This window comes from Veillonella agrestimuris (genome assembly GCF_943193065.1).
GTDB lineage: Bacteria > Bacillota > Negativicutes > Veillonellales > Veillonellaceae > Veillonella > Veillonella agrestimuris.
The window spans coordinates 1-57,671 of the sequence record NZ_CALPCS010000010.1; the positions used below are offsets into that span (position 1 = coordinate 1).

Consider the following 57,671-nt stretch of genomic DNA (forward strand, 5'->3'; position numbering starts at 1 on the left):
TTTTTTTGCAAAAAAATAATGTTGGTTGTGCCACCTTGATGGTGACACCCCAACATTTATTATAGAACCTTTTTTTTATGCCTCCATATGTGGTACAATCGACTAGTATATATATCGTCGTTAATAGCAGTTATCGCTTATATGAGAGAATGTTAGATTTCTCGTAAAATGAGTTGTACTGTACCTATCAGTAGTTTGTGGTGCGGTGAGTATGAATATGCTTTCATAGACAGCGAAATTGACTTAGAAAGGTACGAAAAGAATGAACACAGAAGATATCATGATTGATGTAGATCATGTAAGTCATATCTATACCGATGAAAATGGCAATGATGTACGCGCCTTAGATGATGTAACTTTATCTATCAAGCGGGGAGAGTTTGTCGCTATTATCGGGACTAATGGGAGTGGTAAAAGTACGTTAGCTAAACATTTTAACGTCTTACTACAGCCTAGCGAAGGTTCCATTACTGTATGTGGTTACGATACGCTCGATACGGATCATATTTGGGATATTCGCCAACATGTAGGGATGGTATTCCAAAATCCAGATAATCAAATTGTAGCGGCTGTTGTAGAAGAAGATGTAGCCTTTGGTCCAGAAAATTTAGGAATTCCTAGTGAAGATATTCGTAAACGCGTAGATGATGCTTTAGCTGCTGTCAATATGACAGATTATGCTGAGCATGGGCCGCATCTCTTATCAGGCGGTCAAAAACAGCGCGTTGCTATTGCAGGGGTTCTCGCTATGAAGCCGGATTGCATTGTTTTAGATGAACCGACGGCTATGCTTGATCCGAAAGGGCGTCAAGAAGTATTGCAAACAGTGCATAAACTTAATAAAGAAGAAGGTATTACTATCGTATATATTACTCATTTTATGGAAGAAGCGGTTACGGCTGATCGCATAGTAGTTATGAAAAATGGCGTTAAGTTGCAAGAAGGTACACCACGAGAGATCTTCACGCAAGTAGATACGTTGAAATCCCTAGGCCTGGATGTGCCAGTAGCGGCAGAAGTGGCGGCTAAATTGCAAGACAAAGGCATGGATTTGCCTAAAGATATCATTACTAATGATGAATTAGGTACTGCTTTAGAATCAGTATTTCATAAAGGAGGAGCACAGTAATGGCTATACAACTAGATTCCATTACCTATACGTACGGTGTAGGGACTCCTTTTGAGAAACAAGCTTTATCGGGCATTTCCCTCTCCATTGAGAATGGAGAATTTCTCGGTATCATTGGTCATACAGGATCAGGTAAATCCACGTTCGTACAACATTTAAATGGTTTATTACATCCAACGACAGGCACGGTTACTGTGAATGGTGTAGATATTAGCGCCAAAACAGAAGAAGCTAAGACGATGCGCCATAAGGTAGGTATGGTATTTCAATATCCAGAACATCAGCTCTTCGAAGAAACAATAGCTCAAGATATTGCCTTTGGGCCTAAAAATTTAGGGTTACCTGATGATGAAGTAGACCGCCGTGTACGGGAAGCCATGCAGTTTGTAGGGCTACATTATGATATTTATGCAGAGCGGTCTCCATTCCATCTGTCGGGGGGACAAATGCGCCGCGTTGCTATTGCTGGTGTTATCGCTATGGAACCGGATTTCCTCGTCCTCGATGAACCATCAGCAGGTCTTGATCCATTTGGACGAGAAGAGATTTTTGAACAAATCATTAAATTACACAAAGAAAAAGGCATCACTGTCATTCTTGTGTCTCACAATATGGAAGATATTTCTCGAATGGCTACGCGCCTTATCGTTCTTGATAAAGGGCAAGTCGTTCTTGATGGTGAACCATTGACGATTTTTAAAGACCATCGCCAAGTGTTGCAAAGTGTCGGTGTCGATGTGCCGCCTGTATCGGTTCTTATTGAATCATTGCGGGAGAGAGGGTTGCCTATTTCTAACGATATCCTCACTGTAGATGACGCAGTAGAGGCAATTGTGGAAGGAGGCCAACATGTTAAATAATATTACGATTGGCCAGTATTTTCCTGGTAATTCCTTCATCCATCGCATGGATCCAAGGGCTAAAATCATTGCTACCACTATTTTTATTATCGCTATTTTCTTAGCTAATACACCGCTTGCTTATGGTATTGTAGGGGCCTTTACAGTAGGCGCTTTATTGCTGTCTCGATTACCGTTGAATCTTTTGTGGCGTTCTGTTAAACCCTTATGGATTATTATCGTTTTTACTATGGGTATTCACATCTTTACGACCCCTGGTGAAAGCCTTTTCTCTTACGGTATCATTAATATTACAGATAAAGGCGTAGCCATGGGTTTACAAATGGGGGCGCGATTGATTTTCTTAATCCTTTTTTCCTCGTTGTTGACCTATACTACATCGCCAATTCGATTGACAGATGGTATAGAACATCTATTATCACCTTTCCGTCGTATCGGTGTGCCAGCCCACGAACTAGCGATGATGATGACTATTGCGTTACGATTTATTCCTACCTTGCTAGACGAAACAGATCGAATTATGAAAGCTCAATCTGCAAGGGGCGCTGATTTTGTCACAGGCAGTCTCATTCAACGGGCTAAAAATATGGTGCCTCTATTAGTGCCATTGTTTATTAGCGCCTTCCGACGTGCTGATGAATTAGCCATTGCTATGGAAGCTCGGTGCTATCGTGGTGGCGTCAATCGAACACGGATGAAAGAATTGACCATTACTCCTATTGATTACATTGGAGTAGGTACAGTAATCCTCGTCACTGTAGTACTCATTGTGTTATGGTGGTTACATCGATGAGAAATATACGAATTATTGTTGCTTATGATGGGACTCACTTAGCAGGGTATCAAAAACAGCCTGCCGATAAAGGCATAACGGTACAAGGCGCCTTAGAAGAAGGACTGTCCAAAATCTGTAATGAACCTATCCAAGTATATGGTGCATCGCGTACAGATGCAGGAGTTCATGCGCGCTTTCAAGTGTGTGCATTCCAAACGTCGGGGAATATTCCTGTAGAGAATATTCCGCGTGCTATGATTGCTCATTTGCCGAAAGATATTGTGGTTGTAGAGGCCATTGAAATTCCCTTAGATTGGAAGCCACGGCATAATATTTTCGGCAAAGCCTATAGTTATACAATTTATAATCGCCTCATTGCGGATCCTTTAACCCATCGCTACCATTGGCATGTGAAGAAGCCTTTACATATAGAAGCTATGCAAGAAGGGGCTCGATATTTAGAGGGGACCCATGATTTTACTACCTTAAAAGGGGCTAACACGACCCCTGTGGATCCAGTGAAGACCATTTATGCGGTGGGGATTACGGAGCACCATGGGCACATTCGGATTGATGTCGTTGGAGATGGATTTCTCTATCACATGGTACGCAATATTGCAGGACTGCTCGTCGATATCGGGTTAGGTCGTATTGATCCCCGTGCAGTACCGCAGTTATTGTTGGCGAAAGACCGCCGGAGAATTGGAAAAACAGCGCCGCCGCAAGGACTGGTATTAGAAGAAATCTTTTTTACTGATTCCTCTATGGAGGCGGCAGTACAAAGGATTAAAGAATAAATATTCTATATAATTTACGACTTTTTTGCGTGTAAAGTATATTAGAGAAATATATTAATCATCCGTAAAAGTAGCAGCCATGCAAATAGGCTGCTCTTTTTATTTATAATTTTTAGTAATGATACGTATATTTAATGCTAATATTATGCGAAATGATACATTGTAAACCCTTATGAGAAGTGATACAATGACAGTATGAGACAGGTTTATTACTTGGCTGTAAGTCAATTGAGTAGGGTATACACTTGTCAGCAGTGGAATTAGTATCCTAAGGAGGGTGAATCTCTTGCAAAAACGTAAAGATTTTATCTGGAAAATGGGTGGACAACAAGGTGAAGGTATTGAGAGTTGTGGCGAAATTATGGCCACAATCCTTGCAAAAGAAGGATATTCTTTATACAGTCAACGTTTGTTCGCATCTCGTATTAAAGGTGGTCACACTACATTCGCATTACGCGTAGCATTAGAGCAAATCATGTCTATCGGTGAAAATATCGACTTCTTATTGGCATTAGACCAAGAAACAGTTGATATGCATGGTGTAGAAGTGCGCGATGGTGGTTATATCATTTGCGATAGCAAAGTGCAACCAGACTTTTCTAAGTATGAAAATGCTAACATCACTTGTTTATCCTTACCAATCTCTGAAACAGCTTTGAAACAAGGCTCTTTGTTGATGAGAAATATCGTAGCATTAGGGATGTCCGTAGCGCTATTGGGCTTTGAAAAACAAACATTCCGCGATGCTATTGCAGCGCGTTTCGCTAGTAAATCGCAAGATATTATTGATAAAAACTTACAAGCTTTTGAAGATGGACATACTCTTGTTATGGAGAATATGGGGGATGTAGACATCGACACATTACCTGTACCTGGTAAAAAAGACCAAATGTTCTTGCTCGGTAACGAAGCGTGTGCTCTGGGTGCCATTGCAGCAGGTTCTCGATTCATGGCGTCTTATCCAATCACTCCAGCTTCTGAAGTTATGGAATATATGATTAAACATATGGATAAATTGGGCGCTACTGTGGTACAAACAGAAGACGAAATCGCTGCTTGTATGACTGCTATGGGTGGCGTATATGCAGGCGTTCGTGGCTTTACATGTACATCTGGTCCAGGTCTTTCCTTGATGGCTGAGTCCTTGTCTATGGCGTCTATGGCTGAACTGCCAATGGTTGTTATCGATGTACAACGTTCTGGTCCATCTACTGGTATGGCTACGAAAGTAGAACAATCCGATATTGATGCGGCTTGCTACAATGCGCATGGCGATTACTCTGGGATCGTTATTGCTCCAACATCAATTGAAGAATGTTTCTATGAGATTCAAAAAGCTTTCAACTTAGCTGAAATGTATCAATGTCCAGTTATTTTCATGCCAGACTTACAACAAGGTTTGAATAAACAATCTGTACCAGCTTTCGATTTGAACCGTGTACCTATTAACCGCGGTAAAATGATGAAAGAAGCCGATCTTCCTGAATTGGTGCAACCAAACTACTTCAAACGCTTTGAATTGACAGAAGATGGTATTTCTCCACGTGTTATTCCAGGCATGAAAAATGGTTTATTCCTTTCCACTGGTTTGGAACATAATGAAGAAGGTAAACCTGCAGAAGCACCAACTATGCACGTTGCCCAAACGGACAAACGTTTCCGCAAATTAGAAACAGTGGCTGATAATTATGAGCCATTCTTGAACAATGCAAAATACGATGAAGCTGATGTTCTCGTTGTAGGTATTGCTTCTAGTCGCGGTGCTATTGAAGAAGCGGTAGCTGAGTTTGATGAAGAAGGGGTAAAAGTAAACCACTTACAATTGCGCCTCATTAAACCGTTCCCAGCTAAACAATTGCAACCATTTATGGATGCTGCTAAAAAAGTAGTTGTTGTTGAACACAATAAAACAGGACAATTAACGAACTTGTTCAAGATCAACATGCATAAGAAATCTAAAATTTCTAGCTGCTTGAAATACGATGGCAATCCATTCACAAAAAGTTATGTGAAACATGCGATTAAGGAGGTCCTATAATATGACAACAGCTAAAGATTACAGAAACGATATTCGTCCTAACTGGTGTCCAGGCTGTGGCCATTACGGCGTCCAAGCTGCTATCACTGATGCAGTTGCAGCTAAGAATATTGCACCAGAAAAATTAGCCGTTATTTCTGGTATCGGCTGTTCTAGCCGTATCGGTGGTTATTTCTATGCTTATGGTGCGCATACCACACATGGTCGTGCACTTCCTTATGCACAAGGTGTGAAATTAGCGAATCAAGATTTAGAAGTGATAGCTTGTTCTGGTGACGGCGATGCGTTCGCTATCGGTATGGGTCATACTATTCATGCGTTCAAACGCAACGTAAATATGACATATATCGTAATGGATAATCATGTATATGGTTTGACAAAAGGCCAAGCGTCTCCTCGTTCTGATATCGGTTTTGTGACAAAAACGACACCACATGGTGCATTTGAAACACCATTATCTATTTGTGAAACAGCAATCGCAGCAGGTGCTACATTTGTAGCTCAAAGCTATATGATCAACCGCGCTGAATTAGTGGATTTGATTCAACAAGCGATGGATCATGAAGGTTTCTCTTTTATCAATGTATTTAGCCCTTGTGTAACATACAACAAACACAATAGCTATGATTGGTTCAAAGAGCACTTAACTACATTGCCAGAAGGTTACGATCCAGCTGATCGTGCTAATGCATTGAAAGTATTAGGTGATACAGAAGGTCTTGTGACTGGTTTGATTTACCAAGACACAAGTCGTCCTTCCTTTGAAAAAGCATTGGCTGCAGCCAATGGTGGTATGCATCCGCGTCCATTAACAGAAGACGTAGTGAAACCAGATCAAGCACTATTTGATAGCCTTTGCGATGAATTCAAATAATATGTACATAATACGTAGAGATACATGGGTTATACATCGCTCTTCACGATGTAATGAAAACCTTTGTAAATCTGCTACAAAACGTGCCCTAATAGGGCACGTTTTTATGTTATAATAAAGACAAAGTCTATAGAATTATAAGAATATGAGGATATGCTATGGGGAAAACAGTCGGTATTATAGGATTAGGATTGCTGGGAGGCTCTTTGGCGAAGGCCTTAAGTGCCTATACAGATTACAGTGTAGTAGGCTATGCACGCCGTCGTGAAGTTTGTGAGGCGGCATTACAAGACGGTGTTGTAAAACATGCTTATACGGAGATTGAGCCCTTATTAGAAGAGTCAGATATCATTGTTTTTTCCTTGCCACCAGATACAAATGCGGCGTTATTTAAGGAAATAGCACATCTTTTAAAACCGGGACAAATTATTACTGATGTATCGAGTGCGAAGGAAAACTTTGCAAAAGCCGTTTATGAATCTATTCCAGAAGGGGTTGTCTTTGTTTCCGTTCACCCTATGGCAGGTTCTGAAAAAGGTGGTTATGAAGTATCTCATAAAAATCTATTTAAAGGGATGGGTTGGATTATATTAGAAGATCCATCTTCTCCGGCTTATAGTGCTACTGTCGCTCAAGAGCTAGAAGATATGGGACGTGCGTTGGGTTCTCGCATCGAACGAGTAGGGTTGTATGAACATGATGAGTACCTGGCTATGGTCAGTCATACACCACATTTGATGGCTTCTATGATTACCAACATTGCTGGAGGTGATGAATTAGGAGAGTTGCGCATGCGTTTATCAGCTGGTGGGTTCCGTGATTCTACTCGCGTAGCAGGCGGCTTGCCAAGCATGTGGCGAGAAATCATTTATGGCAACAGAAACAATGTATTAAAAGGACTTTCACAAATTGAAAAAGAAATGGAATACGTAAGAACATTGTTGTTAGCTGACGATAATGGAGAAGCGTTAGAAGAATATCTTGAAAAATGCCGAGATATTCGTAATAAATTGCCGTACTTAACGGGCCAATTAAGGAAATAAAGGCATAATAGTAATGAGAGACTTATTAATAATATACAGGCATTAACGGGTTATTTAAGGGAGGACGTATGGGACTTTTAGAAACCACCTGTGAACGTATAGAAAAGCGAAGTACTGACATTGAAGAATCTATTATAGAGGCTTGGCACACGGTAGGTGGCACAGTGGCTTATGGCAAACTTGTTCCTATAGTGGCACAATACGCAGCGGCTACAGGGCAGGTGGATGTACAGATTCCAAAACCCTGTATGATTATTGCTTCTGCAGATCACGGCGTAGCTGATATGGGGGTTAGCGCTTATCCTAAGGAAACAACGATTGGTATGACTCAAAACTATTTAATTCCTAAAGGGGCTGGTGCTAATTCTTTGGCTAACTATTGTGGTGCTGATATGGAAGTCATCGATATGGGCGTAGCTGCCGATATGTCATGGGTGCCGGGACTGCGTATTCATAAACTTGGTATGGGAACTAAGAACTTCGTAGAAGAGCCTGCTATGACACGGGAGCAAGCTATAGAAGGTATTGAAGCGGGTATTGCTTTAGTAAAAGAAAAAATACAAGAAGGCTATAATGTATTTCTTGTTGGTGAAATGGGCATTGCTAATACGACTGCTAGTGCTTTGATGACGGCAAAATTTGCTGGGTTGACTGCAGAAGAAGCAACTGGTAGAGGCAGTAATATTTCCGACGAACGGTTGAAGTTAAAACAACGGATTGTTCACGATGTATTAGAAAAATATAAAGATATCGATAAAAACGATGGCATAGGTATATTATCGGCTGTAGGGGGCTTTGAATTCGCTTGTATTGTGGGCATTATGTTAGGTGCAGCAGCACATAAAGCATTAGTTATTATTGATGGTTTTAATACAAGTGCTTGTGCACTGGTGGCAAAATCAATAGAACCTAATACGATGGATTATATTATGGCATCCCATTTATCGGCTGAAAAAGCAGCTAAATCGGCATTAGATAATCTAGGATTAGAGGCCTATGTAGATTTGAAATTATGCCTTGGTGAAGCGTCAGGAGGATCTATCCAAATGGGAATGCTTGATTTAGCAGTACGTATGTATTTAGCATTACAAGGAGGCGTATCGTATGAAAGCATTTAATATTGAACCCTTACATACGCCTTCTATGGAAGCGTGTCGTTTGCGTATTGATAATTTGACGAAACCCTTATATAGTCTGGCAATGTTAGAGAAAATGGCAGAGCGTATGGCTGGAATCTTGGCAGTACCTAAGCCAAATCATTTAAAATACGGCGTGTTTATTGTTGCTGCTGATCATTTAGTAGATCCTTTGCATAACGCCACTGAAGAATCTCCTAGTTTGACTACGATACAGCGATTTTCTGAAGGACGCACTGCTACACAAGGGGCAGCTGCTAAATTAGAAGCTCCTGTTTATGTGGTTAACGTGGGACTTGCACAAGATACGACTGCTATGCCTATGATTGATACACACATAATTAAAAACGATAATTCTGAGGCTTATACACATACTTTGCGTATTGATGAGTTAGACCGAGCATTAGAATTAGGTAGATTTTATGCGGATAAACTACATGATGAGGGTATTGAAGTTGTAGCTCTTGGAAATATCGGTGAGGGAGCTTATATAGACGCTCTGATTGCCACAATGGCCATTATTGGAGCTGATTATGAACTGTGGCTTTCAGAAATAAGAACTATGCAAGAGTCTGAGCGTTTCACTGTAAAGCAGGGGTTAGAGTACATTCAATCCTTTTGTGAGGCACATAATACTTCATATTGGTCTAGCCTTGATTTTGAAAGCCGCATGAGTGCTGTACGGAACATACTCGCTGTAGCTGGTGGTGTTGATATTGCAGTGCTCGTTGGAATTATTTTAGGCGCAGCAAGTCATCGAATGGCTATCGTTTTTGATAATGCTATTACTGGTGCTGCTATATTAGCAGCGATTACGATAGAACCATTAGTGAAAGATTATGTGTTTCCATCAGCACTTTATGATGAGCCTATTCACAGAGAACAGTGCCGTTATTTACAACTAGGACCATATTTGCATTATGATTTGCACATTGATGAAGGCCTAGGAGCTACTATGGGATTATCCGTTATTGATGCGGCTATGCATATGCTTAACGATATGAAAACATTCGTAGAAGCAGAAGTACGGGCTGCAGAAGATGGCGATGGAGCAGTGTTACAAGAAGATATAAAATAAATAAAAAAATATATATTGAGTTAATGGTAGGCTTTATGGATCCTTGATAGGGATAGAATTAAATGGTATTTAGTTCTATCCCTATTTTTTGTATTTGATATAGCTTAAAATAATACCTGGATATTAAACATAATAATTTGTTATATCTTTATGTTTGAATTATACTAATTACATCAGAAGGAACTGATAAGATAAGCATTAATTATCTATTGAATTGTATATAATTGGAGGAACTATGAAAGGGTTAACAAAAATAGCAATTTTAGCATCTGTCTTGGCATTTGGTAGTGGAATCGGTGGTGCATCATATGCGGCTGTGCCAGTACCTATTACAGAAATGAAACATGTAAAAGAGGTAAATGTAGTTGAATCATGGGATAAAGTGTTCGAACAAAATCAAGATGTGGCACATGAAAAAGTACAATTTAAGAATCGATATGGTGTAACTTTAGTTGGTGATTTGTACATGCCTAAATCTGTTAAAGAAGGCGATAAATTACAAGCAATTGCCATAGCAGGGCCTTTTGGGGCTGTAAAAGAACAAGTGTCTGGCTTGTATGCACAGGAGCTAGCTAGTCGAGGTTTTGTGACATTAGCTTTTGATCCTTCTTATTCTGGTGAAAGTACAGATGGTGAAGTAAAGAATATTGTGTCTTCAGAAATATATACAGAAGATTTTAGTGCAGCTGTCGACTTTTTAGGGATACAGAGTTTTGTAGATCGTGATGAAATTGGTGTACTTGGTATTTGTGGTTTAGGTGGATTTGCTTTAAATAATGCTGCTATGGATACACGCGTAAAGGCCGTAGCAACAAGTGTGATGTATGATATGCCTAGGGTTATACAAAATGGATATAATGACAGTAACAAAGATAGTCGGGAAAGCTTATTGAAAGTAATTAATGAAGATCGTTGGAGTGAAGCAGAATCAGGGGAACTAAAAGATGGTCCAAGAATCAATCCTGAACCATCTGAAAATGCACCGCAATTTATAAAAGAGTACTATGATTATTATAGAACATCTCGTGGTTATCATGAACGTTCCGTCAATTCATCAGGGGCTTTCAAACAGGCGAGTATGTTATCCATATTGAATACAAAAATTAATGAATTTAGCGATTCTATTAATCCTCGGGCGGTACTTATTGTAGCTGGCGAAAATGCTCATTCGAGATATTTTTCGGAAGATGCTTATAATGCATTAGGAGATAATAAAAATAAAGAGCTTTACCTCGTGCCTGATGCGGTTCATGTCGATTTATATGATAATACAGAAAAAATTCCTTTCCATAAATTCTCTGAATTTTTCCATAACAATCTAAGAAAATAGAAGACTGTATATGTGAATGTCCCTATACGATGTGCCGTATAGGGACATATTATTAAATATAAGAGTAGTCATAAGTATATTTAGAGCTACATATTATAGAACAGATGAGGCCTATTCTAATAGACAGATGTTATGTTATTCATTAATAGACTTTTGGATGTTTGAAATAAAATAACTCCCAATGTTAGAGAGCGTAGTATTCTTTTTCCAAATTAATTTGCAAGGTACTGTCAAGGCTGGTTGTAATGGTATAGAGATTAAGTCTGATTCCCTTGTATTGATGATGCCATCAATGGACAGTGCTGAACCAATTCCAGCTTTTACCATAAGGGTCGCGTTGTAGAGTAAGTTATAGGTACCGACAATTTGTACTTCATCGAGAGTACGACCAAACCATTCACTTAAAGATACATCTATATTTGTTTGTTCCGATATGATTAAAGGTTCATTGAATAGTAACTCTTTTGTAATTCTTGGATGGTGTGCTAAGGGGGCATCTTTATGGGTCAGCAAAATCCAGTGATCTTCATAGGGCAAGGAGAGATAATTATATTTTCTCGTATCTACATCACCCATTGTGACGGCGAACTCAATATTACCTGTGTCAAGGTGGTGTAAGATATTATCTGCATTGCCACTTGTAAAATGGAGCGTTACTCGAGGATAGTCCTTTTGTATTCTTTTTATAATGGAGAATAGCCACTCATTATGTTGTGTTTCAGCGCCACCTAAGCGGAGTTCACCAGTTATATCTTCCGTATATTGAAGATTAGTAACTGTTGTTGATACAAGGGAGAGTATTTCTTTTGCTTTGCTAAAGAAATACTCTCCATCATGGGTCAGCATGATACCCCGATTAGTTCGTTCTAATAGGGTAGTACCCAGTTCCTCTTCTAATTCTTTGAGTTGAATTGATAAGGTTGGTTGCGTAATATGGAGTCGTTGCGCTGCTTTTGTCATACTTTTTTCCGTAGCGGTGACGACGAAATATTCTAATACACGTAATTCCATAACTCTCTCCTTAATAGCAGGTAGTTGGTATTGTAATAATATCTAGATTTGGTATTGTAATAGTATCTAGATATAGAAAAATATAATAGGCATAACTATTATATAATAAAAACATATGGCTGTAGAAACAGATCATATTATTTAACCACACATTATTAGAATCGTTTAGTAGTAAATTAAAATGATAGACGTTAATAATAGTTAGAAAGCATGGTGTTATAAATGGGGCAGGTAGAAACAACTTTGTTAGAGAAAGAATTATTGCAAGCATTAGGTCATAATAGACAATGGTTTGAGCTTATGAAGAATAAAACATTAGATATCGCTGTAGGGGCGGATCTATATAATGCATTGCATATGATCGTAGAAATTTCTATGGTAGAAAATTATGAATTGAATCAAATGAAGCCAGTACAAAGTTTGGTTCGGGATAGTTTATCGCGCTTATGGAATGATGTGGTTCATGAAACGGTTCATGTTCATACGCCATTCCATACTGACTTTGGGAAGCATACAATTATAGGACAGCATGTATTTATTAATAAAGATGTATTCTTTACTGATTTAGGCGGCATATGTATCGAGAATTATGTATTAATTGGTCCTCGAACTACGTTAATTACCGTTAATCATGGGGTAGAGCCAAGTCGAAGACGGGGGTTATTAATTTCTCCTATTCATATTAAAGAAAATGCCTGGCTTGGCGCCAATGTTACAGTGTTACCAGGCGTGACAATCGGAGAGAATGCTGTTATTGGTGCCAATAGTGTAGTTACAAAAGATGTTCCTCCAAATACTGTCGTAGTGGGGACACCAGCAAAAATTGTTAAAAATATAGAATGAGAGATTATTAAATCTGAAGAATAAAGATATTACCTTTATATTTTATAGAAAACTTGTTGACACCTACTTGATAACTTGATATTATTATAAGGCAGTCGAAACTGACGTATTCATGTAGACTGTTTTGATGATTGTAATATCGTCATACCACATTGCGGGAATAGCTCAGTGGTAGAGCACCGCCTTGCCAAGGCGGGGGTCGCGAGTTCGAATCTCGTTTCCCGCTCCATTGTTCCTCGATAGCTCAGTCGGTAGAGCAATCGGCTGTTAACCGATCGGTCGTAGGTTCGAGTCCTACTCGAGGAGCCAATTTGACTCACTAGCTCAGTTGGCAGAGCACCTGACTTTTAATCAGGGTGTCCCGCGTTCGAGTCGCGGGTGAGTCACCAACATGGCCCGTTGGTCAAGAGGTTAAGACACCGCCCTTTCACGGCGGTATCCCGGGTTCGATTCCCGGACGGGTCACCACTATGGACGATTAGCTCAGCTGGGAGAGCGCCTGCCTTACAAGCAGGATGTCGGCAGTTCGATCCTGTCATCGTCCACCATCTGCGGGAATAGCTCAGTGGTAGAGCACCGCCTTGCCAAGGCGGGGGTCGCGAGTTCGAATCTCGTTTCCCGCTCCAAATGTTCCTCGATAGCTCAGTCGGTAGAGCAATCGGCTGTTAACCGATCGGTCGTAGGTTCGAGTCCTACTCGAGGAGCCAATTTCATATGGCCCGTTGGTCAAGCGGTTAAGACACCGCCCTTTCACGGCGGTATCCCGGGTTCGATTCCCGGACGGGTCACCACATGGACGATTAGCTCAGCTGGGAGAGCGCCTGCCTTACAAGCAGGATGTCGGCAGTTCGATCCTGTCATCGTCCACCAAAATAAAGGACTATCTTTCGATAGTCCTTTTTGCTTATTTTCTTATAAGTCTGTATTTATTTTATTTGCCTATTTGGGGACTTGGGGAATACTTTATCTTGGGGCGTACATAATGATATAGACTCCAATGAGGCAAATGAGGCTGCCAATTACATCGTACGTATCAGGGCGAATGCCATCTACGAGCCAGCCCCAAAGCACAGATAAAATAATAAAAACTCCGCCATAGGCAGCATAAACTTTGCCAAAGCTAGTCACTGGTTGTAGGGTAGGGATAATTCCATAGAGTATTAAGATGATGCCGCCCACTAAAAAATAGAGTGGCCCTTTGTCGGCTTTCATATAGAGCCAAATTAAATAGCCGCCGCCGATTTCGGCGAGCCCTGCTAAGAGAAAGTAGAGAATCGATAGTAACATAATACCTCGCGTTAACTATAATGATTAAGTATGTATACCTTTAGGTGTTTATAGGAACAGCTTATCAAAGTCTGGATAAAAAGAAAAGCCATCTCTCAAGAGATGGCTTTTTGTGTATTGTGATTATAATTCATCTGGGTTTTGTTGTACATAATCCATAAAGGTATTCATAGTCTCCGTTTTGGAGTTATTTTTCTTGTATGCAAAGCAAGCTTGTAATTTTAATGGTTTTTCTAATGATAAGAAACCATTTTTAATATTTAAAGATTCTAAAATTTGCCGTGCCACAATGCAGCCAGAATTGTTTTTGTCGCAATAGTCGATCATCGTATATGGGTTAGAGAGACGACTACCGCGGACATGTAAGTTTTGTTGGCCGTTAGAAATATAGGATTTTAATGTGCGGTACATGAAATATTTCGGAGGATACATGGATAAAGGAAATTGTAATATATTTTTAACAGACGCTACTTTTACTTTATCAATTAATTTAGGTGCATAATAGACGAATTCATCTTCTCGTACTGCCTTAGATTCGTATAAGGACATATCCTTGTTGTTTGGTAAATAGAGAAGGGCAATATCAATGCGATTTTCTCGTAAATCTAATAAGATTTCTTCCTCCTCCATGTCATAAATGGACACAGAAAATTCCGGATGGTTTTCGAAAAAGTGAGATACGTACCCATTGAGTCGGATATCACCTAAACTACGAAGGACGCCTATATTTAGAACGGGGCGTTCTACTTTGCTCGCTAAACGAATAGATTGTATGGCTCGTTCTAATGTGTCTAGGACGAGTTCTGCTTCTGGCAAAAATAATTCCCCTTCTGGTGTGAGACGACTACCGCGGGTCGATCGGGAAATCAGTTTAACCCCGACGAGGCGCTCTAATTTTTTCATTTGCGCACTGAAAGCAGATTGTGTAATGTTCATTGTTTGTGCAGCTAAAGTAAAACTGCCTGTTTTATTATAGGTAATAAAACTTTGTAACTCCTGTATTGTTGGTAATTCTTTCATATTAGTACCCCAATTCAATCATAAGATTCCAAATTCATATATATTACCTTGCTATATTTATTGTATCATAGGAGCATTGTTTTTTTTACATAAATCTGTATATTATGATGAATCATGCAAAATAAGTATAATGCAAGTCTTATATGATTAAATTGACGCTATAAAAGGAGTTATTTTGCTTAATTATATAAAATAAAGTGTATATATTTTCTAATAGGTATAATTTAAAGGTTATGATATAATACGGGCAATATATGTATTACATGTAGAAATGATAAAGGATTTAGTATGAAAAAAGGAACTAAAAAGAATAAACAAATATCAACAAAATCTTCTGCTACGCCTGTTAAGGGGGTACAAACGGATAGTGATTCTGTTAATGTTAAAGAAACCTATGAAGAAGTGGTCTATTCATCAAAGGCTTTTGCGAATACGTCTATTGCGAGTTTGGCTGGCCGGGCTAAAATTATGGGGTTACAAACAGCTCCTTTAAAAGGCGCAAAGGTGTTGGAATTAGGTTGTTCTTTTGGCGGGAATATTATATCACAAGCTTTATATCATCCTGACACTCAATTTGTAGGTGTAGATTTGTCTTCTACACAAATTAAACAAGGCATGGAAATTATTGAGTCTATGAATCTCACCAATATTCGATTGGAAGAGAAGAATATTCTTGATATTGATGAAAGCTTCGGTACCTTTGATTATATTATTGTTCATGGCATTTGGTCTTGGGTACCGGATATAGTGAAAGATAAAATTTTAAACATTTGCAATGTCAACTTATCTGATCATGGTGTAGCGTATGTATCGTATAATACATATCCAGGTTGGAAGCGATTAGAACAATTCCGAGATATTATGTTGTATTCCACTAAAGATAAACAAGATATGTCCTTAGCGGATCGTACTGTATACGGTAAAGAAGTACTTCAATTATTAGGTCAAACTATGAACATGGATCATAATGTTCGTGAAAATCAAGGATATAAAATTCGCAATTTAGAAACTGTATTGGGTGCTAATAATTATTATGTGGCACATGAATATTTTGAGATTTTTAATGATCCTGTATATTTCCATGAGTTTGCTGATCGTGCTGTAAAACAAGGTTGTGCTTACATTGGCGATTGCGCTATGACGTTATCTTATGCTACCTGGTTGCCGGATGGTATTAAGGATAACATTATCCGTCTGGCTGATGGTGATTATATTGCTAAAGAACAATATATTGATTATATATACGACACACAGTTTAGATGCTCTTTATTAACAAAAGGGTCTAATGAACCTATGATTAGTCGTAATGAAGAAGCTAATACAAATACATTGCGTCAACTTCATTTCCGTACCAATGAATCTTCTACGACACCTAATGATGAAACGAATACCTTTTATCATGCTGTGAAAGCTGTCATGGATCGCGGTGAATCTTTTACAGCACAAGATGTAGTTGACTACCTAGCTCAAACATATCCAGGTCTTGCCATCGATGAAGGAGCTATTTTGTCGCGTTTATTCTACTTAACTATTGTTAATAAATTGCGTCCTTTAGATGAGTTCGTTCCTTTTACTGCTTTTGAAGATAATATTACATATGTACCTGAGCGATTTACTAATTATGTGGCAGCCTTAGTTGAAGGAACTGCGAATACCTATATTGCACCAGCCAATATGTTGAATGAAAGTCATAATAACTTTGATGTAGGTGTGTTATATGTTATGCGTTTATTAGCCACGCCAATGACGAAAAGAGAACTTGTTGAAAAAGTAGGTGTGGATCTCACGGTTACAAGAAAAACAAAAGATGGTTTTGAATATCGTGTATCTGCTGAACAATATGTAGATGAAGTACTTGCTACGCTTAGAAACTTCTCTTATTTGGTGAGACAATAATTTTACATTGACATGTAATCTTTGCTCATGGTAGACTTAGTAAGTATCTTTCTGTTCGGATACAAGTATATATTTTAATTATGAGGTGATAAACACATGGCAACGAGAAGAGAGGCTCGATTCAAACTTTGTCGTCGCTTTGGTGTGAACGTTTTCGGTCACGCAAAAGCCTTGAATCGCGTCAAAAAAGACCAACGTCAGAAAAAAATGTCTGAGTATGGCACACAATTATTAGAAAAACAAAAAGTTAAAGCATACTACAACTTGCTAGAACGCCAGTTCGTACGCTATTATGATAAAGCGAAAAAAATGCAAGGCATCACTGGTCAAAACATGCTTGTTCTTTTGGAACAACGTCTTGACAACCTTGTGTATCGCATCGGCTTCGGTAACTCCATTCGTCAAGCGCGTCAAATGGTAAACCATGGCCACATTTTGGTAAATGGTCGTCGTGTAGACATTCCATCTTATTCCTGCAAACCAGGTGACGTTATTGAACTTCGTGAAGCGTCCCGCGATAACGAAATGTTCAAAACTAATTTCCAAGAACTTCGCTCTTTCGAACTTCCTTACATTGAAAAAGATTTAGAAGGCTTCAAAGGCACTTTGACTCGTCTTCCTCAACGTGAAGAACTTCCTATCGAAGTTAACGAAACACTTATCGTCGAATTGTACTCCAAATAATTTGGCGCTTCAAACCCCGTATACTCTTGTGTGCGGGGTTTCTTTTGTGAAAATAAAAATAGGTGGCAAAATATAAAATTTCGTTGACACCAACTGTTAAAATCTGTATACTATTTTGAGTAAGCTTTAGTCGTGTTTCCATTAGCCCCGGAAGCAGAGGACTAGCTGATTTTGGTAGAATTACGACGTTATTAGGAGGATATGCAGCATGAAAACTACATTTATGGCCAATCCGAACACAATTGAACGGAAATGGTATGTTGTTGACGCTGAAGGTAAAACTTTAGGACGCCTTGCTGCCGAAGTTGCAAAAGTTCTTCGGGGCAAACACAAACCAACTTTCACACCACACGTTGATACTGGTGACCATGTGATCGTTGTAAACGCAGAGAAAATCCGCGTAACTGGTAAAAAATTAGAACAAAAAGAATATTTCCGTCATTCTGGTTACCCAGGTGGCGCTCGTTTCACTAAATTGTCCATGATGCTTGAAAAGCAACCTGAACGTGTAGTTGAAATGGCAGTTCGTGGTATGCTTCCAAAAAATAAATTGGGTGCACAACAATACCGTAAATTAAACGTATACGCTGGTGCTGAGCATCCACATGCAGCTCAAAAACCAGAAGTGTTAGAAATTTCCGTACGATAATCTAGAGGGAGGAATAGATAATGGCAGTAGCACAATATTACGGCACTGGTCGTAGAAAATCTTCCGTTGCTAGAGTTCGTCTGGTACCGGGCACAGGTAAAATCACTGTTAATAAACGTGATCTTAACGATTACTTCGGTCGTCAAACATTAGAATTGATCGTAAAACAACCTTTAAACTTAACTAATACAGTTGAACAATACGACGTTATTGCAACTGTTGCTGGCGGCGGCCCATCCGGTCAAGCTGGTGCAATCCGTCACGGTATTTCCCGTGCTTTATTGGATGTAGACGGTGAACTTCGTCAATCCTTGAAAAAAGCAGGTTTCTTAACTCGTGACCCTCGTATGAAAGAACGTAAAAAATACGGTCTTAAAAAAGCGCGTAAAGCGTCTCAATTCTCTAAACGTTAATCAAAACCTTATTATACCAACGATTATGGCACCTTTTTGGTGTCAGTTGGTGTTAATTATATTGATAAATCGTTTAAGAGACTTAAAGCATCAGCATCTTGCTGGTGCTTTTTTTCTGGCATCAGTTCAAGATAATAGTTTTGAGTAGTCAGGATTGAATTGTGTCCTAACCTACGAGAAATATAGTCCAGGCTAATATCTTTTGAAAAGAGGAAAGAAGAGTGAGTGTCACGCAAACCGTGAAAGGTTGTTTTTCTCAAGCCTAATTTTTTCAAAAGTCGTTGGAGTTGGTTTGCTTGTCTAAATCCGTTCCAATCGAAAATATAATCATCTTTTTTATTGGCTAAAGAGATTAGAGCAGAGTAAACATCTTGGTTGATAGAAATATCTCGTTTAGAGTGTTTGGTTTTTAGTTGAGTATCATCACTAATAGGGCTAATTGACCTGCGTATATTGATACCATGTTCAAAAACATCTTCCTTCTTCAATCCAAGTAGTTCTCCACGTCGTGCACCAGTTTCTAGGGCAAGAAGAACAAGTATATTAAATTCATCATCTTCTTGGTGGTCAAGGCAATATGTTCGGAGTGTCTTAAACTCTGTTACAGATAAGGGAACATTTCGCTTGGGTTGTTCTTGTCCTCTCGCTTTTAAGAGTGAGCCAAAGTCATTTGTAATCAATCCTTTGGCATAGGCATATTTGAGTGAACCTCTGATTTTTAAGACAGGTTCTTTGGTTGTCTTTTTGGAGTGAGTTTCAGCGTATTTATCAAGCCTCTTTTGCATGACTAAATCATCTAAGTGTTTTAGTCGCATTCCCTCAAACAGTTCATCTACGATTACAAGAGTTCGCTTATAATTGACAAAAGTAGCTTCACGAACCTCATTCTGTTTTACAGAGTTAACCCAGTTACGATAAAAGTCAGTAAATAGGGTAGAGCGTTTAGCAATATCTTTCCCTCGTCCTTTTTCTAGCTCCATTTCAAGAGCCCATAGTTCAGCATCTTGTTTGTTAGAGAAAGTCTTGGTTTCTCTCTTGTATTGTCCTTTCTTGTAGAGTGATACAGTTGCACGGAAAGAATTTCCACGTTTAGTAATTGTTGCCATTTTATCAGCCTTTCTATAAAAAATGATTGATAAAATAGACTAGTCACATATAGGATATATGAAAAATCGGATTTTATCAATCATTGATAGTTATACGCAGTGATTTTCAATGAATGTGATTAAATAGGTTTTCAGGTAACGTTCATGTTTACCAACCATAAAACACTGAAAATCTGGATGGTTTCTGATGTATTTATCAAATGACTTAGGGTCAATTCCGAGGAAATCAGCTGCTTGTTGCCGTGTAAGTAGTAGGGGTGTATCATTCATAATCTTCTCCCTCCGTCTTATGCGCTTCTTTTTGTTGTCGATGACGGTTTGGATTAAACCGTCGAGAATCCAGATATTTGGCGAAGAAATAGGTGCGTTTGATAATGAGTTCTAATAGATTGGTATTGTTTGCTCGTGCATACCAGACTAACTCTTCAAATTAGGTAAAGTCTTTTTCTTCGGTAATATCAACGACTTCATGAATAAAATCTGAGGGATTCATATCCATCAAAAATTTTTCTAAATTAAAGCCACAACCGACTTCAATATCCTCAATATTGTAGGGGGTCTTATCTGGATTTTCTGCGTGTGTAAAGTAGTCAAATAAACCAGTAGGAGACATAACCACTTCCACATGCTCTGGACCGTTTAACTTATCGTTGACGATATTTGACACTTGAGAATAGCTTTTCAGTGAATCAAAGAAGAAAGCACCGTGCTTGTGCGACTTTTTGAACTCTCCTGTTTGTTTATCAATGTCCTTATCATGCCAAGGACTAAGAATAAAAGGAATATGGAGTTCCTCTAAGATATTCAAGTAGTCCTCTGGTTTGCTTTCCTCATAGATGAGAAATGACCATTTGTTTGAGCGTTGTTCTTTTGCCATAGGCTGTTACCTCATTTCCGTTGATTTATTATTAAGGAGAAATGACTGGGTAAATGCAAAGTCTTTTTGATTTTTTTATGATTATTGATTATTGACCTATTGGGGGTCGTAGTAAACCCAATAGGTCATAATGGAAAAGAGTAGAAAAAGGGGGCTGTCTGGCTTTTGCTTAACGCAAGCCACAGCCCCAAAGGGATCAACGTTTTTTCTATTGAACCACATTTGATTACGAACTCGAATAGGAGAGGAGAAATAATAGTCTGTGTGCTGATTAACAATCTCTTCTTTTAATAGTGCTTCCATCTCTTTTAGAATTTTTTGCCCTTGTTGATCTCGAGGAATTTTTAGAAAGATAGTGATGGCATCTTTTCGTATGTCTACGATACACTTGCGAACAGCTCGGTTAAATCCATTATGAATTGGATTTATAGTTGTGACGGTCGGGTGTTCGAGATTGCTTATTTTCTGTACTCGTTCACGCTGGAAAAGGAAATGTCTTAATAAAAAGGTATGATAGACAGATTGGCAGTAGTTCCAAAGACTATCTGTTTTTATTCGTTGAAAAATCTCTATCCCAATTAAAAGTAAGGCAAGAAGTAGGGAGAAGAGAGCGAATCCGAGGCAAGTAGAACTAATGATATCAGTAATGGTTTTAACTGTACTCAGGTTGACAAATGAGATGTTGGTTAATTGGACGGAAAGAAAATTGAATAGCCAGCTGAAGACAGAACAAATAGGGGCAAAGAGAAATAAGAAGAGTGTTAGATTGAGAGTTCTCATAAAATAGCTTCTAGTCGTCATAAAATACCTCGCTTAGTGTAGTAAGTTGGACATAGTAAGGGTAGAACTTGATAGGGGTGCTCATTGTCGATAACTTGAATGAGACCAGTACCATGTCCTGTTGGAATGACAATCCCCTCTGGTTCTAGATTTGGAAATAAGAATTGAGTGGTTTTCTGATTGATGTTTCCAATTTGCAATACTACGTTTAGCTGTTCCCTCACTGAAATGGGGATAGTATTGTGGTCAAAACGTTGGCTTACTAAAAACAGATGGATTTTGGTGGCACGTCCTAAGAGGGCAATCTGTGAGAGTAAGGAGAAAAAGGCTTCTTTGATATTTTTATTGACTCCTTCAGATAGAGCAAGAACTTCATCAATGACGATGGTTAGATGAGTAAATTGATGGTTGGGGTTATCATATAAGATAGCTTGTCGTTTCTGAATGAGAGTTGCACACTGGCTTAATTGTTCATTGACCTGTGAGACAAAATCGGATTTTGAGCGATTTTTGACAGGATGGATAACTGAAATGTGATTTTCTCTTGCCCAACGACTTGGGGTATCGAATTTAGGGTCAATGATTATCAAGTCGGACATGTGCTTCAGGACACTTAAAAAGTACGTTAAAGCATAGCTTTTTCCAGAACCTGAATTTCCAGCAATAGCAAAATGATTGACCTTATCTAGGTTGAGTTCAAAGTTTTTCATGATAGGAATGTTCCCTTGCGGTAAGCTGGCTGAAAATTTATCCAAATCAGGAATTGTCAGTCGTTCTGAAATCCCCTTTTTCCACGGAAAGAATAAGCCAAGTTGAATGTGTAGGTCATTCGTCTCTAATGGAATAAAATAGGTAGCATTTGGTTTTAGTAGCGTGTATTGTGGGAATAATGATGCGTTAGCAATCAGAAAAATCTTCTTGTATAAGTCATCATCAAGGATATAGGCACATGGCAGGCGAGGGACAAAAACAAAACCGTTTTCTTGGATAATAATATTGAAGGAGTTCGTATAGCTGGTCTCACCCTGCATTAAATAAAGCTCCCAGAGCCATATTGAGGCTCTGGAGCAAGTAAGATTGCAGAAATGATTGATTCAGCACAACACTAGATTGTGAAGCCACTACCGAACCTCCTTGATGCCATCTGCTTTGAAGTAAATATTATATTTTACTTCACAGGCTTGTAGGGTGTCAAATTGAATCATGGATTGAAAATCTGGAAGCTCAATCTTATTTTCAAATTTTACTTGGAAAGGATCTTGTCCCTCCTGTACAAACCATGCTTTGTAAGCTACGATTTCTCCTGTTGGTTTTCCATCTTCAAACCGTTGTTGTGGTTCAAGTTCGGTACTAAGTGAGTAAATCGGTTGTTTTTGACTGATGATTTTGTCAGCCAGTGTAGTTGTGTAACCACCTTTAGTGGTTTTCATTTTGAATGCCATAAGGCAGCTCCTCCTGTGTATTGGGAAATAATATGAATGCGACAGGCTCGGTTTTAGTCATGAGCTGGACTTGGTTATTAGGTTGTTAACCCCCTCCTTATTACTAAGGAGAAGTAGAACCCAAAATGCAAAGTTTTTTCAAAAAATTTTTATTTCTTTTTGAAAAAAATCCAGTGTTTTTGGCACTGGATTTCGGAATTAGCGATAGTCATTCAATAAGGGAGCTAAATTGTTGAGTGCTTTTAGATAATGGGATTTGACGGTAACATCACTCATTTTCTTGTAATATTTAGAGATATATCGAGCTGTTTCCCTGTAGCTTAATCCTTCTTCAGCGACCATCTCAATAATTTTACGGTCTATCGGCACTAAAGTTTCCTTTGCTTTATGAATATTTTGCTTTAATTCCTTTAGGGTCAAAGCTTCTTCAGGATTCGGGTCAGAACTAGCGAGTATTTCATGGCGTTCACGTTTTTTGCCAGTGTTACGAGAGGTATTCTCTTCAAGGCTTCTTTTGTGGTGGTATCGGTCACGACGTTCAGCATTATTTTCTTCTTGTTGGAGAAGACGAGTTACCTCTATCCAATTTTCAGCCTCAACAGCTTTTTGGAGATTACGTTCCCGGCGTTCGTTTACTTTATTACTCATAGTGAGTTTTTCCTTTCCGTCCTTGGACAGAAAGAAACGTAAATGAGCACACTGTGTACCGATGAGGCATGAAAAGGGTCACCAAAGAAACGGTGAAACAATTCGGTGCACAATATGACCGCCATAGTCATATCATTATATTTGTTTCAATCCGTCCATTTGATGGCCACCAGTTAGGACTATTTAGTTATCTGAAGAAAAGACATTTGATTTTGGTATAATGAACAGTAAGTACAATATGTCTTATCTTCACTCTGTATTATGAAGTAGATAATGTTACTTGCAATTGTAGAAAAAGTTTATAAAGTTGGCATAGTTACTAAATTAGTTATGAGGAGAAAAAAATGTCTGATACCATCCCACGCCTCACAGGAGGAATTCTATTTGGACTTATTCTCGAAGCTAGAAAACGAAAAGAGAAGGTTCGGAGTGGGTACCTAGGAGAATCAACTGATGGATTATCCGAAACTGATATCATGAAGTCTCTTATTGATATTTTTACAGGAGAAACTCAGCAACAGCCCTATGAAAACTCGTTCAAAAAGAATGTTTCTGATTATAAGAAATGTGTTATTTCTAGCGCAACATACATTCCTTTTGATAACCAGGTGAACATTAATTCATTCAAAGATTCTATAGAACAAAATAAAAAAGACACTATAGAAAGTATGTCTATGTTTATCAGTGAAAAGCTTTCAGAACAAAAATTGAAGTGGCTGGTTTCTGCGATTATAGAAACTATTTGTAATGATGAAACGATTGATAATTCGGAGAATTTTAAAGTTTCCTTTAATGAATCGAAATCTAAGCAAGAATTATTAGAAGTTGAAGTAATTGAGATTGAATCGTTTTTATTAGATGTAATGAGATATATTTTTGTCAATAAATTAGATAATACTCTCGGTAAGCTAACATTTGAATCATGGTATTCTCAAAGCGGAGAACGAGCTCCTTGGAAGTTTACTAATGGAGAACTGGGACAATATATGAATGGCTTAGAACTAACTCGATATATTTTGGGAAATTTTGGGGCACAAACTGATAGTATAGTGGAACAAAAGTATTCTGAAGAATTAGATATTGAGGTTGAGGAAAAACATAAAGGTAATATCAGAAGTGATGAATCTGTAAAACAACAGGTATTGAATAATTCTAAAGTCATCAATCAGTATGCTCATAAAATCTATAACATAGAACATGTAGAAAATTTAAATTAAGGAGAATACATTGACAAACTTACTAAAGAGACAGGACAATTTACCATCAGAATTCCCTCAACAAACATTACAACAAAGCGCAGAAAAAATTTATAATATAGAACATGCTGACAATGTAAATAATTTTATTAACTACACGACGGAGCGAAAGGTACTTTCTCTTGACGAATTCTATAATTTGTTTGTGATTTCTGGTGAAAGCTACTCAAATGATTTATTTACCTTACAAAATGATAGATTTTTTGAATATACTAACCAAGAAATTAAACAAAGATATTTGAAATTTTCACTAGATGATATTAATGAGATATTGGCTTTACCGACTTTGTTTCTTCCAGAGTATAATGAACAGAATAATGAAGTGGAAAATGGTTTTCTAGGAAGTCTGGAAGAGATAGATAAAGTAGAAGGTGTTAGGAATTCTAAATTCTATCTTCGAAAAGAGCGGGAAATAAATATGAAATTAATAGAATCCAACAAATCTAAACTTCGGATAAATGAATGGGAGCTTAGTAGAACTCACTGGAGTATAAAAAGAGCTAATTTAAAACTAGTTATAGAGGAAATAACCAATGGCAAGAAAACAGAGTAAAGAAGTCAAAATTCAACGTGAAGTTGAAAAATGGTTGACGTCTTATGATATGGAGTTTGTGACACAAAATGAAAGTGTTAATCCTGAAATTGACAAAGCCTTAGCAAAAGCACCATCAAAAACAGGTGGTGAGGGTGCGAATCTAGTTGATGTTAAACTATTATTGAAAAATAGTAAGCTAGACTATTACCCTATCATGATTGAATTGAAGTGGGGCAGTAATAAACTTGAAAAGCTAGACAAAGAAGACCATGTAGCCAATACGAAAACAAGCGGTAAAGAAAAGGGCGACCCAAACTATACCAATATCAACGGCTATGCGGTAAATGGGGCGGTTCACTATGCAAATGCTATCCTGCAATATTCTAGTTATACAGATGTCATTGCAATTGGGATTACAGGAGATGAGGACGAGGCAGGCAACCTTGAAACACGTTTTGGTGTTTACTATGTTTCCAAGTCTAACTATGGTATCGGTCAAAAGGTTGGTGAGTACTCCGATTTATCTTTCTTAAAGCCTGAAAACTTTGATGAATTTATAGAAAAGCTAAAAGAATTACAGTTATCAGAAGCTGAATTACGCTTGATTCATCTAAAACGTGAAGATAGAATTGAAGACGCTCTAACAAAGATAAACGAAAGTCTTTTCAACAAGCAGAAAAATATTAGTGCCTTGGCACGTATTCATCTAGTGGCTGCTAGTATCATGGCAAACTTAGGGGTTGCGGGTAAGGTGAAGCCCTTAGAACCATCAGATTTAAAATCTTCTGATGAAGAAGGCGATACAGATGGAGACATTCTAATTCGTAAAATCAAGGCGTTTCTGAAAGAGAAGAACCTCCCACAAGCTAAACAAAAACAAATTTTACGTCATTTAGAACCTACGATTCTTGAATCTAGCTTTTCAGATCCAAGGAATGGGGTGTCTCTCCTCAAAGAAATCTTTACAGAGGTGATTGACGACTTAGGTTATTTCTACAAAATCGGAGTGGATACGGACTTTACAGGTAAGCTCTTTAATATCATGTTTAGATGGTTGAGCTTTGCAGGTGATGACCAAAATGACGTGGTGTTAACTCCTCGGTATGTAGCACTTTTTATGGCGAAACTAGCACGAGTAAACAAGGATTCTTATGTCTGGGACTTTGCGACAGGTTCGGGTGGTCTGTTGGTGGCTGCTATGAATCTGATGTTAGATGACGCTAAAAAGGAAATTACAAGCCCTGATGAACTTAGAGAAAAGGAAGAGAAAATCAAGGCTGAACAAATTCTTGGGATTGAAATTCTTCCAGAAATCTACATGTTGGCTGTTCTAAACATGATTCTGATGGGAGATGGTTCAAGTAATATCCTACAAGATGATAGTTTGAAGAAATTTAATGGGAAATATGGCTATGGTAAAGATAATGAGCATTTCCCAGCAGATGTTTTCCTTTTAAATCCGCCTTACTCTGAAACAGGGAATGGCATGAACTTTGTCAAGCGTGCCTTGTCTATGATGAAAGGTGGTTACGCCTCTGTTATTATCCAAGATTCAGCAGGTTCAGGACGTGCAAAGGAAATTAATCAGAAGATTTTGGAGCAAAATACACTTTTAGCATCTATCAAAATGCCAATGGATATTTTTATAGGAAAATCTAATGTACAGACTTCTATTTACGTATTTAAGGTAGGAGAAAAGCATGAAGCCAAACAGCGAGTGAAGTTTATTGATTTGCGTAACGATGGCTACAAACGTTCTAACCGTAAGAAATCAAAAGCCAGTACTAATTTACAAGATGTTGATAATGCGGTAGGACGTTATGAAGAGGTGGTTAATCTCGTTAAATTCGGTAAAGGTGAGTTGAATATTTTTACAGAAAAAGAGTACATTGAAGATGTTATTGCTCTCTCTGGTGAAAAACATGGTGAAGACTGGAATTTTGACCAACATATAAAACCGAATCTTAAACCTACTCTTGAAGATTTACAGAAATCAGTATCAGATTATTTAGCGTGGGAAGTTAGCCAATTATTGAAAAATAAAGATATTGATAACTCAAAAAAATTGTAAGCCCTCGTCTTGAAGAAATTGAACAAGAATTTGAAAGCCAAGGAGGCGAGTGGCTTGAATACAGAATTGGCGATGTTTTTGAAAAGTTATCATCAAGATATTTGGGAGTAGGTGACAGGGCTAAATCTGTTTCAAAGGTAGAAACAGAAGAATACTCAGTACCCGTGGTTTATGCTAAATCAGGTGATAACGGGATTATGTATTGGGCAAAAGAAGGCGATTTTGAAACTCACAGTAATGTTATTTCTATTATTTATAACGGTGCAATTGCAGCAGGCTTAGTTTATGCACAACGTAAGGAAACAGGAATTCTTGCAGAAAGCTATTTAATCAAAGTCAAAAATATTGAAGTAAGTTTTGAAACAAATTTGTTCTTGCGAGCAGTGCTTGAATCGGTTCTTTATCCAAAATATTCAAGAGATTATTTAGCAACATGGGCTAATAAGGTTGAAAATGATAAAATTGCCTTACCGACAATAAATAGCGAGATAGCATTTTCATATATGGAAAATTGCATAAAAGCGCTCGAGGCGGAACGCATCGAGACGCTCGAGGCGTATCTATTAGTAAGTGGTTTTAAAGATTATCAACTCACCCAAGAGGAAGAAGATGCTTTAGAGGTATTTGATACTCAACAATGGCAAGAGTTTCGCATGGGTGATTTATTTGATAGAGTTAAAACCAAGAAATTACCTTATAAAGCAAAAGAATTACCAAAAGAACCACAAGGAGAATTCAGCTTACCTGCCTTGACCTCTAGTTTTATGAATCAAGGGTTAAACTACTATGTTCCTAAAGAAGGAGCGACGGTTCTACAAAATGTTATCTCTATCCCGTCTAACAGTGATGTGTACAGAGCTTACTTCCAATCACAAGAATTTACCGTCCTATCTGACGCTTATGCAATTGATTGGATTAGTTCGGATAAGCAACTAAGACCAAATGACTACCTCTTTATTGTTCCGAGTATCAATAAGGTTACAGACCTACCGATTTACTCATATAAAAACAAATTAGGTGGTTGGAATGTAGTCAAGGATAAACTGATAAAATTACCAGTCAATGAAAAGGGAGAAATCCATTTTGATTACATGGCAACCTTGGTACAAGCTATTAAAAAATTAGCTATTAGAGATGTTGTTTTGTATGCTGATAAATAGATTGAAGTAACAAAAGAAGTTGTAGAAAAATAAAAAAACGCAGGCTGGGTTGAGCTTGCGTTTTGGATTCCACAAATTTTAGAAAAGACTATGCTATTTCAAAAATTTTTAGGAATTAGAATAAATGACTAGTCTATTTTATGGTGTTAATTGGTGTCAATTTTATCCAAATGAATAGATTTCAGTCCATTTTTATGGAATTTTCAAACTGTAAAATGTTGATATAAAGGGATTTATGAGGATTGAGTATTCTTAGTTTTCAATCGAGAAATTCTCCAAACGTTAATAGTTGGATATATAAAAAAACCAGTAACCAATATGGTGCTGGGGTTTTGTTGCAGACAATAAAAGGAGGATAACTAAAATATGAAAACGATTCGCTTATTATATCCAGATTTTATTAGTGGTGGTTCCGAGGTGTATTATTTTGGTTCTAATTTATTGCAACATATTTTACCGAAAAATGACAAGCAACGGCTTATTAAGGTGGATGTATTACCACCAGAGGAAACAGAAACCGATGTAGTAGACGGTATCTATGGGACGGAATTTGTAGCGCATGGTATTATGAGTGCTATCGAAAAAATTGAAGAAGAGCAGCCTGATCGTATTATTACGATTGGCGGTAACTGTTTAGTTAGTTTTGCTCCTTTCGATTATCTTCATGGCAAATATGATAATGTAGGCATTATATGGATTGATGCGCATGCCGATGTGTCGGTTAAAGATAATGGATACCCTTACCCACATGCTATGGTCTTAGGTGCATTGCTTGGTAGTGGAGAAAAACTATTTGCAGAGCATATGAAAAATCCTGCTTTCAAAGGGGAAGATGTTCTTTATGTAGGCTTACAAGATTTGCACGATTACCAAGAAGTATTTTTAAATAAAGCCAATGTGAATTATACAGTACAAACTAATGGACCATTACCAATTGAAGCGATTCGAGAATTTGCTAAACAATATGGCCACATCTTGGTGCATTTCGATATCGATGCGTTAGATGAAAAACTATTTCATTCTACTTATTTTGCTAATCCAGAAGCTGGTGGCGATGGATCTGGTGGCGGTATTATGACAATGGACCAAGTGGGGGCTGTATTGAGAATTATCGACGAGACGTCTAGTGTAGAAGGTTTTACCATTGCAGAATACCTTCCATTTGATGAATATCGTTTGCATAATATGTTAAAGGAAGTTTCTATTTTTAAAAACTAATAGATATATTGCTGAATGAAGACATAAGTTCTGTGGGGCTTATGTCTTTTGGTTTACATCTATAGTAATTTCTCCTATAATGAAACTATGTAATCGAATATTTTCGATAAAATATACTGCATTATGACTATAGATATTCAGTTAAGAGTAAGAGTTATTGCAGCTTTTTTAATACAGGAGAAACGATATGTTATATAATACAATTCAATACGTAGTAGACAACGGTGTTGGTACATTGACCTTTAATCGTCCTAGTGTATCTAATGGTTTTAATGTAGAAATGTGCAAAGAGATTCTTGATGCAATGGCACGCGCTGGTGCAGACGATAGCGTCCGTGTCTTACTCATCAATGCAGAGGGGAAAGTGTTTTCTGCTGGTGGAGATTTAACAGAAATGGAGCGTGCTGTTGATAGTGGCGATACAGAATCTCTCTTTGAAATCGTTGAATTAGTAGCAGAAATTTCCCTCGCTATGAAACGATTGCCAAAACCGGTAGTCATGAGTATTCAAGGTGCTGCAGCAGGGGCTGCTTTCAATATGGCTTTGGCAGCAGATTTTGTCATTGCTTCTAGCAATGTTCGTTTTATTCAAGCCTTCGTGAATGTGGGCTTGGCGCCTGATGCGGGAGGCTTGTATTTATTGACTCGTGCTATTGGTATGAACCGAGCTATGCATATCGTTATGACCGGCGAAGCAGTGCCTGCAGAACGCGGTAAAGAGCTAGGTTTTGTTTATAAAGTGACAGAATTAGAAGACTTAGAAACGGCTACGAAACGATTAGTCGATAAATTGGCTAAAGGTCCTGCTAATTCTTATCGAGTGATGAAAGAAATGATGTTTGCTGCATTCTTATCTGATTGGGAACAGTATAAAGCGTTAGAAGTGGAAAAACAATGTTCTCTTGGCTTAACAGCAGATTTCAAAGAAGGTGTTCGTGCCTTTGCAGAGCGTCGTCGCCCTAAATTTGGTCAATAATTGAAAATCAGCGCCTTCTTCGGTATAATATATATATTAACCGTAACAGTTAGGAGGTCCATGTAATGGGTCAAAATAAAATAAAACAGTATGCGGAACCAAGTGATGTGATTCGTGCATTAGCCGATGATTTTGTGGCTTTCACGGATGAAGAAATTGAACGTACTCATTCCTGTATCGTCGGGATTACAGGCGGGACTGTTGTTAATGGCTTAATGGAACTATTAAATAGTCCTGAGTATATCGATCGACTGCAATGGGATAGTATATTTTTCGTATGGACTGATGAACGTTTTGTGTCCCAGTCTGATAAAGATAATTACTTCAATAGAGTGAAAGACGTGTTATTGTGTAAAGCTCTAGGTGCAGCTCATTTTCTACCTATCAATACGGATTCTAAAACCGTAGTAGAAGCGGCAGAAGAATACGAAAAAGAAGTAAAAAACGTATTGATGGCACATAATAAGGAAGGCTTAGATTTAGTCATTCTAGATCTTGGTGAGGATGGCCATACAGCGGGCTTATTTGCTGGTTCTCATGCATTGCGAGAAACAGAAAAGGCAGTGGTTGCTGTAGAAGATGGTAAAGTATGGGAACGGATTTCTATGACTTTCCAATTTCTGGCTAAAACAGACTGGATATGGTTTGCTGTAGTTGGGGAAAATAAAAAAGCAGCATTAACAAAAGTCTTATATCAACGGGAAGATTATGAAGATACACCTTGGGAGCGACGCATTGGTCGAGTACTGCCAGGAGCGGTGCTTTCACAAGATAATATGCAATGGTATGTGGACGAAGCTGCATATCCTAATAAGGTGTAGATAAAGGAGTTATTATGGGATCTATAGGCGCACAAGAGCTAATTATTGTTTTAATTATTGCCCTCGTTATTTTTGGACCTGGTAAATTACCAGAAGTCGGTAAAGCTATCGGTAAAGGAATTAATGAATTTAAAGACGCTATTTCTGGTCCTAAGAAGACTGTAGAAGAGACTAAAGAAGCTGTTAAAACAGCTACGACTATCGATGTAACAGCAGGGGCTAAAAACGATGATAAAATCAAAGAAACAGAAGAAAAATAAGGAGGCTTTATTATGTGCAAAGATTGTGGATGCGGTGAAGCCAATGGTGTAGAAACAAAAGTATTTACTGTGCCAGGTATGATGTGTAACAATTGTAAAGACGCTGTTGAAGGTGCTACATTAGGCCTTGATGGCGTATTGAGTTCTGTTGTGGATTTGGCAGAAAAAACAGTAACGATTTCTTTTGATTCTACTAAATCTAATGTTGAAACGATTACAACGGCTATTGAAAAAACTGGTTTTGAAGTAACATCTGTAGTAGATGGAGTTCATAAACATAGTCATGGTATTCTAGGAACATTGAAACGTTTCTTCAAATAAAATAAAGGCTGTGTGATATGTCGCACAGCCTTTTTGCATAGGTGATAATATGATACGTAAATTTAATAAAGACACATATTCTTGGGATGGTGTAGAGACGCTTGTATACAAACAAGATGGAAGTCCTTTTAAAGATGTGACACGCCAAGTCTTATATGATGGAGCTTATGATATTCCTTGTCAGTTCCGCTATTTTGAATGTTTGCCAGGTGGCTATTCTACGTTGGAGTATCATGAACATACCCATATGGTGATGATCCAACGCGGGAAAGGGCAGCTATTATTAGGAGATACTATTTACGATGTAGAAGAAGGGGATTTTATTGAAATCCCAGGTAATACGATTCATCAATTTAGAGCAAATAAAAATGATTATATCGGTTTTTTGTGTCTCGTTAATAAAGATCGAGATAAAGTGAAATTGCTCACTGATGAAGAAATGGAGCGTTTCAGAGAGAATCCTGCAATTAAAGCTTTTTTAGAAAGTTGCTAATTGATTTTGTATAATTCTGGACGTCGGTCTTTAAAAACATTGATTTTACTTCGAATATCAGCGACTGTGGTTAAATCGATATCTACTGAAGCGATACCTTCCGCAGTATCCATTTCGAGGAGGTTTGTGCCCCACGGATCGTATACGGAGGAATGGCCTGTGCTCTGCACTCGGCCTACAGAGCCACAGCCGTTGACAGCGCACAGGAAGAGTTGGTTTTCGATAGCTCGCACTTCGTTTAATACTTGCCAATGGCGCAAACGCATTGTTGGCCATTGGGCTGGAACGAACAGTAATTCCGTATTTGGTAAGGCTGCCATACGCACTAATTCAGGAAATCGAATGTCGTAACAAATCACTGTACTACAAGAGATTCCGTCCAATTCAAAATGGGTTGGCTCGGTGCCACCAGTGAAATAGATTTCCTCTTTAGCAGGGCTAAAGCCGTGAATTTTAGAATAGTTGCCTACCATCTGACCGTTGCGGTTGAAGGCGTAAGAAGTATTGTATACCTTGTCGTCTTGTGCGACAGCCACGGATCCACCTACGATGTTGACTTGGTGTGTTTTTGCAAAATCGCTGAGTAACGCTTGCGTCCGTTCACCTTCTTGGTCGGCGTATTGGATGAGGTCTGTAGATGGATAAAAACCTGTATTCCACGTTTCCGGAAGGATAATAATATCAGGCTTAGTTGTTAATGCTTCATGTAATAATTCTGCTACACGATTATAATTGTATTCGATATCTTTTATATGGACGTCTACTTGAATGAGAGCAAGGCGTTTTTTCATGATATATCTCCTATGGGGATTAGTAATATTAACAGAGAGTACTATTATGGATATTATAACATGTATTGATGAGTGGATGAGTGGATGAGTGGATGAGTGGGTGTAACATTTTTAAATAGTCATGGTATATAGAGCGTTGTGATTTATATGTAGGATGTTATTGGTCTAGCAAGGTTGGAATTGAGCCTATGCTTTTACTATTGCTGCTGTAAATGGTATAATATATTTTGTAAAATTATGTTTTCTATAGGGAGGACCTATGAAGCGCATTTCATTGATTACAATGATGACCATTCTTATGGCAATAGTCTTAGTAGGCTGTGGGCTACAAGATGTACATAAAGAAACACCAAAAGAAACAGCGCCTGTTGTGACTATGGTGAAGCCAAAAGGTATACCGGTACTGATGTACCATAAAATCGGAGAAGACGTTGATAATGATGCGGTGATCCGAGAAGATTTATTTAGAGCTCAAATGAAATTTTTAAAGGACAATGGATACCATCCGTTAACGATGGAACAATTATATGCGTATGTAACGAAAGGTGAAGCAGTGCCAGAAAAACCAGTAGTCCTCACCTTTGACGATGGTTATGCTGATACGTATTCCATAGTTTATCCATTGATGAAAGAATATGGATTCCCTGCCACAGTGTTCGTCAATATTGATGATATGGGAACTAGACTGACTTGGGAAGAAGTGAAAGAAATGTATAATAATGGCATTACTATTGCAAACCATGGGTATTCCCATATTGAAATGGGGCAGCTTTCACAGGCGGAGCAAGTTGATAATATCCGTAAAGGGCAGGAAGCGTTAGAACGAGAATTAGGCATTAAAAGTCCGTGGTTCTGCTATCCATATGGAGATAGAAATGAATTTACGGAAGCCGCTATTAAAGAAGCAGGCGTAAAAATGGCTATGGCTATGAAGCCACAAGGATGGGCTCATGAAGGGGATGACCCATATCATGTATTGCGCGTTTGGGTCGGCAACGCCGTTGATCTCGAGCATTTTGAAGAACGCATTAGTACTGAACAATTTAGGGATTTATAAGGAGATATACATTGTTTAAGAAAAGTTGGGTTAAGTTCATCATTATGGTGTTCTTATTTACCATAATTACATCACCTTTTGTAGTGCTCTTTGGCCCTTTCAATAATGTGAAACGTGCCGTCATTGGCGCTATATTGCAATCTCGTCATCCACACTATATTACGTGGCTCTTTAACCAAGATCAATTGCAGGCCATTCTCGGTACTGTAGGGGCTGTCAAAAGCCAAGATTTATTTGAGTTTGATGCACGAGAAGATAAAACATTAAATCTTGAAAAAATTGAGTCTGCTCGCTATGTAGGGTATATTCTTGAGATTCCGGATCCGCGCCGCATTGAAGTTGCAACGGCAGCGAACATTCAGGAAAAAGGGGATACCACCAGTAATATCGCTAAAATGAATGGTGCCGTAGCCGCTATTAACGGTGGTGGGTTCCACGATCCAAATGGTACTGGTACGGGACGTTTACCATATGGTTTTATTCTTCACGATGGTGAATATATTATTGGTAAAGATGTAGGGCCAGATGAAGATGTTGATTTCATTGGCTTCTCCAAATCGGGTAACCTCATTGCAGGTAATTACGATAAAACTGAGCTAAGCGATATGAATGCGGTGGAAGGCATTACCTTTGGACCACCTCTTATTGTAGATGGTCAAAAGATGATTACTGACGGCGATGGCGGTTGGGGCGTAGGCCCACGCACGGCGATTGGTCAGCGAAAAGACGGTACTGTGCTCTTCTTAGTTATTGATGGTCGCCAACCAGGCTATTCCATTGGTGCTACATTGCGAGATGTACAAGATGTATTATATGAAAAGGGCGCCTATATTGCGGCTAACTTAGATGGTGGATCTAGTTCTACTTTATATTTAAATGGTAAGGTCGTTAATAAACCAGCTGACTTACTAGGGGAACGTATGATTCCTACTGCATTTATTGTTAAATAGGAGGGGCAATGAAACCTTTTACTCGCGTACTGAGCGCCTTTGTTGTAGGCATTTTGCTACAAGGTGGCGTCTATTTGTACCTTGATCAATATATGTTTGCCCCGACCACAGAATTTAATGTGGAAGGTGCATCGAAGGACGATACGTCAAATTTTCCTGATGTCAAAGAGGGGCGCAAATACGTATCTTATGATCACCAATTTATGGCTGTTGTAACGAATCATTCTTTGCGCATTTATAAGGCCGGTGAAAGCACGCCGAAAACGGTGGATTTAGGAGACCGATCCATTAGTTATTTTAGCTGGTTGCCAGACCGCAACTACGCTATTATGGGCTTATATACAGACAATGAAGTCGTTATGGCTCGACTCAATGCAGATGATCCAGACCATGAAGTAGATACAGAGCTAGAAGATTTGCCGCGCGGCAGTAGCATCGTTGATGCCGCTTATTCTGAAGCGACAAATGTTGTGTATATGAAAGTCAAAGTTCGAGAAGGGGCGTATCGCATTTATCGTACTGATGCCAACTATGATACGCGTCGCGTATATATGCAAGCCACTGATATTGGACGTATTGCCGTATTCTACGATGAAGATAAATTCTTTTATGACAATGCTCGTACTGGAGATATTTTCGTATTTGATGGCATTGAAGGGGGCTGGCGAGTTATTAATCCGCCAGGCCGGTTCCGCTTGCTCGGCGTAGATATGAATAAGACGATTTATATTGCTCGCGTTGATGAAGATAATAATGCTTTAGTTGTATATACTGGCAAATTAGGGGTTGGATTTAATCCTGTATACAAATATAATCACCCAGTTACCTTATCTGAAGTGACTATGAGTGATGTAAAAGACATCATTACGAAGGGCAGTGATGAAACTACAAAAATAACAGAAGATACTGAAGATCCTGCTACAAATAGTGGCGCCTCTGAGTCTAGCAGAAGTAATTAAACAGAAAGCCTTTATACTCTTTGTAGAGATAAAGGCTTTTCTTAACATAGGCGGCTATATAATTCTACGGATGGATGAGACATGTAGGCCTCATGGAGACAGGTTTTAATGAAGTTGGTTTAATGTTTTTATGAAAGGCGGGTAGCGGTAGATGAATATATTATTTGTACGGCTTAGCTATATTGGCGATATATTACACGCTACAGCTGCCGCTCGATGGATTAAGGAACAATATCCAGCCGCCAAATTACATTGGATTGTTACGCCTAGTATGGCTGAATTATTAGAGAACAATCCTTATGTAGATGTAATCATTCCTTGGCAGCGCGATCTCTATGAAGCGCATTCTAAAAAGCTCCATTTACGAACGATGTGGAAGATGTGGTGGGAATTGCGAGATCAGTTACAACCTTACCACTTTGATATAGCCGTCGATGTGCAAGGTCGCCTTATTACAGGCCTTGTCTTACTCGCTTCGGAGGCGCCTATACGATTAGGTTTAGGGGGAACGAAAGAGTTAAATTGGTTATTTACGAATTACAAATCAAAGGACCGTAAGAGCCATGTTATTACACAATATTTAGAAGTAGCTCAATTGTTATCCATGGCGTTAGGGGGGGCTATTCAAGAGCGTGAGCTATCTTTAAACGGGGTTGTTTCTGAAACGACGATGGACTTATTCCTTACCAAAGAAGAACGAATGACAGCGGTAGATGCAATAGCAACGGCCCTTCCTGAGTCAGAGAAGAAACGAATCGGCTTAGTCTTAGGCTCATCGTGGGCTACTAAGGAATGGCCCCAATATAAATGGCTAGAACTGATGGAATTACTACAGGGTAATGCTCAATTTATTTGTTTTGGTGGTCCTAAAGAGGCAGAAGAGCATGCAGAACAAATGGAGTATATAGAACGGTCTCGCTTAGAAGTGTATAATCGATTAGGAACTACTACATTACGAGAGATGGCAGCCCTTATGGATTGTTGCGATATTATCGTCGCTTGCGATACAGGGGCTTTACATATTGCCTTAGCATTAGGTAAACCGGTAGTGGCCTTATTTGGACCTACCGATCCTAAGTTGTGGGGGCCTCTGGATGGACGATTCAGGATCATCGTAAATGATAACATGGACTGTTTAGGCTGTCGAAAGCGAAAATGCCCTAAAGGAGAGCCTTACTGTATGACTCGTATTGATGCGGCTACGGTGAAGGCCGCTATAGTAGAATTATTAGATAAAGGAGAATAGAATGGCAAAGTTTAAAATTCAAAAAGGCTTATCTGATGCAGATATGATGAAACACTGGACTGAAAGTGATAATTTTGAAGATACTATGTTAGCCGCTGAGAAAGCAGCGGCGAAACCAGTGATTCACCAAAGTCCCAAAACATCACAAGACGCATTTTACCGTGAATTTTTAACAGAAAAAGTAGAAACATTAATCGGTAAAATGTTATTGGATATTAAAATGGAATATTTTAAAGAAGGGGAAGGAGCTTTTTCTATTCAAGTGAAACGAGATGGAAAAAATATCGTCCTCGAAACAGCACCTAAAAAAGTGAAATAATTAAATGTATATTTATAACACACTATTAATTATAAAATAAAGAGAAATAGTTATCGTAAAAATTAATAATATACGCTGTAAATCAAGAAATATCGCTGAAGTACATCAAAAAATATTGATATAGAATAATCAATAAATAAAAATTATTTCGCTATAACTATTTGTTGAGTTTTTATATTACATTAAGATATGATTCCTATGATACAGGGGAAGATTAGATAGTTACTAGCTTTTATGGAATTTAGAGAATCGGAATAGCTCCTTTTTATAGGTAAAAACGAATGTTTTGATGAGTAATAAGCATAATATACTTGTTGACAAAGAATTATAGAAGTAGTCTAATATAAGTATGTTAAAACGTTTCGTAGTGTATTTTCCTTACATAAGTAGGGGCTATGAAGGCGTTGACAAATAGGTATGAGATAGTCGAGAGTATGATGTATAAAGTTACATCGCAAGCTATTTCGAATTGGAGGATTAACATGGGTAAAAGAGTAAGACTTATGGAAACCGTTCTTCGTGACGGTCATCAATCTTTATTGGCAACTCGTATGCGTATCGGCCAAATGGTACCAGTTCTTGGTCAATTGGACGAAATCGGCTACGAAGCTTTAGAATGTTGGGGCGGTGCTACATATGATAGCTGCCTTCGTTTCTTAAACGAAGATCCTTGGGAACGCCTTCGCACATTAAAAGCAGGTTTGAAAAACACTCCTTTACAAATGTTGCTTCGTGGTCAAAACTTATTAGGCTACAAACACTACGCTGATGACGTGGTAGAAGCATTCTGTAAAGCAGCAGTTCGCAATGGTATCGATCGTATCCGTATTTTCGATGCTTTGAACGATCCTCGCAATATGGAAAAAGCTATTCAATATTCCAAAGCAGCAGGTGCTCACGTACAATCTGCGATGGTATATACTATTTCTCCAGTTCACACTACTGAAAACTTCTTGAAAGTAGCTGAAACATTAGTAGAAATGGGTACAGATTCCTTGTGTATCAAAGATATGTCTGGTTTGATGGCTCCAGCTGATGCATACGATATGGTGTCTACTTTCAAAAAACGTTTCGGTGACAACCTTGACATTGATTTACACAGCCATTTCACAACTGGTCTTGCATCTGCTACATATTGGGAAGCTGCTAAAGCTGGCGTAGATATCATCGATACTGCTATTTCCCCATTTGCACATGCTACAAGCCAACCAGCAACTGAAACTATGATTGAAATGTTTAAAGGTACTGAATTCGATACAGGTATGGACCTTGATAAATTCATTCCATTAGTTGATCATTTCCGTAAAGTAAAACAAGAAATCGCTGAAGAATTTAACTTGAAACCTGCTAGCGATGTAATTCCAGCAGTTCGTCGTTACCAAATTCCTGGCGGTATGTTGTCCAATACACAAAACCAATTGAACGAAATGGGTATGGGCGATCGCTTCTTCGACGTTATGGATGAAATGCCACGCGTTCGTGAAGATTTAGGATTCCCTCCATTGGTAACGCCAACTTCTCAAATCGTTGGCACAATGGCGATGATGAACGTTATGATGGGCGAACGTTATAAAATGGTTCCTAACGAAGTTAAAGACCTTGTTCGTGGTAAATACGGTTCGTTGCCTGCTCAAGTTTCTGACGAAATCCGTCAAACTATCATTGGCGACGAACAACCTATCACTTGCCGTCCAGCTGACTTAATCGCTCCAGAAATGGAAGGTTACCGTCAAGATTTGGCAACAAAAGGTTACAACAATATTACAGATGACGATGTATTAACATATGCTATGTTCCCAGAAGTAGCAATTAACTTCTTCGAAGCGAACCGTCGTTAATCTCCATGTAAAAACAACTCTATCCTTTGGGGTAGAGTTGTTTTTTAGTTCTTGTCATTTATGAAACATAAGACTATAATAAATACATTACTAATATATTGTATAAAATCTAATGTGCAGTCATTGAGAATTATGTTGATTGTTGTATAGATAAAAATAAGAGAAAAGATCTATGGAGAAAGGAACATATAATCTATGAAGTCTTATAAAAAGTCGATTATTGCTACTATTGTAGCCTTATGTATTGGACTCGGTGGAGGCTATTATATATTCCATCATCATGAGCAACCGAGTCGGCCTACATCGATCTTTAATGAAAGTAAACCTTCCTCTACATTGAGTGAAGGCCGTGATACGTATGTAGTGCGGGCTGCTAAAATGTCTGGCCCTGCGGTAGTGGGGATTACAACGCAAGTATTCCAAAAAGATATTTTTAACCGTACTATCTATGCTGGCGAAGGTGTCGGTTCTGGTGTACTCATTGACAATGATGGTCATATCGTAACGAACCATCACGTGGTAGCACGCTCTTATAATGGAGAGGTGACAGTGTCTTTGTCTGATGGGACGACTGTGCCAGGTAGAGTGATCGGTAGCGATGAACAATCCGACTTAGCCGTCGTTAAAATCGATGCACCAAGTGATATTAAGCCTATCGAAGTGGGCGACTCCGATAGTTTACAAGTAGGGGAACCAGCTATTGCTATCGGCAATCCGCTAGGTTTAGAATTTAAAGGGAGCGTTACATCTGGTGTAATTAGTGCCTTAGCCCGTACAGTAGATAGCCAAGGTCAACGATTTCCATTGATTCAAACGGATGCAGCTATCAATCCAGGTAACTCTGGGGGAGCATTGCTCAATGCGGATGGTCAATTAATTGGTATTAATAGTTCTAAAATCTCTAAAGAAGGTATTGAAGGGATGGGATTTGCCATTCCTATTAATGCAGCTAAACCAATTATTGAGTCTATTATAAAAACAGGAAAAGTAACACGCCCTTATTTAGGTATTTGGGCAATTGATAAACAAACAGCAGCTCGCAATAATGTATCCTATGAGGGGACAGGGCTCTTAATTGTTCAACTTGATCCTTCTGGGCCAGCTGCACAAGCAGGTATTCGAGAAGGGGATGTTATTACACAAGTAGATGGTATTGATATTACGACTCTCGTTGATTTAAAAGAAGCCGTTGATAAACGAAGTCCTGGTGATCAAATTCTTATATCTATTACACAAAATGGACGTACCATAAGTGGACAATTGACATTAGGGGAAATGACGTCGAATTAATCATAATTACATAGTATGATTGCCTATCATTCAAGTAGGCCTGAATTAAGAAGAGTGGATCGCATATGAGGTCCACTCTTTTTGTATGATGATAAAAGTACAATATTTTTATACTTATCAACCCTTATATATGCTGAACTCTTTATATTGTTTCATACAAATTTTTGCAAAATTTAAAATAGTACCTTGCATTATATAATACCGTATGATATTATGTACATGTGATTAAACAGTAGCTAGTTAGTTAGGTGCTATTTAATAAGTAAAATATATGATTAACTATCTAATGAAAGTAATTATGGAGGAACCATGCAAGTTCAATTAAAAAAGGGAGTTATGGATATGCTTGTATTAGCATTACTAACTCAAGAGGATCGGTATGGGTATGACATTGTTAGTCGCATTTCTGAATATATAGAAATTTCGGAAGGAACCATTTACCCATTATTTAATAGATTAAAAAAAGAAGGTTATGTAGAGACATATTTGAAAGAATCTTCATCTGGCCCATCTCGTAAATACTATCATATTACAGAGGGTGGTATTGAAGCATATAACAATATGCGCCGCGAATGGAATGAATTTTCCAGCATCGTAAACTTATTGTTAAAAGGAGTAGATATTAATGAATAAGGAACAATTTTTACAACTATTAAAACAGACTTTTAGTAATGCTGGCGTAGCCGATGTAGATGATATTATTGAAATTTATGAAGACCACTTCTTAGCTGGTTACGAACGAGGGTTAACAGATAGCGAAATCATTAAATCATTAGGTACGCCATCTGAAATTTACGCTTCTTATGTAGAAGCTGGTGTCATTACTGAAAGTGACAGTACACTAGGAGATAAAAAGATTAATATGCAATTTGTATATGAACGATTTGAGGACTATAAAGAACGTTTATTGCCACAATTACCTGGTATGGCACGAACTGCAGGGAGTACGCTTCTAGCGATTGGCGGAGGTCTATCCATTGCTGCCGGCATACTCGTATTTATCTGTATTCCTGCCATTTTATATTTGCTTAGCATTTCGTGGCAACCCTTTGAAAATGTAACGGCTTTGCCAGCTGCATCGATGGTAACGATGATTATGATTTTTGGCATGGGTCTATTTGGTGGACTCACTTGCATTTTTATCGGTATGGAATTACGCAATTTAAGACATAGATATTTTAATAATCAACAATAGGAGAGTATATATGAAACGTATTATAGTGACAGCGATTTTGACTGTTATCTTTGCAGTAGGTACAGTTACATCATTTATTGCTAATGATTTATCCAATGTAACACAATGGCTTCAAACGAATGAATCTCAATTTAAAAAGCCACCTAAACACGATCGCCATAAGGAGAACAAAGATGGTAAGTATAACAAGGATATGCGCGATGGTAAACATAGCCCAGCAGGTCAACCTATGGCACCTAATGGTCCTATGAATGGTGCACATCAGGGGCAACCGATGAACTCACCACATACTCCGATGAATAATCCAGATGGTAATATGCCACAACAAGGGCATGCACCAGCAGATACGCCACAAAATATACCACAAGCTAACTAATCAATAGAGATAATAGCTAGTGAAATTAAAAATTGAAAACTAACAGTTGATATAATAACATATAGCAATATATGATGATATAGATAAAAAGAAGGCCCGAGAGGAGCCTTCTTCTTTTTTTTATTTTTTTGATTATTTAATATGTTTAGAACCACGTTCTGTCATAGGCGTTCCAGCTTGGCAAAGTGGGCACGCATCTGGTTGGTATGTTGGTACTTCAAGGTTTAACAACGCTTGTACTTTATCCATTGGTACACCGAATTCTGCTTTGCCGCCAGAGCGGTTAACAAGTAAGCCTACACCGACGATTTCGCCGCCAGAGTTATTTACAACGTTCACAACTTCTTGTACAGAACCGCCAGTTGTAACGATATCTTCTACGATGAGAACCCGTGTACCAGGCTCGATTTTAAAGCCTCGGCGCAATGTCATAACACCTTTTTCGCGTTCCGTAAAGATAGCGCGTGTGCCTAGGGCTTTTCCTACTTCGTGAGCCAATAAGATACCACCAGTCATTGGACCAATAACTAGCTCTACCTGTTGATCACGGAATCGCTCAGCTAATTCTTTACATAATGTTTCTGTGTACTTAGGATGTTGTAATACGTTGAATTTCTCTACATACATAGGACTATGTAAACCAGATGTTAATAAAAAGTGGCCTTCTAAGATGGCTTCGGTATCGATTAATAATTGTTTTACTTCTTGTTCTGTCATCATTTGGATATACTCTCCATTTCTTCAATAATTAAACGAACTGCTTCTTGTGGTTTTTCTGCTTGTGTAATGGGGCGTCCGATTACGAGGCGAGAGGCGCCATCTTGTAATGCACTGGATGGAGTAGCAATACGTTTCTGGTCGTTCGTAGCTGCAAAAGATGGGCGAATGCCTGGTGTAATGATGAGAAAGTCAGGACCACAAGCTTCTCGAATCATCTTTGCTTCTAAGGCAGAACATACAACACCATCCATACCGCAACTTTGAGCTAGTTTGGCAAGGTTGATAACTTGATCAGAAATTGGCAATTGTCCGCCAATGGCTGTCCACGATTCATCATCAAAACTAGTTAATACGGTAATAGCTAATAATTTAGGTCGTTCTATGCCGAGTTTTGCCGCACTTTCATGAGCTGCTTCGACGGCAGCTTTCATCATGATAGGACCACCTTGGCCATGGATGGTAATTAAGCTAGCGCCGAGGCGAGTTAAAGACGATACGCCATGAGCCACAGTGTTGGGAATATCGTGGAGTTTCAAATCGAGGAACACCTGTTTCCCTTGTTCTTGTAAGTAACGAACTGTTTGTTCCCCTTCAGCGTAAAAAAGCTCCATACCGACTTTGTAAAAGCTAACAGCATCACCAAGGGATGAAACAATAGCTTTCATATTGTCCATAGTGGATACGTCGAGGGCTACAATGAGTCTATCATCTGCCATATTCCAACCTCCATAGTACTTATATATCTAAATAATTTTCACATACCACAGGGGCTCCTGTCAATGAGAAGGACAATAAAATAGTAGGCAAACGTGGTATAATAAATAGAGAATTAAACTCAGTTATATACATATATAACTGAATTGCTATATATTTTCTGTACTAAGTGTACAGCCATTCGTAGGTTAGAAGGAAATTTATTATTTTGAAAGGAGATCTATGTTAGATTTTGTTGCGTTAGATTTTGAAACAGCTAATAAATATAAAAATAGTGCCTGCTCATTAGCCGTCATTACAGTGGAAAATGGAGAGATTACAAAGAAAGCCTATAGCTTGATTAAGCCTCCATTTATGTCCTTTGATCCAGAGAATATTGAAATTCATGGTATTGAACCGAAAGATGTGATGCATGAAAAGACTTTCGACCAATTGTGGGATGCTATTTATGAAAATCATTTAAAAGGGAAAATTATGATTGCTCATAATGCTAAATTTGATATGGGCGTATTACGAGCGACCCTCGATTACTATAAAATTCCTTGGCCTAATTTAGATTATGCGTGTACTGTAAAATTATCTCGTGCAGTATGGCCCGATTTAGTAAATCATAAATTGAATACCATGGCTGCTTATTTAGGCGTTGAATTTAGACATCACTATGCCTTAGATGATGCGGAAACATGTGCTAAAGTTGCTGTTGAAGCAGCTCGTTTAAAAGGTGCTCAATCATTACCAGAATTACTAGCTAAAACGGGGGTGCCTTTAGAACCATTTATCGATGAGAAAAATAAAGAAGCACAAGCAGCCTTACATAAAGAGCCAGAACCAGAGCAGATGTCTTTCTTCTAGAACTATCTTGTATTGGGAGAGGAGCCATAACTATGACAGGAAAACAATTATTAGCTTATGTAGATCACACATTGTTAAAACCGGTAGCTACATGGGAAGAGATTAACCGACTATGTGAAGAAGCCGTTACGTATCAAACGGCTTCTGCTTGCATTCCGCCAGACTTTGTAGAGGCGGCTCATAAGGACTATCCAGACTTAACGATTTGTACGGTCATTGGCTTTCCACTAGGGTATCAAACGACAGATACAAAGGTCGCTGAAACGGAAGAGGCCGTTCGAAATGGCGCTTCTGAAATTGATATGGTCGTCAATATTGGGGATGTGAAAGCCGGAAAATTTGATGCCGTTACAGAAGAGATTAAAACAGTTAAAGCCGCTTGCCAAGGACGGACGTTAAAGGTCATTGTGGAAACATGTTATTTAATTGATAGCGAGAAGGTTGCCCTCTGTCAATGTGTTACCGATGGCGGTGCAGAATTTATTAAAACCTCCACTGGCTTTGGTAGTGGTGGTGCTACATTAGAAGACGTTAAGTTATTCAAGAAACATATTGGCCCTCATGTACAAATCAAAGCGGCAGGCGGCATTCGCGACGTAGAAGACATGAAAGCTTATATCGCAGAAGGGTGCACTCGTATTGGAGCCAGTGCTGCCGTCGACTTATTGCGTCATCGATTAGAAGAAGTTATATAATGATGGCATACATGGTATGTAGGAACATAATGACGAACGTATAGCAGGAAGAAGCATCCTGTAAAGTATGCTAAGAGTAATAAGTATGTAGGTGTATGATGAGAATGTATGATTTGATCCTCAAAAAAAGACGACATGAGGAATTAAGAGAGGAAGAAATTCAATATATCGTCACTCATTACGTGGATGGGACTATACCAGATTATCAGATGAGCGCTTTTTTGATGGCCGTTATGCTTCAAGGTATGACACACCGTGAGTTGGCTACTTTTACGATGGCTATGGCGAAATCGGGGACGATAGTGGACTTATCTGCTATTGACGGTGTCAAAGTAGATAAACATAGCACCGGTGGTGTCGGTGACAAAACGACCCTTATTATCGGGGCTATCGTCGCCGCTTGTGGCGGTAAAGTAGCTAAAATGTCGGGTCGTGGCTTAGGCCATACAGGAGGGACCATTGATAAAATGGAGTCCATTCCTGGTCTTACGACGACATTGACAGAAGAGGACTTTATCAATCAAGTGAACGCCATTGGCTTGGCTGTTATCGGTCAATCCGATACTATAGCACCAGCGGACAAAAAAATATACGCCCTTCGGGACGTAACTGCTACGGTAGATAGTATTCCCCTCATTGCGTCGTCTATTATGAGTAAAAAATTGGCGTCCGGTGCTGATGCTATTTTGCTAGACGTTAAAGTCGGTAGTGGAGCCTTTATGAAAACCTTAGATGAAGCTCGACAATTGGCTCATGCTATGGTAGATATTGGTTGTGCGAATGGACGCACTATGGGGGCTGTCATTACCGATATGGATATACCATTAGGCAGATCGATTGGCAATGCGTTGGAAATTAAAGAGGTTATTGAAACCCTCCACAATGGAGGTCCTCCTGATTTGACTCATGAATGCCTCGTTATGGCTGCTCATATGCTCGCCATGGTTCATAAGGGGTTGCATACCTATGATGAATGTTTTCACATGGCACAGAATGCTTTGGAATCTGGGATGGCTCGTGAAAGCTTGCGTGCTATGATCGATGCCCAAGGAGGCGATAGTAGAGTTATCGACGATGTCACCATTCTAGGTGAAGCGCAGTATAGTTACGCCGTGACAGCGCCAGCGAGTGGTTATATTACCCATATGAATACAGAACAATGTGGTATTGCTGCGGTTATGCTCGGTGCAGGGCGCCTTACAAAAGATAGTTCTATTGATATGACGGCGGGTATTGTGATGCAGAAGAAGACCGGGGACTTTGTGGAATGCGGCGAAGTCATGGCTATCTTGTACGCTGATGATGCGTCACTCTTTGAAAAAGCTACAGATACCTATGTAGAGGCCGTGACTATCGGTAGTGCTGCACCGATTATGGGTGACATTATATTGGATCAGATTGTATAATTACATGATGTAGATAGAACTGTAAATGGTGCAGATGAGGATGAATGGAATGACGAGAATAACACAAGAGGTAGTATTGCGATTGCTAGCCGCTGCCAAAGAAGGACGTAACCAGTCGTATAGTCCGTATTCTAATTTTGCTGTAGGGGCGGCCTTGCTCTGTAAAGATGGATCTATTATGACCGGCTGTAATGTAGAGAATGCATCCTATGGTTTGACTAATTGCGCAGAACGGACGGCTATTTTCAAAGCTGTATCGGAAGGGCATAGAGAATTTCTAGCTATGGCTGTCGTTGCCGATACGGAAGGTCCATGCTATGGGCAATCTCGGTGACCATTACGAAATTATGACAATAGATGAAGTATTGCCTTATCGTTTTAAGTAGAGCGTTGTAAGGAGAACATAGCAAAAGAGCACCCGCGAGGGTGCTCTTTTGCTATGTGTCCGTTCTATACTGGGATTCGGATTAGAAGCCAGGAACGATTGTACCATTGTATTTATCTTGGATGAATTTTTTGATTTCATCGCTATGAAGAACAGCCATCAATTTTTTGATGCGCTCATCATTTTCGTTGCCTTTAAGAACTGTTACGATGTTTACGTAAGGAGAATCGTTAGATTCAATAACTAATGCATCTTTAGATGGGTTCAAGTTAGCGCTTAACGCATAGTTTGTATTGATTGCAGCTAAGGATACATCGTCAAGGGAACGAGGGATTTGAGCTGCTTCTAGTTCTACGAATTCATAGCCGTTTGGATTAGCTGTAATATCTTGAACAGTAGACAAGATATTAGTAGGATCTTTAAGAGTAATTAAACCTTCTTTTTGTAATAAAATTAATGCGCGGCCGCCATTTGTTGGGTCGTTTGGAATGGCGATTTTAGCGTCTTTAGGAAGGTCTTTTAAGTCTTTGATTTTAGTGGAGTACAAGCCCATTGGCTCTAAGTGTACTGCACCAGCAGATGCTAATTGAAGATTATGTGCTTTTGCAAATTCATCCATATATGGTACGTGTTGGAAGAAGTTGGCGTCGATTTCTTTGTCACCTAATGCAAGGTTTGGCGTGTTGTAATCTGTAAACTCTGTAATTTGTAAATCAATGCCTTCTTTAGCAAGAAGTGGTTTTGCTTGTTCTAGAATTTCAGCATGTGGTACTGCAGTAGCACCGATTTTTAATACTTTGCTATCACTGCCAGCAGTTGTTTTAGTGTCGCTGCCACAACCTGCGATTAATAGAGCGCCACCGAGAACTACAGTAGCAGCCAAGGTTAATAATTTCTTCATACCTATACTCTCCTTCGTGGAATATACTAGATTAATACATTACTCATATACTACTAAATTATTTCCTATCTTGCAAGAAGGAATTAACGTCAGTTGTCCATAACTTTAAGTTATAGTGCATCAGGTAGGGATGTTTTTAGCCTGATGCATATACCATTGGAAGTTTTTAGGGGATTGTTATTTGCCGATAATCAAACCGATACTCCACAGTATTTGGTACACCATTGATGCTGCTGCAGTGGTACTCATGGCCGTATCTAATTTAAATTCATCTCTATGTTGATGAAAGGTATTAATGGTTTTGAACGCTGGAATGGCTGCTATGAGGGCTAGTAAAGAGGTCATAGGAATAGTTCCTACATAAATCCATGCAATAATCCAGAAGAATATAAATAAATAGGACACACTCATGAGACCAATCGCTCGGTTGCGACCTAGTACAATTGGCAATGTGCGGCGGCCGTGGCTTTCATCATTGCGAATGTCTCGAATGTTGTTTGTGAGCATAATGGAGCCGACTAAAATAGTAGAAGGAATAGCGGGAATTAAGAGGGCCCATGTCAATTCGCGACTCCACGCGTACCCCGTAATAAGAACGATGGCAAAGCCCATAGCAAGACCTGATGCAATTTCTCCAAAGGGAGTACGAGAAATTGGTTTTGGTCCACCAGAATAGAGAAAACTAATGAGAATGCAGAAAAAGCCAGCTGGAATGTAATACCAAGTGATGGTAGCCGACAAATAGAGACCGATGAGGATAGGCACAATCATGAGGACTTTAATCATAGTTAGAATTGTGTCTGGTGTAATGGCGCCTCTTGTAATGGACCCAGCGTTGCCAATTTTTTGCCCTGCATCGAGACCGGATTTGAAATCTTTATATTCGTTCCATAAGTTGGCAACGATTTGGGCAGACACAACGGCTAAGAAAATGAGGACCGTATGGAATATAGCGAGGGATGTTCCGTAGGGGGCCTCGAAAGCGTAATAGCTAAAAGCCGCCCCTAATATGGTAGGGCCTAGAGCAGCCACCAAAGTACGGGGGCGAGTTAAAGGTATAATTTCTTGTATCATAGTGCAGAAAAGCACTCCTTTCTATAATCTCAATATAGTATAACACGGTTGACTGCAATGTGGTACAAATGTGATATAATAGTTGTATACAATGTAGTATAATAACATAAGAGAATTAACATAGGGAATTACTTTCATGAGGTGACACTATGAATAACAAAAAATTACTAGCCCTAGCACTAGGTGCAACACTCAGTTTTGGAACTATAGCTAGCGCCGATACGGTGGAGCTTGGTTATGGTCAACAAGCTAATACATCTATGGCTGTGAAAGCAGTTAAATTAGATGGAATCTCCACGAATCCTAAAGAACGAAGTGGGGCTGATAAAAAAGTATTGAAAGAGCTTAATAAAGAAATACAAGTTGGATATAATGATAAAATAAGTGCATTAGGAGTAAAAGGAGCTACGCCGTTTAAAGATAATTTTGCTGATGGATATACTTTGTATCAATTATCTGGTGATAATGCAATGGGGCATAATACGGCGTGGTTATTGACCTATAATGTTAGCAAAGATGTTATTAACCATATCGCTCGCGATTTTGGACATGTTAATGTAGATCGTAGCGGTAAACATGCTGATTTATATACGAAAGCACATATAGAGGAAGGTTTACAAAAAATAAAACCTTATGCAGCAGAAGGTGCTACATTGAAAATGATTGTGGCAGAGAAAAACGCGGATTTTCATCGGTCTGTGATGCATCATATTGATCAAGCCATGGATAAAGAAAAGGGCTGGACTATGGCTGAAAAAACTGAAATGAAAGGATTTTTGAACGGATTGGTAAGTAAATTATCCGTAGATGCAACATCTGTATCGCTTACAGTAGGACAGTCGAAATACGGCACTATGGCTTTAGGTAATTATCGCGGTAGCATTAATTACGATGGCTTCACATGGCCTGGTTCTATTTCTGTTTATGGCTGGCCTACAGATGCAGGTGTTACCGTTCAAATATTGGCAACAGAAGATACAAGTCACGATTACTGGCAAGGCGAGTTGAATACCATGTATGGTGTAGTAACTCAAAAAGGAGGTAACTAATGAAATCATTAAAAACATTACTAGTCGCTACATGCGCTTTTGGTTGCGTAGCAAGTGCAAGCATAGCTGCGGATATACAAACAGTGGCAGGTACTATGACGGTGCCAAATTCTGTAACTCTTACGGCCGCTTCTGAAACAAGTACGGCAGCGTTTGTAAAAGAACGACTGGCGAAAGAATTGATGTCCTCCTCCTTAAAACCAGGAAGTCGAAAAGATACGCAACTCGCTTTGGATGTGTTAAATCAATTAGGTGTATCTTATGATGTATATCAATTGCAAGGAGCTGACAAAAGTGGACAAAAAGATGCAGTCATTGTAGCAGTAGACTTGAAAAAAGTAGCGCAAGAAATGCATGCCAATATTAAGGATCCTTCTGTTACAAGTGCATTAAGTCTTTTGCAAGCTGGTGAATTAGACCCTATTACGGAACAATTAATGCTAGCTTCTGTGAACATGGCGCTGCCAAAAGAGACAACAACATTTACACTTCCAGGGGCTCGCGTAGTGGATACAAAAGATAAAAGTAAACGATCTTTAACTGTCGAAAATGTAGAACCAATGGCAAAAATAGGAGCTACTAAATACCAAACCTATACAATAGGGTCTCGATTGTCTATGGACTTTGAGGGTGTAACAAATCCATTTTATGCCAAAGCTGCTCTCGTAATGAACCCAACGAAACCGACTTTGTACTTAGCCATTACAAGTGATGTACAACGCCACTATTTTATGCCGATTTTAGAAGATGCTTTCAAATCTATTAAATAATGAGCATATCATTACAATGATGTATATAGGAAAAGCAAACTTTAGTAAATAAAAATTAAAAAATATGGTATATTAAATACAGAGAAAGTCATTTATATACTATATGTAAAAAAGGAGAAGTATTATGAAAACAATTCAAACAGACAAAGCTCCAGCAGCAGTAGGTCCTTACTCCCAAGCTAAAGTAGCAGGTGGCTTCTTGTTCGCATCTGGCCAAATTCCTTTGAACCCAGCAACTGGCACAGTGGTAGAAGGGGGTATTCAAGAGCAAACTGAACAAGTGTGCAAAAATGTCGAAGCAGTGTTAACAGAAGCAGGCGTAAACTTCGACAGTGTTATTAAAACTACTTGTTTCTTAGCAGATATTAACGATTTCAAAGCATTTAATGAAGTATATGCTAAGTATTTCACATCTAAACCAGCTCGATCTTGTGTGGCTGTGAAAGACCTTCCATTAGGTGTATCCGTAGAAATCGAGATTATTGCGGAATTATAAGATGGACTACATTTCCTTATTAAAAGGAGAAATGAAGCCTGCTTGTGGTTGTACCGAACCAATTTCTCTTGCCTATGCAGCAGCTAAAGCGGTGTCTATATTGGATGAGTTCCCCAACCATATTCATGCACGGTGTAGCGCTAATATTATTAAAAATGTAAAATCTGTAGTTATTCCTAATTCCGGGGGTCGCAAGGGATTAACGACGGCTGCCACATTAGGTGCTATTGTAGGACGCCCAGAACGTGAACTAGAAGTCCTCACTATAGCCACTGACGAAGATCGCCATAAGTTAGAAGAATTGTTGAACAATGATTTCTGCTCTGTAGAACTCGTTGAAGGAGTAGATAATTTATACATCGAAATTATCGCTCATAATGATGCGCAACGTGCTATTGTGCGCATTGAGGGTGGCCATACGGATATTACTTATATGGCTGTTAATGATGATGTTCTTCACGAGACAGACCCTATCGCTAAAGAGTCGAAGCAATTGATGCCTATGACCTTCGATAGTATTTATGCTTTCGCTAAAGAAGGTGACGTTGAAGGTATTATTCCTCAAATTCGCGAACAAATTGCTCATAATATGGCTATTTCCGAAGAAGGACTGACTAATGATTATGGTGCTAATATTGGTCGCATGCTTCTCATGGACGATGAAAACCCGTCTCTAGAGACGAAGTGCAAAGCCCGTGCTGCTGCTGGTTCTGATGCGCGCATGAGTGGTTGCCCTATGCCTGTTGTCATTTGTTCGGGCAGTGGCAATCAAGGCTTAACCGTATCATTGCCGATTATTACGGCTGCCGAAGAATTGAACAAGACCGAAGAACAACTCTACAGGGCTCTTGTATTTGCTAACTTGCTTACCCTCTATGTGAAAGCAGGCATCGGCAAACTGTCAGCTTACTGTGGTGTTGTGTCGGCTGGCATTGTGAGCGTTACAGGGATTGCTTTCTTAAAAGATGAAAGCAAAGACATCGTTGAACAAACCTTAACAAATGGCCTTGTTAGCCTTTCTGGTATCGTTTGTGACGGTGCTAAACCATCTTGTGCTGGCAAAATCGCCATCGCCTTAGACGGGGCTTTTATGGGCTACAAACAAGCTCGTCTCAATAAAAGCTATGCTAAAGGAGACGGCCTCGTAGCCATGAACGTAGATGATACGATCAAAAGTATCGGTATTGTTGCACAAGGCATGAAAGAAACTGATGTGGTTATACTCAATGAGATGTTGAAGCATTGAAGTACAACTAAATTAAATATAATAAAAGCCTATCCTTACAATATATAAGGATAGGCTTTTATTTTTTATGCTGGGATTAGTATAGAGTTATGTTAAGAGGTTGCGAATATACATAAAAAAGAAACTACAGGGTGGACGCCTCCCACGTCTATGCGTGGCACCCCACCATTCTAGGATTCAGCTACGGCGGTTTTCTGAATATCAGTAGTTCCTTTTTTATTATATCAAATTTTATTTGCTATTACCATGTTTCACACGCCATACGGCTAGTTCACGACTGTAGTCAACTAGTTGTTGTAAGTCTTGTGGCATAGGTGTTGTATGTGAATAGATGCCATTTTGATCAGACCATAGATTATGGTTAAAGGCGTACTGGTAATTACTAAAAATACTCGGTATTATCGATGTATATTGGTCACCTTGACGACCTACTAATTCGGCCAGTGTTGGAATGAGCTGAATCGAGAGGACTGGTTTTGTCGATGTAAACCAAGTAGAATCTATATGACTCCCGTAGATAATCAATGGGATAGCCGATTTTTCTCGGAGACTCACGTCTCGGGCGAAAGTGAAACGTTCGCTGTGGTCACCGGTGATAACGAAGAGGGCGGAGGGGTCCGCTGTTTCCATATGTTCTACAAAATGTCCCATCGTTTGGTCTGCATACCAAATATGACCAAGTTCTGTTAAGTTTTTATCGCTACCTTTAATAGAATCAGGTAATAGGGGAATTACCTTTTCTCTATCATATCCTAAATCGTCAACAGGAATGCTATAAGGGGGATGGTTAGAGGTGGTTAAGATTACATTGACAATTTTCTCTCCTTGGTGGGCTTTCATATAGTGTTCTACCGCATCAAAGAGAACTTGGTCAGGTACACCCCAAGCGTTTTCTTCATCTGATGATTTCATTTCGCTCGCATCGTGGAATTCGTCAAATCCTTGAGCGAGGACGAAGTCTTTTATATTTTGCCATGTACTAAACCCACCATACCAAAATACTGTTTTGTAGCCTAGGCCTTTCATAACAGGACCGAGCCCTGTACGCTATGTATCGTGGTAGGTTACACTTTCATAATTGGGATACATCCTAGTGTCGGTAAGCCCTGTAAGGAGGCCATTAACGGCACCAATCGTACCTGAACTAGGGGCAAGGGCCGATGTAGTGGCTATACTGTGAGGCGACGTTACCCATCGTTTTCCGTACAGCGTAATATATTGACCGAGGTCATCGTATTCGTCTAGGAGAGGCCAAGCGCCGTAGGATTCGCCAAGAATAACATAAATCGCTGTCGGCTGTGACGTGAGGCGAGTGCTTTCGATAGTTTTCGTGAACGCTTCATCTATGGTTGGTGCCGTTGGATTGCCACCGAGAGCGACAATCCGTTCATCAATTTCACTAGGGTTGAGCTTGATGTTGCTGATTTTGTTAATGCGCGTCGCAATCGATTTAACGCGGTAGAGTGCTTGCATATCGTCGAGGATGGCTTCGTTCAATAAGTTCGATGATGTGCGAGCTGCACTTTCCCAGTGGATAGATCGTTTATAGGTGAAAGCGCCACCAAATCGGAAAAATATAGCGATGGTAAAAAATAGGAGTGTGCCTATGCCGATTGTGAGACGCCATTGTTTTTTACTTTCTGGTGGAGAGAAGGATTGGGTAGATATAGCCATGAGGCGCGAAAATAGCAAGCATAATAATGCTGAAATGAGGGCTGCACTAATGAAGATAGGTACAGCATGGTATTCATGGATGGCCGTTGCTATCGTAGCACCTATGTCGTCGTAGACACCGTTGATTAGCATGATATTATAGCCAGACTGGAATATATAGTAGAAGGGAATGCGACCACAAAATAGGAATGTGGAGAGAACTATGAGAAATCCGTACCATATGTTGCGTAGCTTCTCGGCAGGCCAGGTGGGGCGGAAGACATGAGGAATGGAAATTACTAGGATGGATAGTAACGTCATGAATCCCACGGTTTTTAAACTGATGCGGAAACCTAACCAAATGGCAGAAATAATTTCTTTTGCTGGTGTAGATTCTAGTTGATAACTATAACAAGCGATAAATAAGAGCCGAAACAACATAATAAGAGCAGTCATAAAGAGGAACGCTTTTATTTCTTGTTGTATGGCGTGGATTGAACGAGACCATCGGGACATGGGAACGACCTTTCTTTTATTTCGAAAGTATACATGAGTTATGTAAATATACAATTTGATTAGATTGACAATATGTATGCAAAAAAACCTACAAATCTAGAACTCAGGCTTGTAGGATTTACTTGTTTATAGGATAAATCGCTATACGCTTATAGATTTTTTAGTGGCAGAGAGGGTAAGTATAGCCCCTAGAGCCCTTGTAAAGCCTATATTCTTTTAGTACTCACATACAAAAGGGGCAGAAAAGGGGCTTACGCCTTTCTTGCATTTAACTTTACTATAACATCATCATGCATGTTTTGGGTAACATGCGTATATATGCTTAATGTGGTGTTTGGGTCGTTATGGCCAACACGCTGCATGATTGCTTTTAGTGGTACACCTAACTCCGCCAATATACTAATATGCGTATGCCTAAAAATATGCGTGGTTAGGTTTTTACCATCTATATGCACTTTCTTAAGCATCCTATTTAGAAATGGCAAGTCATAGGGGTTGCCCCTTGTTGTTGTAAATAGATAGCCTTTATCCTCGTACCCTGTAAACCATAGTGCACGGCGTTTATTTTCTGTTATAATACTGTTTAGGATTTGTACCGCCCTATTACATAGTGTAATTTCTCTTACTGAATAAATGTTTTTGGGTGTACCTCGTTTGATTTCGCTACTATTGGCATATTGGTATTGTATAGTACCGTTTATGCTGACAGTAGCTTTTTCTTTATCATAATCACAATAGCGCAGTGCCAATAATTCCCCTATGCGTAGCCCTGTAATGCTCACAAACTCGAATAATAGACCTATACGGGTATCAACCTTTGTGAGTTGATGTAATACGTCTTTTAATTCATCCGCATCAAGAAATTTGTTTTGCCGTTTAGCTATATCACTATGGCTGAATGGCTTTTTCTTTATTTCTACATCATCAAAATCAATCATAACAGGTACAAACCCTTTACGCTTAGCATGCTTATATATAGCTTTGATGGTTACGAAAATAGATCGCATATACGAGTATGAGAGATTTTCTATATAGTAGATTTGTTGTAGTATTTCCTCTACCATAAGGGGCGTTATATCTGTGAGTAATGTAGACGTATCTATGTATTTAAAAATCTTCTTTACGTGTAGCGTATGATTTACATGCGTAGATAGCTTTATAGTAGGCTCGGTATAATCAAGCCACATCATGGCTACATCGTAAAACGTAGTTACTTTGTTAATTCCTAATGTTTCTAATACTTTTTCTTGTTTCTTTTGCAGTTCTATGGTCGCTTGCTTTTGTGCATAGCGACTATTGCTATTTAGTGTAATACTAATTCTTTTAGTTTTTCCATTTGGTAATGTAAAGCGCTCACAATACTTATACCGTGTACCCTTACTGTTTATGATTTCTTCTATCCACATATGCTATTACCTCTATTCTAGGTATAGCGGAATTTGATATTACTTATTAGTATTTGAAATATCTTGTTGAATACTTAATATTTTAACCATTTTTTTAGCCATATCCATATCCTTATCTATACGTTCAAGTTGATTGAAATCACAATCTACTAAAATAGAGTTAGGTTTATCAATATTATCACTTGCAATTTTCTTAATTTCTTTTGTCATTAAATCTATAAAAGCATATAATACATCATCATCTATATGAGTTATAACCGTTTGATAATTAATATAATGATCTAAATTGATAAATTGGAAATTCAATAGAATATATGTAGGAACATCCAAATTATCTATATCGTCTATTGTGACATTAGAAAGGCTAGTATCCATACTTGCATGTGCATCAAAATGGTAATGTGCTATATGAAGTCTTATTTTTATATAGCCAGTATTGTTATTTATTTCAAGAATACTCGCTTTGAATTCAAAGCCGATATGTATTATTAAGTCGTTGATAGTAATATTCAAGTATTTACAAATTGTATCTAATGTATCAAGTTGTACGCCCTTACTTTCATTATTTGCTATTGCGGTTAATGTAGGGCGTGATATACCTGAGACCTTCGATAAAAATGTAATGGAATACCCGTTTTCCGCTAGAATTTCCTTTAATCTAAAGATAATCATATAATTCACCTCAATTAATTGTAATATATAGTTATCATAATTTCAATAAAATGTTATGTAGTATTGACTATATACATATAACAATGTAATATAAAGACATAATAACTAAAAGATGTAAAATTGAAAACTAAAGTTTACATTTTATTTATTTTTGGAAAGGATGATGAGTTATGAGCTATCGAAAGTTAAAAGGGTATCGAATTATGACGGGGACAAGCCAATTAGATTTAGCTGATATTTTAGGTATTTCTTTAACGGCTTATAGCCA

Annotated in this window: 60 protein-coding genes, 9 tRNA genes and 3 pseudogenes (1 of these 72 running past the window's edge); 53 read left to right on the forward strand and 19 right to left on the reverse strand. The window is 38.7% G+C overall.

The genetic code is table 11. The features are described from left to right. The first annotated feature begins 262 nt into the window (after positions 1-262). The 10 genes from NFR29_RS05655 (at position 263) to NFR29_RS05700 (ending at position 11,060) form a co-directional block, all read left to right on the forward strand. Positions 263-1,129: an energy-coupling factor transporter ATPase gene (locus tag NFR29_RS05655; RefSeq protein WP_251424398.1), complete on the forward strand. Its 867-nt coding sequence runs from the start codon at positions 263-265 to the stop codon at positions 1,127-1,129. Continuing rightward, the gene (locus tag NFR29_RS05660) at positions 1,129-1,989 is read left to right on the forward strand and encodes an energy-coupling factor transporter ATPase (protein WP_251424400.1); all 861 of its coding nucleotides are present in this window, start codon (positions 1,129-1,131) and stop codon (positions 1,987-1,989) included. Before NFR29_RS05655 ends, NFR29_RS05660 begins: the two co-directional genes overlap by 1 nt. Continuing rightward, a complete protein-coding gene (locus NFR29_RS05665) occupies positions 1,979-2,782 on the forward strand; it encodes an energy-coupling factor transporter transmembrane component T family protein (RefSeq protein WP_251424402.1) in 804 nt (267 codons plus the stop codon). The genes NFR29_RS05660 and NFR29_RS05665 overlap by 11 nt, the downstream gene beginning before the upstream one ends. Beyond that, the gene (truA, locus tag NFR29_RS05670) at positions 2,779-3,561 is read left to right on the forward strand and encodes a tRNA pseudouridine(38-40) synthase TruA (protein ID WP_251424404.1); all 783 of its coding nucleotides are present in this window, start codon (positions 2,779-2,781) and stop codon (positions 3,559-3,561) included. Before NFR29_RS05665 ends, truA begins: the two co-directional genes overlap by 4 nt. 286 nt (positions 3,562-3,847) lie before the next feature. Continuing rightward, positions 3,848-5,599 (forward strand): 2-oxoacid:acceptor oxidoreductase subunit alpha, encoded by a 1,752-nt coding sequence (locus tag NFR29_RS05675; protein ID WP_338146905.1) that lies wholly within the window; start codon positions 3,848-3,850, stop codon positions 5,597-5,599. 1 nt (position 5,600) lies between these two features. Then, positions 5,601-6,473: a 2-oxoacid:ferredoxin oxidoreductase subunit beta gene (locus NFR29_RS05680; protein ID WP_251424408.1), complete on the forward strand. Its 873-nt coding sequence runs from the start codon at positions 5,601-5,603 to the stop codon at positions 6,471-6,473. A gap of 158 nt (positions 6,474-6,631) precedes the next feature. Continuing rightward, positions 6,632-7,516, forward strand: coding sequence for a prephenate dehydrogenase (locus tag NFR29_RS05685; protein ID WP_251424410.1), 885 nt, complete (start codon positions 6,632-6,634; stop codon positions 7,514-7,516). A gap of 68 nt (positions 7,517-7,584) precedes the next feature. Further along, complete coding sequence (locus NFR29_RS05690; protein ID WP_251424413.1) at positions 7,585-8,634, forward strand: nicotinate-nucleotide--dimethylbenzimidazole phosphoribosyltransferase; 1,050 nt, start codon at positions 7,585-7,587, stop codon at positions 8,632-8,634. Further along, complete coding sequence (locus NFR29_RS05695; protein WP_251424415.1) at positions 8,621-9,730, forward strand: nicotinate-nucleotide--dimethylbenzimidazole phosphoribosyltransferase; 1,110 nt, start codon at positions 8,621-8,623, stop codon at positions 9,728-9,730. The genes NFR29_RS05690 and NFR29_RS05695 overlap by 14 nt, the downstream gene beginning before the upstream one ends. Before the next feature lie 235 nt (positions 9,731-9,965). Further along, entirely contained in the window at positions 9,966-11,060 is a 1,095-nt protein-coding gene (locus NFR29_RS05700; RefSeq protein ID WP_251424417.1) for an alpha/beta hydrolase, read from the forward strand. A 135-nt stretch (positions 11,061-11,195) separates the two neighbouring features. Here NFR29_RS05700 and NFR29_RS05705 read toward each other — a convergent pair whose 3' ends face one another. Continuing rightward, the gene (locus NFR29_RS05705) at positions 11,196-12,071 is read right to left on the reverse strand and encodes a LysR family transcriptional regulator (protein ID WP_251424419.1); all 876 of its coding nucleotides are present in this window, start codon (positions 12,069-12,071) and stop codon (positions 11,196-11,198) included. Between the two features lie 222 nt (positions 12,072-12,293). On the opposite strand from NFR29_RS05705, the gene NFR29_RS05710 reads away from it, so the two are divergent. From NFR29_RS05710 to NFR29_RS05755, 10 genes are all read left to right on the forward strand, one after another. Then, positions 12,294-12,914: a DapH/DapD/GlmU-related protein gene (locus NFR29_RS05710; protein ID WP_251424422.1), complete on the forward strand. Its 621-nt coding sequence runs from the start codon at positions 12,294-12,296 to the stop codon at positions 12,912-12,914. A gap of 154 nt (positions 12,915-13,068) precedes the next feature. After that, positions 13,069-13,143, forward strand: a tRNA-Gly gene (locus tag NFR29_RS05715). A 4-nt stretch (positions 13,144-13,147) separates the two neighbouring features. Beyond that, positions 13,148-13,223 (forward strand) — tRNA-Asn (locus tag NFR29_RS05720). A gap of 4 nt (positions 13,224-13,227) precedes the next feature. Further along, positions 13,228-13,303: transfer RNA gene (locus tag NFR29_RS05725), tRNA-Lys, on the forward strand. A gap of 4 nt (positions 13,304-13,307) precedes the next feature. Then, positions 13,308-13,382: transfer RNA gene (locus NFR29_RS05730), tRNA-Glu, on the forward strand. Positions 13,383-13,386: 4 nt separating this feature from the next. Beyond that, positions 13,387-13,462: transfer RNA gene (locus NFR29_RS05735), tRNA-Val, on the forward strand. 3 nt (positions 13,463-13,465) lie between these two features. After that, a tRNA-Gly gene (locus tag NFR29_RS05740) sits at positions 13,466-13,540 on the forward strand. Between the two features lie 5 nt (positions 13,541-13,545). Beyond that, positions 13,546-13,621: transfer RNA gene (locus NFR29_RS05745), tRNA-Asn, on the forward strand. A gap of 9 nt (positions 13,622-13,630) precedes the next feature. Further along, positions 13,631-13,705 (forward strand) — tRNA-Glu (locus tag NFR29_RS05750). A gap of 3 nt (positions 13,706-13,708) precedes the next feature. Beyond that, positions 13,709-13,784 (forward strand) — tRNA-Val (locus NFR29_RS05755). A 93-nt stretch (positions 13,785-13,877) separates the two neighbouring features. On the opposite strand, the gene NFR29_RS05760 is transcribed toward NFR29_RS05755, so the two are convergent. Both NFR29_RS05760 and NFR29_RS05765 read right to left on the reverse strand, forming a co-directional pair. Next, positions 13,878-14,201 (reverse strand): YnfA family protein, encoded by a 324-nt coding sequence (locus NFR29_RS05760; RefSeq protein ID WP_251424423.1) that lies wholly within the window; start codon positions 14,199-14,201, stop codon positions 13,878-13,880. 123 nt (positions 14,202-14,324) lie between these two features. After that, a complete protein-coding gene (locus tag NFR29_RS05765; RefSeq protein ID WP_251424425.1) occupies positions 14,325-15,221 on the reverse strand; it encodes a LysR family transcriptional regulator in 897 nt (298 codons plus the stop codon). 288 nt (positions 15,222-15,509) lie between these two features. Between NFR29_RS05765 and NFR29_RS05770 the strand changes: the two genes are divergently transcribed. The 4 genes from NFR29_RS05770 (at position 15,510) to rpsI (ending at position 18,863) form a co-directional block, all read left to right on the forward strand. Continuing rightward, positions 15,510-17,117 (forward strand): class I SAM-dependent methyltransferase, encoded by a 1,608-nt coding sequence (locus tag NFR29_RS05770; protein WP_251424427.1) that lies wholly within the window; start codon positions 15,510-15,512, stop codon positions 17,115-17,117. 96 nt (positions 17,118-17,213) lie between these two features. Beyond that, on the forward strand, positions 17,214-17,801 hold the full coding sequence (gene rpsD / locus NFR29_RS05775) for a 30S ribosomal protein S4 (protein ID WP_251424429.1): 588 nt from the start codon (positions 17,214-17,216) through the stop codon (positions 17,799-17,801). Positions 17,802-18,009: 208 nt separating this feature from the next. After that, positions 18,010-18,450, forward strand: a complete 441-nt coding sequence (gene rplM, locus NFR29_RS05780; protein ID WP_251424431.1) for a 50S ribosomal protein L13 — start codon at positions 18,010-18,012, stop codon at positions 18,448-18,450. 20 nt (positions 18,451-18,470) lie between these two features. Beyond that, entirely contained in the window at positions 18,471-18,863 is a 393-nt protein-coding gene (gene rpsI / locus NFR29_RS05785; protein ID WP_251424433.1) for a 30S ribosomal protein S9, read from the forward strand. Positions 18,864-18,919: 56 nt separating this feature from the next. On the opposite strand, the gene NFR29_RS05790 is transcribed toward rpsI, so the two are convergent. The 7 genes and pseudogenes from NFR29_RS05790 to NFR29_RS05815 form a co-directional block, all read right to left on the reverse strand. Next, positions 18,920-19,969: a site-specific integrase gene (locus NFR29_RS05790; RefSeq protein ID WP_251424435.1), complete on the reverse strand. Its 1,050-nt coding sequence runs from the start codon at positions 19,967-19,969 to the stop codon at positions 18,920-18,922. A 262-nt stretch (positions 19,970-20,231) separates the two neighbouring features. After that, positions 20,232-20,387 (reverse strand): annotated as a pseudogene (locus tag NFR29_RS08330) (hypothetical protein); the annotation flags it as partial. A gap of 12 nt (positions 20,388-20,399) precedes the next feature. Further along, a complete protein-coding gene (locus NFR29_RS05795; protein ID WP_251424436.1) occupies positions 20,400-20,846 on the reverse strand; it encodes a replication protein in 447 nt (148 codons plus the stop codon). Between the two features lie 96 nt (positions 20,847-20,942). Beyond that, positions 20,943-21,647, reverse strand: coding sequence for a hypothetical protein (locus NFR29_RS05800; protein WP_251424439.1), 705 nt, complete (start codon positions 21,645-21,647; stop codon positions 20,943-20,945). Next, positions 21,644-22,657, reverse strand: coding sequence for a P-loop NTPase family protein (locus NFR29_RS05805; RefSeq protein ID WP_251424441.1), 1,014 nt, complete (start codon positions 22,655-22,657; stop codon positions 21,644-21,646). Before NFR29_RS05805 ends, NFR29_RS05800 begins: the two co-directional genes overlap by 4 nt. Before the next feature lie 90 nt (positions 22,658-22,747). Beyond that, positions 22,748-23,068 carry a hypothetical protein gene (locus NFR29_RS05810; protein ID WP_251424443.1) on the reverse strand — a complete coding sequence of 107 codons (321 nt, stop codon included), beginning with the start codon at positions 23,066-23,068 and terminating at the stop codon, positions 22,748-22,750. A gap of 198 nt (positions 23,069-23,266) precedes the next feature. After that, positions 23,267-23,716 carry an RNA polymerase sigma factor gene (locus tag NFR29_RS05815; protein WP_251424445.1) on the reverse strand — a complete coding sequence of 150 codons (450 nt, stop codon included), beginning with the start codon at positions 23,714-23,716 and terminating at the stop codon, positions 23,267-23,269. A gap of 344 nt (positions 23,717-24,060) precedes the next feature. Here NFR29_RS05815 and NFR29_RS05820 point away from each other — a divergent pair, with 344 nt between their 5' ends. The 10 genes from NFR29_RS05820 (at position 24,061) to NFR29_RS05865 (ending at position 32,827) form a co-directional block, all read left to right on the forward strand. After that, complete coding sequence (locus NFR29_RS05820; RefSeq protein ID WP_251424447.1) at positions 24,061-24,933, forward strand: hypothetical protein; 873 nt, start codon at positions 24,061-24,063, stop codon at positions 24,931-24,933. A 10-nt stretch (positions 24,934-24,943) separates the two neighbouring features. Beyond that, positions 24,944-25,525, forward strand: coding sequence for a hypothetical protein (locus tag NFR29_RS05825; protein ID WP_251424449.1), 582 nt, complete (start codon positions 24,944-24,946; stop codon positions 25,523-25,525). Further along, complete coding sequence (locus NFR29_RS05830; protein WP_251424451.1) at positions 25,506-27,578, forward strand: HsdM family class I SAM-dependent methyltransferase; 2,073 nt, start codon at positions 25,506-25,508, stop codon at positions 27,576-27,578. The genes NFR29_RS05825 and NFR29_RS05830 overlap by 20 nt, the downstream gene beginning before the upstream one ends. A 101-nt stretch (positions 27,579-27,679) precedes the next feature. Then, complete coding sequence (locus tag NFR29_RS05835; protein WP_251424453.1) at positions 27,680-28,738, forward strand: restriction endonuclease subunit S; 1,059 nt, start codon at positions 27,680-27,682, stop codon at positions 28,736-28,738. 366 nt (positions 28,739-29,104) lie between these two features. Next, positions 29,105-29,956, forward strand: a complete 852-nt coding sequence (locus NFR29_RS05840) for an arginase family protein (protein WP_251424455.1) — start codon at positions 29,105-29,107, stop codon at positions 29,954-29,956. Positions 29,957-30,143: 187 nt separating this feature from the next. Next, positions 30,144-30,932, forward strand: coding sequence for a trans-2-decenoyl-ACP isomerase (gene fabM, locus NFR29_RS05845; protein ID WP_251424457.1), 789 nt, complete (start codon positions 30,144-30,146; stop codon positions 30,930-30,932). 65 nt (positions 30,933-30,997) lie between these two features. Next, positions 30,998-31,753 carry a 6-phosphogluconolactonase gene (gene pgl, locus NFR29_RS05850; RefSeq protein ID WP_251424459.1) on the forward strand — a complete coding sequence of 252 codons (756 nt, stop codon included), beginning with the start codon at positions 30,998-31,000 and terminating at the stop codon, positions 31,751-31,753. 14 nt (positions 31,754-31,767) lie between these two features. After that, positions 31,768-32,013 (forward strand): twin-arginine translocase TatA/TatE family subunit, encoded by a 246-nt coding sequence (gene tatA / locus NFR29_RS05855; protein WP_251424461.1) that lies wholly within the window; start codon positions 31,768-31,770, stop codon positions 32,011-32,013. A 12-nt stretch (positions 32,014-32,025) separates the two neighbouring features. After that, entirely contained in the window at positions 32,026-32,334 is a 309-nt protein-coding gene (locus tag NFR29_RS05860) for a heavy-metal-associated domain-containing protein (RefSeq protein ID WP_251424463.1), read from the forward strand. 49 nt (positions 32,335-32,383) lie between these two features. Beyond that, a complete protein-coding gene (locus tag NFR29_RS05865) occupies positions 32,384-32,827 on the forward strand; it encodes a cupin domain-containing protein (protein WP_251424465.1) in 444 nt (147 codons plus the stop codon). Here NFR29_RS05865 and NFR29_RS05870 read toward each other — a convergent pair. Continuing rightward, the gene (locus NFR29_RS05870) at positions 32,824-33,618 is read right to left on the reverse strand and encodes a carbon-nitrogen family hydrolase (RefSeq protein WP_251424468.1); all 795 of its coding nucleotides are present in this window, start codon (positions 33,616-33,618) and stop codon (positions 32,824-32,826) included. The genes NFR29_RS05865 and NFR29_RS05870 overlap by 4 nt on opposite strands. 259 nt (positions 33,619-33,877) lie before the next feature. Here NFR29_RS05870 and NFR29_RS05875 point away from each other — a divergent pair, with 259 nt between their 5' ends. The 10 genes from NFR29_RS05875 (at position 33,878) to NFR29_RS05920 (ending at position 42,848) form a co-directional block, all read left to right on the forward strand. After that, positions 33,878-34,675, forward strand: coding sequence for a polysaccharide deacetylase family protein (locus NFR29_RS05875; RefSeq protein ID WP_251424469.1), 798 nt, complete (start codon positions 33,878-33,880; stop codon positions 34,673-34,675). Positions 34,676-34,686: 11 nt separating this feature from the next. Further along, on the forward strand, positions 34,687-35,625 hold the full coding sequence (locus NFR29_RS05880) for a phosphodiester glycosidase family protein (protein ID WP_251424471.1): 939 nt from the start codon (positions 34,687-34,689) through the stop codon (positions 35,623-35,625). An 8-nt stretch (positions 35,626-35,633) separates the two neighbouring features. After that, entirely contained in the window at positions 35,634-36,584 is a 951-nt protein-coding gene (locus NFR29_RS05885) for a hypothetical protein (protein WP_251424473.1), read from the forward strand. A 151-nt stretch (positions 36,585-36,735) separates the two neighbouring features. Next, positions 36,736-37,830, forward strand: a complete 1,095-nt coding sequence (locus NFR29_RS05890) for a glycosyltransferase family 9 protein (RefSeq protein WP_251424475.1) — start codon at positions 36,736-36,738, stop codon at positions 37,828-37,830. A gap of 1 nt (position 37,831) precedes the next feature. Continuing rightward, complete coding sequence (locus tag NFR29_RS05895) at positions 37,832-38,149, forward strand: hypothetical protein (RefSeq protein ID WP_251424476.1); 318 nt, start codon at positions 37,832-37,834, stop codon at positions 38,147-38,149. Between the two features lie 482 nt (positions 38,150-38,631). Next, on the forward strand, positions 38,632-39,987 hold the full coding sequence (locus tag NFR29_RS05900; protein WP_251424478.1) for a pyruvate carboxylase subunit B: 1,356 nt from the start codon (positions 38,632-38,634) through the stop codon (positions 39,985-39,987). A gap of 195 nt (positions 39,988-40,182) precedes the next feature. Continuing rightward, positions 40,183-41,277, forward strand: coding sequence for a S1C family serine protease (locus NFR29_RS05905; protein ID WP_251424481.1), 1,095 nt, complete (start codon positions 40,183-40,185; stop codon positions 41,275-41,277). A 309-nt stretch (positions 41,278-41,586) separates the two neighbouring features. Further along, entirely contained in the window at positions 41,587-41,910 is a 324-nt protein-coding gene (locus NFR29_RS05910; protein WP_251424482.1) for a PadR family transcriptional regulator, read from the forward strand. After that, positions 41,903-42,472: a DUF1700 domain-containing protein gene (locus NFR29_RS05915; protein ID WP_251424484.1), complete on the forward strand. Its 570-nt coding sequence runs from the start codon at positions 41,903-41,905 to the stop codon at positions 42,470-42,472. Before NFR29_RS05910 ends, NFR29_RS05915 begins: the two co-directional genes overlap by 8 nt. Positions 42,473-42,482: 10 nt before the next feature. Further along, positions 42,483-42,848, forward strand: coding sequence for a transcriptional regulator (locus NFR29_RS05920; protein ID WP_251424486.1), 366 nt, complete (start codon positions 42,483-42,485; stop codon positions 42,846-42,848). A 132-nt stretch (positions 42,849-42,980) separates the two neighbouring features. Here the strand turns inward: NFR29_RS05920 and pyrE are convergent, their stop codons facing one another. Next, the gene (gene pyrE, locus NFR29_RS05925; protein WP_251424488.1) at positions 42,981-43,568 is read right to left on the reverse strand and encodes an orotate phosphoribosyltransferase; all 588 of its coding nucleotides are present in this window, start codon (positions 43,566-43,568) and stop codon (positions 42,981-42,983) included. Next, a complete protein-coding gene (gene pyrF, locus NFR29_RS05930; protein WP_251424490.1) occupies positions 43,565-44,284 on the reverse strand; it encodes an orotidine-5'-phosphate decarboxylase in 720 nt (239 codons plus the stop codon). The genes pyrE and pyrF overlap by 4 nt, the downstream gene beginning before the upstream one ends. Before the next feature lie 220 nt (positions 44,285-44,504). Between pyrF and NFR29_RS05935 the strand changes: the two genes are divergently transcribed. From NFR29_RS05935 to NFR29_RS05950, 4 genes and pseudogenes are all read left to right on the forward strand, one after another. Next, the gene (locus tag NFR29_RS05935) at positions 44,505-45,134 is read left to right on the forward strand and encodes a 3'-5' exonuclease (protein WP_251424492.1); all 630 of its coding nucleotides are present in this window, start codon (positions 44,505-44,507) and stop codon (positions 45,132-45,134) included. Positions 45,135-45,166: 32 nt separating this feature from the next. After that, positions 45,167-45,829, forward strand: coding sequence for a deoxyribose-phosphate aldolase (deoC, locus tag NFR29_RS05940; protein ID WP_251424494.1), 663 nt, complete (start codon positions 45,167-45,169; stop codon positions 45,827-45,829). A gap of 95 nt (positions 45,830-45,924) precedes the next feature. Next, positions 45,925-47,235, forward strand: a complete 1,311-nt coding sequence (locus tag NFR29_RS05945) for a thymidine phosphorylase (RefSeq protein WP_251424496.1) — start codon at positions 45,925-45,927, stop codon at positions 47,233-47,235. 58 nt (positions 47,236-47,293) lie between these two features. Continuing rightward, positions 47,294-47,621, forward strand: a pseudogene (locus NFR29_RS05950) (cytidine deaminase). Positions 47,622-47,702: 81 nt separating this feature from the next. Here the strand turns inward: NFR29_RS05950 and NFR29_RS05955 are convergent. Further along, positions 47,703-48,521: a MetQ/NlpA family ABC transporter substrate-binding protein gene (locus NFR29_RS05955; protein ID WP_251424498.1), complete on the reverse strand. Its 819-nt coding sequence runs from the start codon at positions 48,519-48,521 to the stop codon at positions 47,703-47,705. Between the two features lie 177 nt (positions 48,522-48,698). Further along, positions 48,699-49,595: a 1,4-dihydroxy-2-naphthoate octaprenyltransferase gene (gene menA, locus NFR29_RS05960; RefSeq protein ID WP_251424500.1), complete on the reverse strand. Its 897-nt coding sequence runs from the start codon at positions 49,593-49,595 to the stop codon at positions 48,699-48,701. Positions 49,596-49,744: 149 nt separating this feature from the next. Here menA and NFR29_RS05965 point away from each other — a divergent pair, with 149 nt between their 5' ends. The 4 genes from NFR29_RS05965 (at position 49,745) to NFR29_RS05980 (ending at position 53,156) form a co-directional block, all read left to right on the forward strand. After that, entirely contained in the window at positions 49,745-50,644 is a 900-nt protein-coding gene (locus tag NFR29_RS05965) for a hypothetical protein (RefSeq protein WP_251424501.1), read from the forward strand. Then, entirely contained in the window at positions 50,644-51,414 is a 771-nt protein-coding gene (locus NFR29_RS05970) for a DUF2057 domain-containing protein (RefSeq protein ID WP_251424502.1), read from the forward strand. Before NFR29_RS05965 ends, NFR29_RS05970 begins: the two co-directional genes overlap by 1 nt. A gap of 124 nt (positions 51,415-51,538) precedes the next feature. After that, positions 51,539-51,910 carry a RidA family protein gene (locus tag NFR29_RS05975; protein ID WP_251424503.1) on the forward strand — a complete coding sequence of 124 codons (372 nt, stop codon included), beginning with the start codon at positions 51,539-51,541 and terminating at the stop codon, positions 51,908-51,910. 1 nt (position 51,911) lies between these two features. Next, positions 51,912-53,156, forward strand: a complete 1,245-nt coding sequence (locus NFR29_RS05980; RefSeq protein ID WP_251424505.1) for an L-cysteine desulfidase family protein — start codon at positions 51,912-51,914, stop codon at positions 53,154-53,156. A gap of 231 nt (positions 53,157-53,387) precedes the next feature. Here NFR29_RS05980 and NFR29_RS05985 read toward each other — a convergent pair. The 4 genes and pseudogenes from NFR29_RS05985 to NFR29_RS06000 form a co-directional block, all read right to left on the reverse strand. Next, positions 53,388-54,185: pseudogene (locus NFR29_RS05985) on the reverse strand (LTA synthase family protein); the annotation flags it as partial. 18 nt (positions 54,186-54,203) lie between these two features. Next, the gene (locus NFR29_RS05990; RefSeq protein ID WP_251424509.1) at positions 54,204-55,325 is read right to left on the reverse strand and encodes an LTA synthase family protein; all 1,122 of its coding nucleotides are present in this window, start codon (positions 55,323-55,325) and stop codon (positions 54,204-54,206) included. 251 nt (positions 55,326-55,576) lie between these two features. After that, positions 55,577-56,731 (reverse strand): tyrosine-type recombinase/integrase, encoded by a 1,155-nt coding sequence (locus NFR29_RS05995; protein ID WP_251424511.1) that lies wholly within the window; start codon positions 56,729-56,731, stop codon positions 55,577-55,579. 39 nt (positions 56,732-56,770) lie between these two features. Next, positions 56,771-57,403, reverse strand: coding sequence for a helix-turn-helix domain-containing protein (locus NFR29_RS06000; RefSeq protein WP_251424513.1), 633 nt, complete (start codon positions 57,401-57,403; stop codon positions 56,771-56,773). A gap of 170 nt (positions 57,404-57,573) precedes the next feature. Between NFR29_RS06000 and NFR29_RS06005 the strand changes: the two genes are divergently transcribed. Further along, positions 57,574-57,671, forward strand: partial view of a helix-turn-helix transcriptional regulator gene (locus tag NFR29_RS06005; protein ID WP_251424514.1) — the start only. 112 nt of this gene lie beyond the right edge of the window; the window shows 98 of its 210 coding nt (coding positions 1-98); its start codon is at positions 57,574-57,576; its stop codon lies beyond the right edge, outside the window.

Bases quoted from the DNA above. Each gene is read 5' to 3' on its own strand.
- NFR29_RS05655 (WP_251424398.1), top strand. From the start codon at position 263: ATGAACACAGAAGATATCATGATTGATGTAGATCATGTAAGTCATATC.
- NFR29_RS05660 (WP_251424400.1), top strand. From the start codon at position 1,129: ATGGCTATACAACTAGATTCCATTACCTATACGTACGGTGTAGGGACT.
- NFR29_RS05665 (WP_251424402.1), top strand. From the start codon at position 1,979: ATGTTAAATAATATTACGATTGGCCAGTATTTTCCTGGTAATTCCTTC.
- truA (WP_251424404.1), top strand. From the start codon at position 2,779: ATGAGAAATATACGAATTATTGTTGCTTATGATGGGACTCACTTAGCA.
- NFR29_RS05680 (WP_251424408.1), top strand. From the start codon at position 5,601: ATGACAACAGCTAAAGATTACAGAAACGATATTCGTCCTAACTGGTGT.
- NFR29_RS05685 (WP_251424410.1), top strand. From the start codon at position 6,632: ATGGGGAAAACAGTCGGTATTATAGGATTAGGATTGCTGGGAGGCTCT.
- NFR29_RS05690 (WP_251424413.1), top strand. From the start codon at position 7,585: ATGGGACTTTTAGAAACCACCTGTGAACGTATAGAAAAGCGAAGTACT.
- NFR29_RS05695 (WP_251424415.1), top strand. From the start codon at position 8,621: ATGAAAGCATTTAATATTGAACCCTTACATACGCCTTCTATGGAAGCG.
- NFR29_RS05700 (WP_251424417.1), top strand. From the start codon at position 9,966: ATGAAAGGGTTAACAAAAATAGCAATTTTAGCATCTGTCTTGGCATTT.
- NFR29_RS05705 (WP_251424419.1), bottom strand. From the start codon at position 12,071: ATGGAATTACGTGTATTAGAATATTTCGTCGTCACCGCTACGGAAAAA.
- NFR29_RS05710 (WP_251424422.1), top strand. From the start codon at position 12,294: ATGGGGCAGGTAGAAACAACTTTGTTAGAGAAAGAATTATTGCAAGCA.
- NFR29_RS05760 (WP_251424423.1), bottom strand. From the start codon at position 14,201: ATGTTACTATCGATTCTCTACTTTCTCTTAGCAGGGCTCGCCGAAATC.
- NFR29_RS05765 (WP_251424425.1), bottom strand. From the start codon at position 15,221: ATGAAAGAATTACCAACAATACAGGAGTTACAAAGTTTTATTACCTAT.
- NFR29_RS05770 (WP_251424427.1), top strand. From the start codon at position 15,510: ATGAAAAAAGGAACTAAAAAGAATAAACAAATATCAACAAAATCTTCT.
- rpsD (WP_251424429.1), top strand. From the start codon at position 17,214: ATGGCAACGAGAAGAGAGGCTCGATTCAAACTTTGTCGTCGCTTTGGT.
- rplM (WP_251424431.1), top strand. From the start codon at position 18,010: ATGAAAACTACATTTATGGCCAATCCGAACACAATTGAACGGAAATGG.
- rpsI (WP_251424433.1), top strand. From the start codon at position 18,471: ATGGCAGTAGCACAATATTACGGCACTGGTCGTAGAAAATCTTCCGTT.
- NFR29_RS05790 (WP_251424435.1), bottom strand. From the start codon at position 19,969: ATGGCAACAATTACTAAACGTGGAAATTCTTTCCGTGCAACTGTATCA.
- NFR29_RS05795 (WP_251424436.1), bottom strand. From the start codon at position 20,846: ATGGCAAAAGAACAACGCTCAAACAAATGGTCATTTCTCATCTATGAG.
- NFR29_RS05800 (WP_251424439.1), bottom strand. From the start codon at position 21,647: ATGACGACTAGAAGCTATTTTATGAGAACTCTCAATCTAACACTCTTC.
- NFR29_RS05805 (WP_251424441.1), bottom strand. From the start codon at position 22,657: ATGCAGGGTGAGACCAGCTATACGAACTCCTTCAATATTATTATCCAA.
- NFR29_RS05810 (WP_251424443.1), bottom strand. From the start codon at position 23,068: ATGGCATTCAAAATGAAAACCACTAAAGGTGGTTACACAACTACACTG.
- NFR29_RS05815 (WP_251424445.1), bottom strand. From the start codon at position 23,716: ATGAGTAATAAAGTAAACGAACGCCGGGAACGTAATCTCCAAAAAGCT.
- NFR29_RS05820 (WP_251424447.1), top strand. From the start codon at position 24,061: ATGTCTGATACCATCCCACGCCTCACAGGAGGAATTCTATTTGGACTT.
- NFR29_RS05830 (WP_251424451.1), top strand. From the start codon at position 25,506: ATGGCAAGAAAACAGAGTAAAGAAGTCAAAATTCAACGTGAAGTTGAA.
- NFR29_RS05840 (WP_251424455.1), top strand. From the start codon at position 29,105: ATGAAAACGATTCGCTTATTATATCCAGATTTTATTAGTGGTGGTTCC.
- fabM (WP_251424457.1), top strand. From the start codon at position 30,144: ATGTTATATAATACAATTCAATACGTAGTAGACAACGGTGTTGGTACA.
- pgl (WP_251424459.1), top strand. From the start codon at position 30,998: ATGGGTCAAAATAAAATAAAACAGTATGCGGAACCAAGTGATGTGATT.
- tatA (WP_251424461.1), top strand. From the start codon at position 31,768: ATGGGATCTATAGGCGCACAAGAGCTAATTATTGTTTTAATTATTGCC.
- NFR29_RS05860 (WP_251424463.1), top strand. From the start codon at position 32,026: ATGTGCAAAGATTGTGGATGCGGTGAAGCCAATGGTGTAGAAACAAAA.
- NFR29_RS05865 (WP_251424465.1), top strand. From the start codon at position 32,384: ATGATACGTAAATTTAATAAAGACACATATTCTTGGGATGGTGTAGAG.
- NFR29_RS05870 (WP_251424468.1), bottom strand. From the start codon at position 33,618: ATGAAAAAACGCCTTGCTCTCATTCAAGTAGACGTCCATATAAAAGAT.
- NFR29_RS05875 (WP_251424469.1), top strand. From the start codon at position 33,878: ATGAAGCGCATTTCATTGATTACAATGATGACCATTCTTATGGCAATA.
- NFR29_RS05885 (WP_251424473.1), top strand. From the start codon at position 35,634: ATGAAACCTTTTACTCGCGTACTGAGCGCCTTTGTTGTAGGCATTTTG.
- NFR29_RS05890 (WP_251424475.1), top strand. From the start codon at position 36,736: ATGAATATATTATTTGTACGGCTTAGCTATATTGGCGATATATTACAC.
- NFR29_RS05895 (WP_251424476.1), top strand. From the start codon at position 37,832: ATGGCAAAGTTTAAAATTCAAAAAGGCTTATCTGATGCAGATATGATG.
- NFR29_RS05900 (WP_251424478.1), top strand. From the start codon at position 38,632: ATGGGTAAAAGAGTAAGACTTATGGAAACCGTTCTTCGTGACGGTCAT.
- NFR29_RS05905 (WP_251424481.1), top strand. From the start codon at position 40,183: ATGAAGTCTTATAAAAAGTCGATTATTGCTACTATTGTAGCCTTATGT.
- NFR29_RS05910 (WP_251424482.1), top strand. From the start codon at position 41,587: ATGCAAGTTCAATTAAAAAAGGGAGTTATGGATATGCTTGTATTAGCA.
- NFR29_RS05915 (WP_251424484.1), top strand. From the start codon at position 41,903: ATGAATAAGGAACAATTTTTACAACTATTAAAACAGACTTTTAGTAAT.
- NFR29_RS05920 (WP_251424486.1), top strand. From the start codon at position 42,483: ATGAAACGTATTATAGTGACAGCGATTTTGACTGTTATCTTTGCAGTA.
- pyrE (WP_251424488.1), bottom strand. From the start codon at position 43,568: ATGATGACAGAACAAGAAGTAAAACAATTATTAATCGATACCGAAGCC.
- pyrF (WP_251424490.1), bottom strand. From the start codon at position 44,284: ATGGCAGATGATAGACTCATTGTAGCCCTCGACGTATCCACTATGGAC.
- NFR29_RS05935 (WP_251424492.1), top strand. From the start codon at position 44,505: ATGTTAGATTTTGTTGCGTTAGATTTTGAAACAGCTAATAAATATAAA.
- deoC (WP_251424494.1), top strand. From the start codon at position 45,167: ATGACAGGAAAACAATTATTAGCTTATGTAGATCACACATTGTTAAAA.
- NFR29_RS05945 (WP_251424496.1), top strand. From the start codon at position 45,925: ATGATGAGAATGTATGATTTGATCCTCAAAAAAAGACGACATGAGGAA.
- NFR29_RS05955 (WP_251424498.1), bottom strand. From the start codon at position 48,521: ATGAAGAAATTATTAACCTTGGCTGCTACTGTAGTTCTCGGTGGCGCT.
- menA (WP_251424500.1), bottom strand. From the start codon at position 49,595: ATGATACAAGAAATTATACCTTTAACTCGCCCCCGTACTTTGGTGGCT.
- NFR29_RS05965 (WP_251424501.1), top strand. From the start codon at position 49,745: ATGAATAACAAAAAATTACTAGCCCTAGCACTAGGTGCAACACTCAGT.
- NFR29_RS05970 (WP_251424502.1), top strand. From the start codon at position 50,644: ATGAAATCATTAAAAACATTACTAGTCGCTACATGCGCTTTTGGTTGC.
- NFR29_RS05975 (WP_251424503.1), top strand. From the start codon at position 51,539: ATGAAAACAATTCAAACAGACAAAGCTCCAGCAGCAGTAGGTCCTTAC.
- NFR29_RS05980 (WP_251424505.1), top strand. From the start codon at position 51,912: ATGGACTACATTTCCTTATTAAAAGGAGAAATGAAGCCTGCTTGTGGT.
- NFR29_RS05990 (WP_251424509.1), bottom strand. From the start codon at position 55,325: ATGTCCCGATGGTCTCGTTCAATCCACGCCATACAACAAGAAATAAAA.
- NFR29_RS05995 (WP_251424511.1), bottom strand. From the start codon at position 56,731: ATGTGGATAGAAGAAATCATAAACAGTAAGGGTACACGGTATAAGTAT.
- NFR29_RS06000 (WP_251424513.1), bottom strand. From the start codon at position 57,403: ATGATTATCTTTAGATTAAAGGAAATTCTAGCGGAAAACGGGTATTCC.